At 60.1% G+C, this 42286-nt stretch carries 38 protein-coding genes (1 of these 38 running past the window's edge); 17 read left to right on the plus strand and 21 right to left on the minus strand.

The window, feature by feature from the left end; all coding sequences use genetic code 11:
• Together nagZ and KGA83_RS09680 are read right to left on the minus strand one after the other, a co-directional pair.
• Window positions 1-4 carry the 5' end (the start) of a beta-N-acetylhexosaminidase gene (gene nagZ, locus KGA83_RS09675; RefSeq protein ID WP_223529572.1) on the minus strand. It extends 1007 nt beyond the left edge of the window, so 4 of the gene's 1011 nt are visible here — the first part of the coding sequence; the start codon lies at window positions 2-4; the stop codon falls past the left edge of the window.
• Window positions 5-162: 158 nt separating this feature from the next.
• Window positions 163-870: a TetR/AcrR family transcriptional regulator gene (locus KGA83_RS09680; protein WP_108219237.1), complete on the minus strand. Its 708-nt coding sequence runs from the start codon at window positions 868-870 to the stop codon at window positions 163-165.
• Window positions 871-1099: 229 nt separating this feature from the next.
• On the opposite strand from KGA83_RS09680, the gene lexA reads away from it, so the two are divergent.
• Together lexA and sulA are read left to right on the plus strand one after the other, a co-directional pair.
• Entirely contained in the window at window positions 1100-1708 is a 609-nt protein-coding gene (lexA, locus tag KGA83_RS09685; RefSeq protein ID WP_007974043.1) for a transcriptional repressor LexA, read from the plus strand.
• Window positions 1709-1718: 10 nt separating this feature from the next.
• On the plus strand, window positions 1719-2195 hold the full coding sequence (gene sulA, locus KGA83_RS09690) for an SOS-induced cell division inhibitor SulA (protein ID WP_218428804.1): 477 nt from the start codon (window positions 1719-1721) through the stop codon (window positions 2193-2195).
• A 93-nt stretch (window positions 2196-2288) separates the two neighbouring features.
• Here the strand turns inward: sulA and KGA83_RS09695 are convergent, their stop codons facing one another.
• Entirely contained in the window at window positions 2289-2522 is a 234-nt protein-coding gene (locus KGA83_RS09695; protein ID WP_108219236.1) for a hypothetical protein, read from the minus strand.
• A gap of 94 nt (window positions 2523-2616) precedes the next feature.
• Window positions 2617-3141: a DUF6586 family protein gene (locus KGA83_RS09700; protein WP_108219235.1), complete on the minus strand. Its 525-nt coding sequence runs from the start codon at window positions 3139-3141 to the stop codon at window positions 2617-2619.
• A gap of 46 nt (window positions 3142-3187) precedes the next feature.
• On the opposite strand from KGA83_RS09700, the gene KGA83_RS09705 reads away from it, so the two are divergent.
• Window positions 3188-3382 (plus strand): hypothetical protein, encoded by a 195-nt coding sequence (locus tag KGA83_RS09705; protein ID WP_108219234.1) that lies wholly within the window; start codon window positions 3188-3190, stop codon window positions 3380-3382.
• Window positions 3383-3425: 43 nt separating this feature from the next.
• Here the strand turns inward: KGA83_RS09705 and topA are convergent, their stop codons facing one another.
• The 5 genes from topA to KGA83_RS09730 all read right to left on the minus strand — a co-directional run bounded on the left by topA (window position 3426) and on the right by KGA83_RS09730 (window position 10907).
• The gene (gene topA, locus KGA83_RS09710; RefSeq protein ID WP_108219233.1) at window positions 3426-6053 is read right to left on the minus strand and encodes a type I DNA topoisomerase; all 2628 of its coding nucleotides are present in this window, start codon (window positions 6051-6053) and stop codon (window positions 3426-3428) included.
• A 114-nt stretch (window positions 6054-6167) separates the two neighbouring features.
• Complete coding sequence (locus KGA83_RS09715; RefSeq protein WP_007986363.1) at window positions 6168-6404, minus strand: DUF1653 domain-containing protein; 237 nt, start codon at window positions 6402-6404, stop codon at window positions 6168-6170.
• Between the two features lie 99 nt (window positions 6405-6503).
• A complete protein-coding gene (fadA, locus tag KGA83_RS09720) occupies window positions 6504-7679 on the minus strand; it encodes an acetyl-CoA C-acyltransferase FadA (protein WP_053160736.1) in 1176 nt (391 codons plus the stop codon).
• Between the two features lie 29 nt (window positions 7680-7708).
• Complete coding sequence (fadB, locus tag KGA83_RS09725) at window positions 7709-9856, minus strand: fatty acid oxidation complex subunit alpha FadB (protein WP_223529573.1); 2148 nt, start codon at window positions 9854-9856, stop codon at window positions 7709-7711.
• Between the two features lie 613 nt (window positions 9857-10469).
• On the minus strand, window positions 10470-10907 hold the full coding sequence (locus KGA83_RS09730; RefSeq protein ID WP_108219230.1) for a hypothetical protein: 438 nt from the start codon (window positions 10905-10907) through the stop codon (window positions 10470-10472).
• Between the two features lie 104 nt (window positions 10908-11011).
• Between KGA83_RS09730 and KGA83_RS09735 the strand changes: the two genes are divergently transcribed.
• A complete protein-coding gene (locus KGA83_RS09735) occupies window positions 11012-11452 on the plus strand; it encodes a universal stress protein (protein WP_108219229.1) in 441 nt (146 codons plus the stop codon).
• A 191-nt stretch (window positions 11453-11643) separates the two neighbouring features.
• Here KGA83_RS09735 and KGA83_RS09740 read toward each other — a convergent pair whose 3' ends face one another.
• Entirely contained in the window at window positions 11644-13563 is a 1920-nt protein-coding gene (locus KGA83_RS09740; protein WP_223529574.1) for an ATP-binding cassette domain-containing protein, read from the minus strand.
• A 215-nt stretch (window positions 13564-13778) separates the two neighbouring features.
• Between KGA83_RS09740 and KGA83_RS09745 the strand changes: the two genes are divergently transcribed.
• Window positions 13779-15707 carry a transglycosylase SLT domain-containing protein gene (locus tag KGA83_RS09745; RefSeq protein ID WP_108219227.1) on the plus strand — a complete coding sequence of 643 codons (1929 nt, stop codon included), beginning with the start codon at window positions 13779-13781 and terminating at the stop codon, window positions 15705-15707.
• A gap of 177 nt (window positions 15708-15884) precedes the next feature.
• Here the strand turns inward: KGA83_RS09745 and KGA83_RS09750 are convergent, their stop codons facing one another.
• Together KGA83_RS09750 and KGA83_RS09755 are read right to left on the minus strand one after the other, a co-directional pair.
• Entirely contained in the window at window positions 15885-16223 is a 339-nt protein-coding gene (locus KGA83_RS09750) for a Fic family protein (protein WP_317850585.1), read from the minus strand.
• A 22-nt stretch (window positions 16224-16245) separates the two neighbouring features.
• Window positions 16246-18021, minus strand: a complete 1776-nt coding sequence (locus tag KGA83_RS09755) for an ABC transporter transmembrane domain-containing protein (RefSeq protein ID WP_223529606.1) — start codon at window positions 18019-18021, stop codon at window positions 16246-16248.
• A 253-nt stretch (window positions 18022-18274) separates the two neighbouring features.
• Between KGA83_RS09755 and KGA83_RS09760 the strand changes: the two genes are divergently transcribed.
• The gene (locus KGA83_RS09760; protein ID WP_108219225.1) at window positions 18275-18454 is read left to right on the plus strand and encodes a PA1571 family protein; all 180 of its coding nucleotides are present in this window, start codon (window positions 18275-18277) and stop codon (window positions 18452-18454) included.
• 207 nt (window positions 18455-18661) lie between these two features.
• Here KGA83_RS09760 and pdxB read toward each other — a convergent pair whose 3' ends face one another.
• The gene (pdxB, locus tag KGA83_RS09765; RefSeq protein ID WP_223529575.1) at window positions 18662-19804 is read right to left on the minus strand and encodes a 4-phosphoerythronate dehydrogenase PdxB; all 1143 of its coding nucleotides are present in this window, start codon (window positions 19802-19804) and stop codon (window positions 18662-18664) included.
• A gap of 272 nt (window positions 19805-20076) precedes the next feature.
• Between pdxB and KGA83_RS09770 the strand changes: the two genes are divergently transcribed.
• On the plus strand, window positions 20077-21480 hold the full coding sequence (locus tag KGA83_RS09770; protein WP_108219296.1) for an MATE family efflux transporter: 1404 nt from the start codon (window positions 20077-20079) through the stop codon (window positions 21478-21480).
• A gap of 137 nt (window positions 21481-21617) precedes the next feature.
• On the opposite strand, the gene tusA is transcribed toward KGA83_RS09770, so the two are convergent.
• On the minus strand, window positions 21618-21869 hold the full coding sequence (tusA, locus tag KGA83_RS09775; protein ID WP_007987255.1) for a sulfurtransferase TusA: 252 nt from the start codon (window positions 21867-21869) through the stop codon (window positions 21618-21620).
• A gap of 192 nt (window positions 21870-22061) precedes the next feature.
• Window positions 22062-23135: a 23S rRNA (cytidine(2498)-2'-O)-methyltransferase RlmM gene (gene rlmM / locus KGA83_RS09780; protein ID WP_223529577.1), complete on the minus strand. Its 1074-nt coding sequence runs from the start codon at window positions 23133-23135 to the stop codon at window positions 22062-22064.
• Between the two features lie 298 nt (window positions 23136-23433).
• On the opposite strand from rlmM, the gene acnA reads away from it, so the two are divergent.
• Window positions 23434-26175, plus strand: a complete 2742-nt coding sequence (acnA, locus tag KGA83_RS09785; protein ID WP_223529579.1) for an aconitate hydratase AcnA — start codon at window positions 23434-23436, stop codon at window positions 26173-26175.
• Window positions 26176-26198: 23 nt separating this feature from the next.
• Here the strand turns inward: acnA and KGA83_RS09790 are convergent, their stop codons facing one another.
• Window positions 26199-27062, minus strand: a complete 864-nt coding sequence (locus tag KGA83_RS09790; RefSeq protein WP_108219222.1) for a LysR substrate-binding domain-containing protein — start codon at window positions 27060-27062, stop codon at window positions 26199-26201.
• Window positions 27063-27158: 96 nt separating this feature from the next.
• Here KGA83_RS09790 and KGA83_RS09795 point away from each other — a divergent pair, with 96 nt between their 5' ends.
• The gene (locus KGA83_RS09795; protein ID WP_108219221.1) at window positions 27159-28070 is read left to right on the plus strand and encodes a DMT family transporter; all 912 of its coding nucleotides are present in this window, start codon (window positions 27159-27161) and stop codon (window positions 28068-28070) included.
• 135 nt (window positions 28071-28205) lie between these two features.
• On the opposite strand, the gene KGA83_RS09800 is transcribed toward KGA83_RS09795, so the two are convergent.
• A complete protein-coding gene (locus KGA83_RS09800) occupies window positions 28206-28916 on the minus strand; it encodes a FadR/GntR family transcriptional regulator (protein WP_108219220.1) in 711 nt (236 codons plus the stop codon).
• A 281-nt stretch (window positions 28917-29197) separates the two neighbouring features.
• Between KGA83_RS09800 and KGA83_RS09805 the strand changes: the two genes are divergently transcribed.
• The 3 genes from KGA83_RS09805 to ampC all read left to right on the plus strand — a co-directional run bounded on the left by KGA83_RS09805 (window position 29198) and on the right by ampC (window position 33172).
• The gene (locus KGA83_RS09805) at window positions 29198-30544 is read left to right on the plus strand and encodes an MFS transporter (RefSeq protein ID WP_223529580.1); all 1347 of its coding nucleotides are present in this window, start codon (window positions 29198-29200) and stop codon (window positions 30542-30544) included.
• A gap of 25 nt (window positions 30545-30569) precedes the next feature.
• Entirely contained in the window at window positions 30570-31913 is a 1344-nt protein-coding gene (gudD, locus tag KGA83_RS09810; protein ID WP_223529582.1) for a glucarate dehydratase, read from the plus strand.
• 149 nt (window positions 31914-32062) lie between these two features.
• Complete coding sequence (gene ampC, locus KGA83_RS09815; RefSeq protein ID WP_411741904.1) at window positions 32063-33172, plus strand: class C beta-lactamase; 1110 nt, start codon at window positions 32063-32065, stop codon at window positions 33170-33172.
• Window positions 33173-33366: 194 nt separating this feature from the next.
• Here the strand turns inward: ampC and KGA83_RS09820 are convergent, their stop codons facing one another.
• Window positions 33367-33720: a DUF6124 family protein gene (locus KGA83_RS09820; protein ID WP_223529585.1), complete on the minus strand. Its 354-nt coding sequence runs from the start codon at window positions 33718-33720 to the stop codon at window positions 33367-33369.
• A 521-nt stretch (window positions 33721-34241) separates the two neighbouring features.
• Between KGA83_RS09820 and KGA83_RS09825 the strand changes: the two genes are divergently transcribed.
• Window positions 34242-35465, plus strand: a complete 1224-nt coding sequence (locus KGA83_RS09825) for an AAA family ATPase (protein WP_108219216.1) — start codon at window positions 34242-34244, stop codon at window positions 35463-35465.
• Window positions 35466-35577: 112 nt separating this feature from the next.
• Here the strand turns inward: KGA83_RS09825 and KGA83_RS09830 are convergent, their stop codons facing one another.
• A complete protein-coding gene (locus KGA83_RS09830) occupies window positions 35578-36138 on the minus strand; it encodes a DUF4174 domain-containing protein (protein WP_223529587.1) in 561 nt (186 codons plus the stop codon).
• A 180-nt stretch (window positions 36139-36318) separates the two neighbouring features.
• On the opposite strand from KGA83_RS09830, the gene KGA83_RS09835 reads away from it, so the two are divergent.
• The gene (locus KGA83_RS09835; RefSeq protein ID WP_223529594.1) at window positions 36319-36687 is read left to right on the plus strand and encodes a VOC family protein; all 369 of its coding nucleotides are present in this window, start codon (window positions 36319-36321) and stop codon (window positions 36685-36687) included.
• A gap of 20 nt (window positions 36688-36707) precedes the next feature.
• On the opposite strand, the gene KGA83_RS09840 is transcribed toward KGA83_RS09835, so the two are convergent.
• On the minus strand, window positions 36708-37493 hold the full coding sequence (locus KGA83_RS09840; RefSeq protein WP_108219213.1) for a sulfite exporter TauE/SafE family protein: 786 nt from the start codon (window positions 37491-37493) through the stop codon (window positions 36708-36710).
• 294 nt (window positions 37494-37787) lie between these two features.
• Between KGA83_RS09840 and KGA83_RS09845 the strand changes: the two genes are divergently transcribed.
• Entirely contained in the window at window positions 37788-38609 is an 822-nt protein-coding gene (locus KGA83_RS09845) for an aldo/keto reductase (RefSeq protein WP_223529595.1), read from the plus strand.
• A 29-nt stretch (window positions 38610-38638) separates the two neighbouring features.
• The gene (locus KGA83_RS09850; protein WP_223529596.1) at window positions 38639-39109 is read left to right on the plus strand and encodes a DUF1810 domain-containing protein; all 471 of its coding nucleotides are present in this window, start codon (window positions 38639-38641) and stop codon (window positions 39107-39109) included.
• Here KGA83_RS09850 and KGA83_RS09855 read toward each other — a convergent pair.
• Window positions 39074-41434, minus strand: a complete 2361-nt coding sequence (locus tag KGA83_RS09855) for a DNA polymerase II (protein WP_223529597.1) — start codon at window positions 41432-41434, stop codon at window positions 39074-39076. The two genes, KGA83_RS09850 and KGA83_RS09855, sit on opposite strands and share 36 nt — an antisense overlap.
• 332 nt (window positions 41435-41766) lie before the next feature.
• On the opposite strand from KGA83_RS09855, the gene KGA83_RS09860 reads away from it, so the two are divergent.
• Window positions 41767-42207 (plus strand): CBS domain-containing protein, encoded by a 441-nt coding sequence (locus tag KGA83_RS09860; RefSeq protein ID WP_115947557.1) that lies wholly within the window; start codon window positions 41767-41769, stop codon window positions 42205-42207.
• Window positions 42208-42286 lie beyond the last annotated feature (79 nt).

A 42286-nucleotide genomic window follows, 5' to 3' on the forward strand; every position in this document is an offset into this window, starting at 1 on the left:
TCATAAGAATTCCTTGATAACAGAAAACCCGGCCCACACGAATTCGCCGCCAAGGGCATGGCCCGGCAGATTGGCGAGTTCAATGAGGATCGGGTTCAGAACGAGAGTCGGCATGGGCGGCTAGCTTAGCGGATGTCAGCTGCCGCGCCCACCCATGTGCGGTTATACCTTGGCGGCAACCGGTGTCGATTTGCTGCGTGGACGCAACTGGGCAGTGGCCATGGCCGCATCCGTCACACCGGATTCGGCACGCATGCCGGCGGCCAGGAATGGCACCATCAGGCGCATGACCTGCTCGATCGAGGTATTCACGCCGAAGTCGGTTTCGGCAATCGCCCGCAAGGCCTTGATACCGGACATGCTGAACGCCGCCGCACCGAGCATGAAGTGCACGCGCCAGAACAGTTCGATGGGCGGAATACGCGGCGCCGCTTCGTTGACCAGTATCATGTAGCGGCGGAACACCTTGCCGTACATGTCTTCCAGATAACGACGCAAGTGCCCCTGGCTCTGACTGAACGCCAGTCCCAGCAAACGCATGAAGATAGACAGGTCGTTGCCACTGCGCGGCTGCACCACCAGTGCCTGCTCGACGAGGATTTCCAGCAACTCTTCGAGTGTCGGCCTGATTTCGGGTTTGGCCTGACGCCGCTCCAGCTCTTTATCGAGACTGATGCAGAACGGCCCGAGGAACCGCGAGAAAACCGCCTGGATCAACGCCTTCTTCGAACCGAAGTGATAGTTCACCGCCGCCAGGTTGACACCGGCCTTGCTGGTGATCAGGCGCAACGAGGTTTCGGCGAAACCTTTTTCCGCGAACAACTGCTCGGCAGCATCGAGAATGCGTTCAACGGTTTCCGACTGGGCCATGGCTACTCCGCCTGACAAACACTTGTTTGAAACATACGTTTCAGCCCGCGCCTTGTCAAGCCTGGCAGTTCGTTTCGTGAATGGTCGGTCAGACATTTAACCACACAACGGCGAAGCTTCAATCCACTGCCTGATTGACCGTCCGGCGGCCACTGAAAAAAGGAGCATTGCCAAGACCGCCCCACTGTATATAATCCCAGTCACTGTATAAAAAAACAGAGCGATCAATATGCTAAAGCTGACGCCACGCCAAGCCGAGATTCTGGCCTTCATCAAACGCTGCCTGGAAGACAACGGCTACCCGCCGACCCGCGCGGAAATCGCTCAGGAACTGGGTTTCAAATCACCCAATGCGGCGGAAGAACACCTCAAGGCACTGGCCCGCAAGGGTGCAATCGAGATGACGCCTGGCGCCTCCCGTGGCATTCGCATCCCCGGCTTCGAAGCCAAGGCCGACGATTCCACCCTGCCGATCATTGGCCGGGTCGCCGCCGGCGCCCCGATTCTTGCGCAGCAACACATCGAAGAGTCCTGCAACATCAATCCCGCCTTCTTCCATCCGCGCGCCGACTACCTGCTGCGTGTCCATGGGATGAGCATGAAGGATGTCGGCATTTTCGACGGCGACCTGCTGGCGGTCCACACCACCCGCGAAGCCCGTAACGGCCAGATCGTGGTGGCGCGAATCGGCGACGAAGTGACCGTCAAGCGCTTCAAGCGTGACGGCAGCAAAGTCTGGCTGATCGCCGAGAACCCCGAGTTCGCCCCGATTGAAGTGAACCTTCAAGACCAGGAACTGGTGATCGAAGGCTTGAGTGTCGGCGTCATTCGCCGCTAAAGGAGGCACCATGCAGTTCCCACAGCCAGCACCACAGCAAACCCAACTGCCGTTGTTCGAAGCGTTCATGGCACAGCCATTGGCGCCGATTTTGAAAGACGTAGTCGAGTCCCCCTGGAGCGCCGAACCTGACGTTTTCAGCGAGCTGTCACTGCGTGGTGCAGCCGGGAACTGCCTGAGCCTGCTGGCACCGATCCTCAGGGAATTGAGCCAGGACCAGGATGCACGCTGGCTGACACTGATCGCACCACCCGCCAGCCTGACTCAAGCCTGGCTGCGAGATGCCGGCCTCAACCGCGAACGCATTCTGTTGCTGCAACCGCGGGGTACCCAGAGCGCCCAGCAACTGACCTGCGAAGCGTTGCGCCTGGGTCGCAGCCACACGGTGGTCAGCTGGATCAACCCATTGAGCCCGCAATCGCGGCAACAACTGATCAGCGCCGCCCGCACCGGGGACGCTCAGAGCCTGAATATTCGACTGGGCTGACTGACAGACAAGACGCGTGCTTCACCGCGCAAGGCTTCTCCAGGGACTGAGAAGCCGATGTGTAGCGATATCAAGAAAAACGACAGACGGGGATCAATGAAGCACCCGCGACCCCTCGTCCTTGTCGAATTCGCCTTCAACCATGCGACCGGCCATCTGTACACCGACGCTCAACATCGCCTTGGCGACTTCCACGTGCTGTCCTTGCAGGAACGCTTTGGCGTCCTCGGAGAAATCCAAAGTAACCAGAGAACCCTCGTCCTCGGCCCTGCGCAGCTCGATACGGCCGTCTGGTAACTCGACAATTTCTAGAAAGGACGTTGGCATAAAGGACTGTTCTCCACGAAAGGCGGGGATTATATAGGCATCGCTCGGGCTTCGCTTGGGATCTTGACCAGATGTCATTACCCAAATGTGTTTGTCAGCACTCGTTCAACCCTTCACGAAACCGGATCGCCAATGCTTTCAGGTTCTGACGCCAACTCTCCAGCTCCTCCCGACTCAGTTCCTCCGGCGCGTCCTCTTCATCCAGATTGACAGCCTGAATCAGTGGCTGGGTCACGTCCCCTTTCGGCTTGTGCGGCGCGCGCGGCGGTTGAAACAGCGCAGCATGGGCGGCCAGGAGTTTGGCCAGCCAGGTCTCCGGGTTATTGGCCAGCTCGACCAGCTCAGCCATTTCCGGAATGGCGATGGACTCCAGCACTTCGCGAGTCAGCAATAACTCTGCACGGGGCGCATTGGCCTGAGGCAAGCGATAGTAACCGGCGATTTCGTGACACAGCCCCAACAGCGCGCCGTACAGGTGAAACAGAGCGGATTCGCGTCCCGCCTGGATCAGCGCCAGCGAATTCATCGCCCGCCCCTCTTCAGTGCGGGCCAGCGCTTCGAGCGACAAGCCGGCGAAATAAATCTTCTGATTGGTGCGGGTATACAGTTCGTGGGCCATGACGGCAGCCTCCACAACGAAATAATTGCTTCATGCAGGTTGGACAGTGTCGTGGATCAGCCAGGCAAACCGCAAGTCCTCTGCCGATGCCGATGCCGATGCCAACACTGTAGGAGCGAGCCTGCTCGCGAAAAACGTAAACGATAACGTGTACATCCTGGAAAAACGTGTTGCCCTTGAGTTTTTCGCGAGCAGGCTCGCTCCTACAGAGAAAGCAGCAAAAACAAAAAAGGCCGCATGAACACCCGAGGGTGGTCATGCGGCCGTTTCATTACCCCAGGCTGTTAAGCCTTGGCTGCCGGACGCTTGTCTTCGACCGCCCACTTGCCGCCGTCGTAGAACGCTTTCCAGCCAGTCGGCTTCCCGTCAACCTCGGTCTGCACGTACTGTTCCTTGGTCTTGCGACTGTAACGAATCACAGTCGGGAGGCCATCCGGATCTTTCTTCGGTGCTTCGCAGAGGAAGTGATACTTCGGATCGATCTCATCCTTGTGCGGGACGATTTCCATTACCAGCGGAGCACGAGTCTCGCGGTTTTTCGGGAACTGGCTGGCGGCCAGGAACAAGCCTGATGCACCGTCGCGCAGAATGTAGGTGTCGTTGACCTTTTCGCACTTCAGCTCAGGCATCTTCACCGGATCCATCTTCGGCGGTGCCGCATCGCCGCTCTTCAGCAGTTTGCGCGTGTTCTTGCAGGTCGCGTTGGTGCAACCGAAGAACTTGCCGAAACGGCCGGTCTTGAGCTGCATTTCGCTACCGCACTTGTCGCATTCCAGGCTCGGGCCTTCATAGCCCTTGATGCGATAGGTGCCCTCTTCGATTTCGTAGCCATCGCAATCCGGGTTGTTACCGCAGATGTGCAACTTGCGTTTCTCATCGAGCAGGTAAGCATCCATCGCCGTGCTGCAGATCGGGCAGCGATGCTTGCCGCGCAACACCAGCGACTCCGACTCACCCTCGTCGTCCGCCGCGATTTCGTCGCCCGGCACCAGGTTGACGGTGGCCTTGCAGCGCTCTTTCGGCGGCAGGCTGTAGCCCGAGCAACCGAGGAACACGCCGGTCGACGCAGTACGAATCTGCATCGGACGACCGCAGGTGGTGCACGGGATGTCGGTCATCACCGGTTGATTGGCACGCATGCCGCTTTCCGGGCTTTCGGCCACTTCGAGCTTTTTCTTGAAGTCGCCGTAGAACTCGTCGAGCACGTTTTTCCAGTCGCGCTCGCCCTGGGCCACGTCATCGAGATGCTCTTCCATGCCGGCGGTGAAGCCGTAGTCCATCAGGTTCGAAAAGCTCTCGGCCAGACGCTCGGTGACGATATCGCCCATCTTTTCCGAGTAGAAACGACGGTTGTGCAGCGCCACGTAACCACGGTCCTGGATGGTCGAAATGATCGCTGCGTAGGTCGAAGGACGACCGATGCCGCGTTTTTCCATTTCTTTAACCAGGCTGGCTTCCGAGTAACGCGCCGGTGGCTTGGTGAAGTGCTGGGTCGGATCAAGCTTGATCAGCTTCATCGCGTCGCCCTGGGCCATGTCCGGCAATACATCGTCGTCGCCCGGCTTGGCGATTTGCGGCATGACACGGGTGTAACCGTCAAACTTCAGGATGCGGCCCTTGGCGCGCAGCTCGAAGTCGCCGGCACCCACGGTGACGGTAGTCGACAGGTATTGCGCCGGCAGCATCTGGCAAGCGAGGAACTGGCGCCAGATCAGCTCGTAGAGGCGCTCAGCGTCACGCTCCATGCCCGACAGCTTGCTTGGCTCGGTATTGGCGTCAGACGGACGAATCGCTTCGTGAGCCTCTTGTGCGCCTTCCTTGCTGCTGTAGACGTTCGGATTTTCCGGCAGGTACTTCTTGCCGAACTCACCTTCGATATAGGTACGCGCCATCGCCACGGCATCAACCGAAAGGTTGGTGGAGTCGGTACGCATGTAGGTGATGTAGCCGGCTTCGTACAAACGCTGGGCCATCATCATGGTTTTCTTCACACCAAAGCCCAGGCGGTTGCTTGCGGCCTGTTGCAGGGTGGACGTGATGAACGGTGCCGACGGTTTGCTGCTGGTCGGTTTGTCTTCACGCTTGACGATGCTGTAGCTGGAGGACTTGAGCTTCTCCAGCGCGGCCATGGCCTGGGCTTCGTTGAGCGGCTTGAACGCTTCGCCTTTTTCACGAGCCACGTCGAAACGCACGGTCGCGCCCTTGGCTGTGCCGAGGTCGGCGTGAACTTCCCAGTATTCTTCAGGGATGAACGCGCGGATTTCACGTTCGCGCTCGACCACCAGCTTCACGGCAACCGACTGCACGCGACCGGCGGACAGGCCACGAGCGATCTTGGCCCACAGCAGCGGCGAAACCATGTAACCCACCACGCGGTCGAGAAAGCGACGCGCCTGCTGGGCGTTGACGCGGTCGATATCCAGCTCGCCTGGCTTTGAGAAGGCTTCCTGAATCGCCTTCTTGGTGATTTCGTTGAACACCACGCGCTTGTAGCGGCTGTCGTCACCACCGATGGCTTCGCGCAGGTGCCAGGCAATGGCTTCCCCCTCGCGGTCCAAGTCGGTTGCGAGATAGATGGTGTCAGCATCCTTGGCGAGCCGGCGCAGCTCTTCGATGACTTTTTCCTTGCCCGGGAGGATCTCGTACTTGGCTTTCCAGCCATGATCCGGATCGACACCCATGCGCGCGACCAGCTGCTTGCGCGCTTTTTCTTTCGGCGACAGTGCCGGCACTTCACCCGCAGCAGCCTTGCCGCGCTTGGCGGCTGGCTCTTTGCTGGCGCTAGCCGAACCGCTGGTGGGCAGGTCTCGGATATGGCCGATACTCGACTTCACCACGTATTCGTTGCCCAAATACTTGTTGATGGTCTTGGCCTTAGCCGGGGATTCCACAATGACCAGCGATTTGCCCATGGATCAGAAAATTCCTGAATTCGAGAAGTGAAAGGCGATTGGCGCCTGACGCGGCACCGCTATATATAGTGGCAACAAGGTGAGGTCAAGCGCAGGGTATTGCGCGCACTCAGCTTATGGCTTGGTAAAAAGGCTTTCTTCGGCCTGCACCAAAGCAAAGCGTGGCACCTGTTCGCCGTCAACCTCGACGGACTCCAGGAACATGCTCAAGGGGCGCACCCAAAAGCCGTAATCGCCATACAGGGCTTGGTAGAAGACCACTTCTTCTTCGGTTTCCGAATGCCGCGCGACACTGAATACGCGGTACTGCGGACCTTTGTAATGTTGGTAGAGCCCTGGTTGTATCGGCATGCTTTGGCCCTCACTCAAATGTTTTCAAAATAAAATCAAAAATAAATCCGGAAAAACAAAAACCGGGGCACTTGGCCCCGGCTTCCATCAGCGAGACGCTTAAACGCGTTCGAAGACGGTGGAGATGCCTTGGCCGAGACCAATGCACATGGTGGCCACCCCGAAGGTGCCGCCATTCTGCTTCATCACATTGAGCAAAGTGCCGGAGATACGCGCACCGGAGCAACCGAACGGGTGGCCCAGGGCAATTGCGCCACCGTGCAGGTTAACCTTCTCGTTCATCTTGTCGAGCACTTTCAGATCTTTCAGCACTGGCAGGGCCTGTGCGGCGAAAGCTTCGTTGAGCTCGAAGAAGTCGATGTCGGAGATGCCCAGACCCGCGCGCTTCAGTGCTTTTTGTGTGGCCGGTACTGGACCATAGCCCATGATGGCCGGATCCACACCTGCCACCGCCATCGAACGGATCACCGCCAGAGGCTGGATGCCCAGGTCTTGTGCGCGTTGCGCCGACATCACGATCATGCACGAGGCACCATCGGTGATCTGCGACGAGGTACCGGCGGTCACGGTGCCACCCTTCGGATTGAACGCCGGCTTCAGGGCCGCCAGGCTTTCCAGGGTGGTTTCCGGACGAATGGTTTCGTCGTAGTCGAAGGTTTTCAGGAAACCGTTCTCGTCGTAGCCCTGCATCGGGATGATTTCGTCTTTGAACTTGCCTTCCACGGTCGCCTTGTGGGCGAGTTGGTGGGAGCGCACGCCGAAAGCGTCCTGTTGCTCGCGAGTGATACCGTGCATTTTACCCAGCATTTCCGCGGTCAGGCCCATCATGCCCGAGGCTTTCGCCGCGTACAGCGACATGTGCGGGTTCGGATCGACACCGTGCATCATGCTCACATGACCCATATGCTCGACGCCGCCAACCACGAAGACGTCACCGTTACCGGTCATGATCGCTTGCGCAGCAGTGTGCAGGGCACTCATCGACGAGCCACACAGGCGGCTGACAGTCTGGCCGGCCGAGGTGTGCGGGATCTGGGTCATCAGCGACGCCATGCGCGCGATGTTCCAGCCCTGCTCCAGGGTCTGGTTGACGCAGCCCCAGATCACGTCTTCGACTTCGCTCGGGTCAACCTTGACGTTGCGTTCCAGCAGTTTGCTGATCAGGTGTGCCGACATGTCTTCGGCACGGGTGTTGCGGTGCATGCCGCCCTTGGAGCGGCCCATCGGAGTACGACCGAAGTCGACAATCACGACGTCTCTAGGATTCAAGCTCATAAGTTCACTCTCACTCTAGTTGGGGGCGCTTAACCGAAGAAGCTCTGGCCGTTCTTGGCCATTTCACGCAGCTTCGCGGTCGGGTGGTACAGCGCGCCCAAATCAGCGTACTGGTCGGCCAGGGCAACGAACTCTGCCACACCGAGCGAGTCGATGTAGCGCAGCGCACCGCCACGGAATGGAGGGAAACCAATACCGTAGACCAGACCCATGTCGGCTTCGGCGGCGGTTTCGACGATGCCGTCTTGCAGGCAACGCACGGTTTCCAGGCACAGCGGGATCATCATCCAGTTGATGATGTCTTCGTCGGTGACTTCGCGCTGCTCGTAAACGATCGGCTTGAGCACTTCCAGCACCGACGGATCGGCCACCTTCTTCTGCTTGCCCTTCTTGTCGGTCTCGTAGGCGTAGAAGCCCTTGCCGTTCTTCTGGCCCAGGCGCTTGGCTTCGTAGAGCACGTCAACGGCCGAACGACGGTCGTCCTTCATGCGGTCCGGGAAACCTTCAGCCATCACGTCACGTCCGTGGTGGCCGGTGTCGATGCCGACCACGTCCATCAGGTAGGCCGGGCCCATTGGCCAGCCGAACTTTTCCATGATCTTGTCGATACGGACGAAGTCCACACCGGCGCTGACCAGCTTGGCGAAACCGCCGAAGTACGGGAACAGGACGCGGTTGACCAGGAAGCCCGGGCAATCGTTGACGACGATCGGGTTCTTGCCCATTTTCTTGGCGTAGGCAACGGTGGTGGCAACCGCCAGCTCACTGGACTTCTCGCCACGGATGACTTCCACCAGCGGCATCATGTGCACCGGGTTGAAGAAGTGCATGCCGACGAAGTTTTCCGGACGCTTGAGGGCCTTGGCCAGCAAGGTGATGGAAATGGTCGAAGTGTTCGACGCGAGGATGGTGTCCTCTTTGACCTTGTCTTCAACTTCAGCCAGTACCGCTTGCTTGACCTTCGGGTTCTCGACGACCGCTTCAACCACCAGGTCCACGTGACCGAAGTCTCCGTAAGACAGGGTTGGGCGGATACCGTTGAGCACTTCAGCCATTTTCGCGGCGGTCATGCGACCTTTATCAACGCGGCCAACCAGCAGTTTGGCGGCTTCGGCCAGCCCCTGCTCGATGCCGTGCTCGTTGATGTCCTTCATCAGGATCGGCGTACCTTTGGAAGCCGACTGATAGGCGATACCGCCACCCATGATGCCGGCGCCCAGTACGGCGGCCTGCTTCACGTCTTTGGCGATTTCGTCGTAGGCCTTGGCCTTTTTCTTCAGTTCCTGATCGTTCAGGAACAAGCCGATCAGGCTCTGCGCGGCCGAGGTCTTGGCCAGTTTGACGAAACCGGCCGCTTCGATTTCCAGCGCCTTGTCGCGACCGAAGTTCGCGGCTTTCTGGATGGTCTTGATCGCTTCAACCGGCGCCGGGTAGTTCGGGCCAGCCTGGCCGGCCACGAAACCTTTGGCGGTTTCGAAAGCCATCATTTGTTCGATGGCGTTGAGCTTGAGCTTTTCCAGCTTCGGCTGGCGCTTGGCCTTGTAGTCGAACTCACCGGAAATGGCGCGCTTGACCAGTTCCAGCGCGGCATCCTGCAACTGCTCAGGAGCAACCACTGCGTCGACAGCGCCAACTTTCAGCGCATCTTCAGGACGGTTTTCCTTGCCGGCGGCAATCCACTCGATGGCGTTGTCGGCACCGATCAGGCGCGGCAGGCGCACAGTACCGCCGAAGCCCGGGTAGATGCCCAGCTTGACTTCCGGCAGACCGATCTTGGCGTTGGTGGACATGACGCGGTAGTCCGCCGCCAGGCACATTTCCAGACCGCCACCCAGCGCGATGCCGTTGATTGCGGCGACGGTCGGGACGTCGAGGTCTTCGAAATCGCTGAAAATCCTGTTGGCTTCGAGGTTGCCAGCAACAAGTTCTGCATCCGGCAGCTTGAAGTTGTCGACAAATTCGGTGATGTCGGCGCCGACGATGAACACGTCCTTGCCACTGCTGACGATCACGCCCTTGATCGAAGCATCTGCCTTGATGGTGTCTACGGCCTGACGCAGTTCGTTCAGGGTTAGACGGTTGAACTTGTTGACGGACTCACCCTTGAGGTCGAACTTCAGTTCGACGATGCCACTTTCAAGAGCCTTAACCGTGATGGCTTTACCTTCGTAAATCATCAACTGATCTCCACGATATGGAAGCTGAACAGTACACGTCGGACGCAGGCAAATGGCTTGGCAGGGACGTTGATCGTCAATGCTACGCCTATCCACCCGGCACACCCGCCAACGCGATAGTCGGGATTCTGTAGGAGCGGTCTGAAATACAAACGCTCAATTCATACGCCCGTTTGATTTGGGTACGTCACCTTCACGGAATTTCCGACAATTGTCAATCGCCTGAAAAACGGGTTGAAACGCGACTTTCCGGTCATTTCCGTACTGCGAAGACCTTAAACACGCTTGAGCATGCAAGGTCATTCATAGAATCAATTGTTAGAAAATTCGCCCTAATTCGCTGCAGCCCGCATTTAACACGCTACGCTGGCGAAACCAGGGGAAAAAGTTGAACGCTTTGGCGAATGCCCAGCGTAAGATCAGCCCACACCGTTTTACCGGCCTGCCTGGCCAACTCCGCCCGATGATTGATGTCGGGCTTTTTATTGCCTGATCGCTTCCTGTAGGAGCGAGCCTGCTCGCGATGGACGTCAACGATGACGCGGGAAGCCTGGCACCCCGTGGTGCTCTCAGGTTCATCGCGAGCAGGCTCGCTCCTACAGGGGACCCGGTTTCAGGCCAGTGCCTTGAGGGTGGCATCGATCTGTTGCAACACCTCGGCCTCGCCCTTCTCGCCCCAATACAAGGCGATTATTTGCTTGTCGGCCTCGACCTTGAAGACATTGCCTGGCAATTTTTCGAAATGATCGAGCAGCGCCCGTTCTTCACAGATTTCCTGCCACTGATTGACCCAGACACCCGGTGATTTTTGCCAGTAGCTCCAACACGCTGGCTGACTGCCACGTCGCGGACGATGGTACTGGGCACAGGGGCTTGGCGGCTCCTGGCTCAGCCAGTGCGGCCATTGCTGAGGTGCCAGTTGCATGGCCAGGCCGATGCGTCGGGCCTCCATCCGCAGGGCGATACGCCCGCTCTGGGCACGCGAGGGGCGCAACCATGCCAGCGGGCTGAGTACCACCAGCAGGATTGACACCACTATCCACACCGTCATATCTGTACTCCCGATTCTTGATGAGCCCATTGTGTCACTTTTGAACCAATGCGCTTGAAACCAGCCATACTTACCAATATTGCAACCCTCAGGAGGAGCACCTCATGCCCTACAACCATATTCTGGTCGCTGTAGATCTGACCGAAGAGTGCGACCCTGTGATCCACCGCGCTCGCGAACTGTCGGTGAGCAACGGCGCGAAATTGTCACTGGTGCACATTGTCGAACCGATGGCGATGGCCTTCGGCGGCGACGTGCCAATGGACCTGTCACAACTGCAACAGCAGCAGTTCGATCAGGCCAAGGAGCGCCTTGAACGCCTGAAGCACAAATACTCAGAGCTTGAGGGCTCCAATTGCCACCTCACCTACGGCCAGCCACGCCAGGAAATCCATCACTTCGCCAAGGAACAGCAATGCGATCTGATCGTGGTGGGCAGCCATGGCCGGCACGGCCTGGCACTGCTGCTGGGCTCCACCGCCAATGACGTGCTGCATGGCGCGCCTTGCGATGTGCTAGCTGTACGCCTGCAAACCAAATCCTGACAACACCTCCCTGTAGGAGCGAGCCCGCTCGCGATGAACCCGAGAGCGCCACGGGGTGTCAGGTTCCCCGTGTCATCGTTGACGACCATCGCGAGCAGGCTCGCTCCTACAGGGGATCGTTTCGATCCAATTTCATATGAAAAACCCGGCGTTCATCACTGAACGCCGGGCTTTTTTTATTGCCGGATCAATCAGGCATCCAGTTCGGCCCAACGCTCGACCATGATGTCGAGCTCAGCCTGCAACTGCTCCAGCTGAGCGATCACCGCAGCGGTTTCGGCAGCAGGACGCTGATAGAAGCCCGCGTCCGCCATCTGTGCTTCAACGGCGGCGATCTGTTGCTCCATGGCTTCGATCTGCCCCGGCAACGCTTCCAGCTCACGCTGCAACTTGTAGCTGAGCTTTTTCTTTGCCACTGGCGCTTCGACAGCTTCCGCAACCGGCGCAGGCTCGGCCTTCACCACCGCAGAATTCAGGTCGGCCTTGCCGGATTTGCTTTCGGTCACGCCCAGCAGGCGCGGCGAGCCGCCCTGGCGCAGCCAGTCCTGGTAGCCACCGACATATTCGCGAACCTTGCCTTCACCTTCGAAAACCAGGGTGCTGGTGACCACGTTGTCGAGGAATGCCCGGTCGTGGCTGACCATCAGCACGGTGCCATTGAAGGTCAGCAAGACTTCTTCGAGCAGTTCGAGGGTTTCAACGTCGAGGTCGTTGGTTGGTTCGTCGAGTACCAGCAGGTTCGCCGGCTTGCTGAACAACTTGGCCAGCAACAGACGGGCACGCTCACCACCGGACAGCGCCTTGACCGGCGTGCGGGCACGCTGCGGGCTGAACAGGAAGTCGCCGAGGTAGCTCAGCACATGGCGGCTCTGACCATCGATATCGATGAAGTCTCGACCTTCGGCCACGTTGTCGATTACGGTTTTTTCCAGATCCAGTTGATGGCGCAACTGGTCGAAGTAGGCGACATCGATCCGGGTGCCTTCTTCCACTTTGCCGCTGGTCGGTTGCAGGCCGCTGAGCATCAGCTTCAGCAGCGTGGTCTTGCCGGTACCGTTGGCGCCGAGCAGACCGATACGGTCGCCGCGCTGCAGCACCATCGAGAAGTCCTTGATCAGGAACGGGCCGCCCGGGTGAGCGAAGCTCACGTTCTCGAGCACCATCACTTGCTTGCCGGACTTGTCGGCAGTGTCCAGCTGGATATTGGCCTTGCCGGTACGCTCGCGACGCTCGCTGCGCTCGACACGCAGGGCCTTGAGGGCACGCACGCGGCCTTCGTTACGGGTGCGACGGGCCTTGATACCCTGGCGAATCCACACTTCTTCCTGGGCCAGGCGTTTGTCGAACAACGCGTTGGCGGTGGCTTCGGCAGCGAGTTCGGCTTCCTTGTGCACGAGGAAACTGGCGTAGTCGCCGTTCCAGTCGATCAGGCCGCCGCGATCCAGTTCGAGGATGCGGGTGGCCAGGTTCTGCAGGAAAGAACGGTCGTGCGTGATGAACAGCACGGCGCCCTGGAAATCCTTCAGTGCTTCTTCAAGCCAGGCGATGGCACCGATGTCCAGGTGGTTGGTCGGCTCGTCGAGCAGCAGCAGGTCCGGCTCGGACACCAGGGCCTGGGCCAGCAGGACGCGACGACGCCAGCCGCCGGACAACTCGGCGAGGGTCTTGTCGGCCGGCAGTTGCAGGCGGCTCAGGGTGCTGTCGACCAGGGTCTGCAAGCGCCAGCCATCGCGGGCTTCCAGGTCGTGCTGGACGTGCATCAGTTTGTCCAGATCGGCGTCGGTGACGCAGTTCTGGCTCAGGTGGTGATACTCGGCGAGCAAGGCACCGACGCCGTCCAGGCCTTCGGCCACCACGTCGAACACGGTCCGCTCGTCGGCCACCGGCAATTCTTGCGGCAATTCGCCGATTTTCAGACCGGGGGCACGCCACACCGAGCCGTCATCGGGCTTCTGGTCGCCCTTGACGAGCTTCATCATGCTGGACTTGCCAGTGCCGTTGCGGCCGATGATGCACACCCGCTCACCACGGGCGATCTGCCAGGACACCTTGTCCAACAACGGCATAGCGCCGAAAGCAAGGGACACATCGCTGAATTTGAGCAGGGTCATGAGCTTCTCCAAAAACCGGGCGCGCATTCTACCTGACTTGAGGCTTCAGAAGGCCGGCAATTTCACTCTCGTAGCACTCTGCATGACAAATGTTGCGAACTGACGTGGGAAGACCCGCAAAGCTTTCACCGGCTGCTGGCAAAAGGCTAAGCTACAGACAATTCAGTGCGGGCCTGGCCCGCACTTGTCATGATTTTTCTCTGCCCGGACGTCTCATGCGCAGTCGCCTTTTCAATCTTTTATCTGCTTTTTTATTGTCTGCCGCTGCCGTCCAATCCGCCCAGGCGGTGGACCTGTCCACCCAACGCCAGTATTACGATGAAGCCAAACGCGCCTTGGCCAAGGGCGACAGTGGCCCGTACTTCCGTTACAGCCAGGCCCTCGCCGATTATCCGCTGGAACCCTACCTGGCGTACGACGAGCTGACCGCACGCCTGAAAACCGCGAGCAACGCCGAAATCGAGAAATTCCTCACCGAACACGGCGACCTGCCCCAGGCCAACTGGATGAAACTGCGCTGGTTGCGCTGGCTGGCGGATCGAGGCGACTGGGCGACCTTCGTCAAGTATTACGACCCGAAAATGAACTTCACCGAACTGGACTGCCTGAATGCGCAGTACCAGCTCAGCCACAATCTCAAGACCGAAGGTAACGCCAACGCCGAAAAACTCTGGCTGACCGGCAAATCCCAACCTGAAGCCTGTGACACGCTGTTCGGCATGTGGGCCGCCGAAGGTCAGTTGACCGAACAAAAACGCTGGGAGCGCACCAAACTCGCCGCCCAGGCGCGCAACTACCCGCTGGCCAACAGCCTGATCAACGGCATGACCAACCTCGCCCCTCGCGGTCGCTTGCTGGTGGACGTCGCGCAGAAACCGGAACTGCTCAACCAGTCGTCACGCTTCACCCCGGCCGACGAAGCCATGTCCGATGTGGTCAGTCTCGGCCTGCGCCGCCTGGCTCGCCAGGACCCGGACAAGGCCATGGACCTGCTCGACGGTTACGCCAGTAGCATGCACTTCTCCCGGGATGAAAAGGTGGCGATCGCCCGGGAAATCGGCCTGACCCTCGCACGACGTTTCGACAGCCGTGCACTGGATGTCATGACCAAATACGACCCCGAGCTGCGCGACAACACCGTTTCCGAATGGCGCTTGCGCCTGCTCCTGCGCCTGGCGCGCTGGGACGACGCCTATCAGTTGACCCGCCGCCTGCCCCAGGACCTGGCCACCACCAACCGCTGGCGTTACTGGCAGGCCCGCAGCCTGGAGCTGGCGCAACCGCAGAATCCGGAAGCGCAGACGCTCTATAAAAGCCTGGCCCGCGAACGCGACTTCTATGGTTTCCTCGCCGCCGATCGCTCGCAGTCGCCCTACTCGCTGCTCAACAAACCGCTGGTGCTCAGTCAGGCCACCATCAACAAGGTGCGTAACACGCCCGGCGTACGCCGCGCCCTGGAGCTGCACGCCCGCGGGCAGATCGTCGATGGCCGCCGTGAGTGGTACTACGTCAGCCGTCACTTCAGCCGCGACGAAATGGTCGCCCAGGCCAAACTGGCCTACGACCTGAAATGGTACTTCCCGGCGATCCGCACCATCAGCCAGGCGCAGTATTGGGATGACCTGGATATCCGCTTCCCGATGGCCCACCGCGAGACCCTGGTGCGTGAAGCGAAGAGCCGCGGCCTGCATCCGAGCTGGGCGTTCGCCATCACCCGCCAGGAAAGTGCGTTCATGGACGACGCCCGCTCCGGGGTAGGCGCCTCGGGCCTGATGCAACTGATGCCCGCCACCGCCAAGGAAACCGCACGCAAGTTCAGTATTCCCTATAGCTCGCCACAGCAATTGCTGAATCCGGACAAGAACATCCAGCTCGGTGCCGCCTACCTGAGCCAGGTGCACAGCCAGTTCAACGGCAACCGCGTCCTCGCCTCCGCCGCCTACAACGCCGGCCCCGGCCGCGTACGCCAATGGCTGCGTGGTGCGGACCACCTGAGTTTCGACGTATGGGTGGAAAGCATCCCGTTCGACGAAACCCGCCAGTACGTGCAAAACGTGCTGTCGTACTCGGTGATCTACGGCCAGAAGCTCAATGCGCCACAGCCGATCGTGGATTGGCATGAGCGGTTTTTCGACGATCAATGATTCAAATCGACCCGTAAAAAAAGCCCGCATCTGTGATGCTAATGTTGTTCAGTTAAGCGAAGTGATTCCTTGTAGGATCGAGCTTGCTCGCGAAAAAGCCAAAAGCACCGCTGGGCATCTGGCTCTACGCGTTATCGTTCACGACCATCGCGAGCAAGCTCGCTCCTACAGAGGTGCTCAGTGTTTCTTCGCCGACTTGAGCCGTGCGAAGACCTGTTTTCCGAGCTGGGTCAGGCGATACTTTTGTGCCGGACTACTTGGCGATTCGGGCTGGGTCATCTCTATCCATTCGCTGATCTTTCGTGGGCCGTTAACATTCAGCACAGAAAGCAACTTCTCTACTGGGTCGGTTACTGGGTCGATTTCTGACCCACCCCGTACCGCCTCCGATAGTGCAAGGCTCATGGCTTGCAACATGAACTCTACGAAAGGCGTTGATTCGGCCAAATGATCGGCCGCCGACAATGCCGCGTAGAACGCCTCCTGCTGATCCCGAATCACCGCCTCAACCGGCAAATAAGATAATACCGGGTGTCATTCATGCCGCTTCATGCCCGTCACTGAACTGCAACGCCGCCAACCGCGCATACAACGCATTGCTGGCAAGCAGCTCCTGATGCGTGCCCACCGCCACCAGTTTCCCCTGGTCCATCACCGCGATCCGGTCGGCGTTTTTCACCGTGGCCAGGCGATGGGCGATCACCAGGGTGGTACGGTTTTTCATCAGGCTCGGCAGCGCCTGCTGGATCAGGTGTTCACTCTGGGCGTCGAGGGCGCTGGTGGCTTCGTCTAGGAGCAGGATCGGGGCGTCCACCAGCAACGCTCGGGCGATGGCCAGACGTTGGCGCTGGCCACCGGACAAACCGAGACCAGCGTCCCCCAGATGAGTCTGGTAACCATTGGGCATGGCTTCGATAAAGTCATGGGCATAAGCGATTTTTGCCGCTTCCTGTACCTCGGCCAAAGTCGCCTTCGGACTGCCGTAGCGAATGTTTTCTTCAATGCTGCCGAAAAACAGTGCCGGGGTTTGCGACACCAGGGCGAAACAGCGGCGCAGGTCCAGCGGATCGAGTTGAGTCAACGGCACGCCATCGAGCAGGACGCGTCCCTCGGTCGGGTCGTAAAAACGCAGCAGCAAGTCATACACCGTCGATTTTCCGGCCCCCGATGGCCCGACCAGCGCCAGCGTCTCACCGGCATTGACGGTCAGGCTCAACCCGTCGACGGCATAACTTTGCGGCCGCGACGGGTAGGAAAAACGCACATTTTGCAGTTGCAGTTGGCCGTCGACCCGGTCCGGCAGTGTCACCGCGCCTGCCACCGGCGGCAGGATGATGTTTTGCGAACGCAGCAATTCGGCAATCCGCTCGGCCGCGCCGGCGGCCCGCTGCAATTCGCCAATCACTTCGCTCAAGGTGCCGAACGCGCTGCCGACGATCAGGCTATAGAACACGAACGCCGCCAGCTCGCCGGCAGAAATTCGCCCGGCGATGACGTCCATGCCGCCGACCCAGAGCATCACCCCGACCGCGCCCAATACCAGGACGATCACCAGGGTAATCAGCCAGGCCCGCTGGAAGATGCGCTTGCGCGCGGTGTTGAACGCCTCCTCCACGGTCACGGCAAACCGGCGCTCGTCCTCGGCCTGATGGTTGTAGGCTTGCACGGTCTTGATCTGGCCCAGGGTTTCGGACACATAACTGCCGATGTCGGCAATCCGGTCCTGACTCAGGCGCGAGAGGTTACGTACCCGGCGGCCGAAGATCAGGATCGGCGCGATCACCAAAGGCAAGGCCACCACCACGATGCTGGTGAGCTTGGGGTTGGTGATGAACAACAGGACGATCCCGCCGATCACCATCAACAGATTGCGCAGGAACAACGACAGTGAAGAACCGATGACCGATTGCAGCAGCGTGGTATCGGCGGTCAGGCGGGACTGGATTTCGGAGCTGCGATTGTCTTCGTAAAACCCCGGGTGCAGGTAAATCAGATGATTGAACACGTTGCGCCGGATATCGGCGACGCAGCGTTCACCGATCCACGACACCAGGTAAAACCGCGCAAACGTACCGATCGCCAGCCCCATGACCAGCAACATGAACAGCGTGATGGACTGATTGAGCAGATGCGGTGACTGGGTCATGAACCCCTGGTCCACCAGCAGGCGAATGCCCTGCCCCATGGACAAGGTGATGCCGGCGGTGGCGATCAGCGCCAGCAAGGCGCCAAAGGCCTGCCAGCGATACGGCGCGATGAAACGACGGGCCAGGCGAACGGCACGGCGGTGACGGGCAGAGAGCATCGCAATCATCCAGGACAAAGCAGTCATTTTAGGGTCAGCCTACACCGCTCAATGGGGTGGCTCGCTGCAAATCACAATGAGTCAGGTTAATTATGTCCACCAACACTAGAGGCTAGACGCTATTGGTCTAAAGTTCGGCTAGCCACGTGCCGGCATTTCTGGTGGACTTGTTCTGTCCGCCCGGAAAGATCGCAGGGAGTTGTCATAGCCCGGTCACCTGGCGGCTATACAGTAAGCACACAACCTGATGAGGAGACAGGCCATGTCCTTGCAACACAGCAGCGATGACAAGATTCAAGTGATCCGCACGCAACCGGACCAGTCTCTGGGTTGCTCGATTATCGACGAGCAGGGTCGCGAAGTACCGATCACTGAAAAGATGATCCAGAAAGCTTGCAGCGAACTGGAAAAGCGATTGGTCAAACCTGCCAAACAAAAGTGATATAGCCACCGTCTTCTTGACCCGGCCCTTTGTTGGCCGGGTTTTTTATGCCTGCTTGATCCAATCCGGGACTGTGGCGCGCCCATCGCGAGCAGGCTCGCTCCTACAGGGGATCCGGGTCGTACACAACATTTGTATCCAGCACGGATCCTGTGGGAGCGACGGTGCGACGATTCGACCTGCTCGCGATTGGGCCGCTGTGGTCTATCAGATTGCCATCGCCCCCAACGCCGCCACAATCCTCTGCAGCTCAGGCGATTCACCTTCGATCCGCACCTGCAATCCGTCGATCTCCCGGCGCAACGGGTAATGCTTGCGCAGCCTATCGAATGCCGCACGCTGCTCGCTGACACTGCCGACCAGGCTGCGACGGAAATCCGCATCGTCACGACGCGGGTCATATACGCCACGGCACAGCATTGCCAGGGCCCAGGCCGGGTCGCTTTGCGCATTCAGGGTCACGTGCGACAGCCACGGTGTCGGCAGCAAATCGCTCAGGCTGACGCGGGCCGGTTGCCCGAGAAAATCGCAATACGCCTGATAAATCTGCGCAGTCCCCCGCTGCTTGCCGTCAAGGCTGTAACCGGCAATGTGCGGCGTTGCCAGCACGCACAGCTCGGCCAGTGCCACGTCGACTTCAGGCTCGCTTTCCCACACATCGAGCACCGCTTGCAGGTCTTCGCGCTGCAGCAGCACGTCGCGCAGGGCCGCGTTGTTCACCACCGGTCCGCGACTGGCATTGATCAGCCAGGTGCCGGACTTGAGCTGGTTCAGGCGTGTCTGATCGAACAAATGCCAGGTCGACAGCTGTCCCTGCCTGGTCAGCGGCGTGTGCAGGCTGATGACGTCGCACGCTTCGATGATCTGCTCGAGGCTGACGTAGTCACCGCCTTCAGCGGCCTGCCGTGGCGGATCGCACACCAGCACCTTCCAGCCCAGGCCTTGCAGGACTTTGACCAATCGGCCGCCCACTTCGCCGGCACCGACTACGCCGTAGGTACGCCGGGTCAGGTCGACACCTTCGATTTCGGCCAGGGTCAGCAAGCTGCCGAGCACATAGTCGACCACGCCGCGGGCATTGCAGCCCGGCGCGCTGGACCAGGTGATTCCGGCCTGCTGAAAGTAATCCAGGTCCAGATGATCGGTACCGATGGTGCACGTACCGACAAAGCGCACCTTGCTGCCTTCGAGTAGCGCGCGATTGACGTTGGTCACCGAACGCACCAACAGCACATCGGCCTGTTCGACCGTGGCACGGTCAATGGAACGACCCGGCACCCGGCGGATTTCACCGAAGCCTTCGAAGAAGGCATCGAGCAGGGGGATATTTTCGTCGGCAACAATCAGCATGGCAGGCTCCTTTGGCGGATCGGCAGTTTAGGCGTAGATGACGCATCGCGCCTAGACGCATCTCTCTGTATCTGTAGGAGCGAGCTTGCTCGCGATGGACGTCAACGATGACGCGGGATGCCTGAATGAACGTGGCATCCTTGCGTCCATCGCGAGCAAGCTCGCTCCTACAGAGAGTTGATTACAAATCGGTAACACGGGTCTTTTCCTGACTGCCGCGTCAACGCGTAGAATGCGCGCCTGTGCATCAAAACCTTTTGGACGTTTCGCCATTGAATCCTGCAATCGAGAATACCGCCGCCATTGCGCCTGCGCGGACAACACCCGTTCGCCTGGAACTCAAAGGCCTGCTCAACCTGGCCCTGCCCATCATGATCGCGCAACTGGCCACCACGGCCATGGGCTTCGTCGATGCGGTGATGGCCGGCCGCGTCAGCCCACGGGACCTGGCTTCGGTGGCCCTGGGCAACTCGATCTGGATTCCCGTCTACCTGTTGATGTCCGGCGTTCTATTGGCCACCACCCCCAAGGTCGCGCAACGCTTTGGCGCCGGGCAGTTTGACGAAATCGGTCCGCTGGTACGCCAGGCGCTGTGGCTCGCACTGTGTGTCGGGTTGATCGGCAGCGGCCTGCTGCTCGGCGCCGAGCCGATCCTGCACTGGATGAAAGTCGATCCGCAATTGATCGAGCCAAGCATGGGTTATCTGCACGGGATCGCCTTCGGTTTGCCGGGCATGGCTTTTTATTACGTACTGCGCTGCTACAGCGATGGCATGGGGCGCACCCGTCCGAGCATGGTCATCGGCTTGTGCGGCCTGCTGCTGAACATCCCGCTGAACTACACGTTGATCTATGGCCATTTCGGCGCACCGGCCCTGGGCGGCGTCGGTTGTGGCTGGGCCAGCGGCATCGTGATGTGGTTCATGGCGTTGAGCATGGCCGGCTGGACGTTCTGGGCTCCGTTCTATGCCCGCACTCGTGTGCTGGTGCGCTTCGACCGTCCGCAATGGGTCGTGATCAAGCGCCTGGTCGGCATTGGCCTGCCGATCGGTATCGCCGTCTTCGCCGAGTCCAGCATCTTCGCGGTCATCGCCCTGTTGATCGGCAGTCTTGGCTCTACCGTGGTGGCCGGGCATCAAATCGCCCTGAACATCAGCTCGTTGCTGTTCATGATTCCTTATTCGCTAGGCATGGCGGTGACCGTGAGGGTCGGTCAGGCACTGGGGGCCGGCAATCCTTGGCAGGCGCGCTTCGCGGCGAAGGTCGGGCTTGGCGCCGCACTGGTGTTCGCGGCGTTCTCGGCGAGCCTGATCCTGCTGCTGCGCGAACCCATCGCCTCGATCTACACGCCTGACAAGGCAGTGATCCAGATTGCGTCGATGTTGATCGTCTACGCCGCGCTGTACCAGTTTTCCGATGCCATCCAGGTGATCTGCGCGGGCGCGCTGCGTGGATACCAGGACACCCGGGCGACGATGATCCTGACCTTGTTCGCCTATTGGGGCATCGGCCTGCCGGTCGGCTACGTGCTGGGACTGACCGACTGGTTCGGTCCGGCCAGCGGCCCGAGCGGGCTGTGGGAAGGGCTGATTGCCGGCTTGAGCTGTGCGGCGCTGATGCTGTCGATCCGCCTGACGCTCAGTGCGCGCAGGCGGATTCGTAACAGCCGGGGTTGATCGCCGCACCCCTTGTAGGAGCAGCCGGTCGACGCTCGATTGCTCGCGAAAAACGCCAGGACACCGCGGGGCATCAGGTATTACGCGTTATCGTTGACGTCCATCGCGAGCAAGCTCGCTCCTACAGGGGGGGCTGATCAGCCGGACTTCTTGCGAATCCAGTAGAGGTAGGTACCCGCCTCTTCGTGCTGCGCCACCAGTTCATGGTCGAGAAACACGCAGAACTTGGGAATGTCGCGACGGGTCGACGGGTCAGTGGCGATCACCTTGAGCAGGCCGCCGGGCACCAGGTCACGGATATGCTGGTGCAGCATCATCACCGGTTCAGGGCAGTTGAGGCCGGTGGCGTCGAGGGTGCCGTCTACCGGCGTATCAAGCATTTCACTCATGATTCACTCCTGAAACTGGCCGGCATTGTCGCGCATTGCCGGGTGTAACGTCATCTGTGGCATTACGCCGCCCCCCTGTAGGAGCGAGCCCTGCTCGCGATGGTCGTCAACGATGACGCGGGAGACCTGACACCCCGTGGTGCTCTCAGGTCCATCGCGAGCAGGCTCGCTCCTACAGGGGGTTGCGGTGTTTCAGCGGGACTTGGGCTTCTTCACATCAAGCCGGCGCAAATGGCAGGTCACTTCCTCGCGGTCGTGGTACAGCTGCTTGCAGCCGATCTCGACCTTGATGCCCCGAGCCTTGAAGCCGTCGGCAATGCGCTCGAGCAAACGCTTCACTTCGGCATAGCGCTGTTTCATCGGCAGCTTGAGGTTGACCACCGCCTCGCGGCAATGGCCATCGCCGATCCACTCTTCCAGCATCGCGGCGTTGCGTGCCGGCTTCTCGACGATGTCGCAGACCATCCAGTCCACCGGTTGCTTGGGCTTGAAGGTGAAACCGTCGGCCATCAAGTGCTGCACCAACCCCGTGTCCATCAGGCTTTCGGCCATCGGACCGTTGTCGATGGCGGTCACCAGCATGCCGCGGTTGACCAGTTGCCAGGTCCAGCCACCGGGAGCGGCCCCGAGGTCGACGCCGGTCATGTCGCCGTGCAGGCGCTCGTCCCACTGGTCGCGCGGGATGAAGTGGTGCCAGGCCTCTTCCAGCTTGAGGGTCGAACGGCTCGGCGCTTCGCGTGGAAACTTCAGGCGCGGAATGCCCATTGGCCACATGGCCGAGTTGTTCGACTCGGCCAGGCCCATGAACACTTCGCGGCCGCTTTTGAAGGTCAGCAACAGGCGCGGCTTGTGCGCGTCTTCCACCAGCTTGCCGGCGGCCATCAGCGCCTTGCGCAGGTGCACTTCGAACTTCTTGCAGAAGTTCGACAGCTCCTTGCCGTCGTTGGTGTCGACCATTTCCAGCCACAGGCTGCCGCACAGCGGAAAGTCCGCCATATGCGCGAGGATCACGCTGATGCGGTCGGTTTCCGGCAGATCGATGAAAATCCCCCGGGCCCACTGGCGCGGGAAGATCAGCTCGGCGAAACGCTGCCCGCGCATCAGGCGCTCGGCGCCGTCTTCTTCGGTGCAGACGAATTCGGCGCAAGCCGTGGCGGACTTGGCCTTGGCATAACCGGCCACGTTCAGCCGTGCGGCAAGGTCGGAAATCTCGGAACAGACTTCACTTTCGAAGCCCGGCCGGCAATGCATGAATAGGGTGTTCATTCTTACTCCTGGACCCTGTAGGAGCGAGCTTGCTCGCGATGGACTCAAGGGCGGCGCGTTTACTCAGGAAACACGCGTTATCGTTAACGTCCATCGCGAGCAGGCTCGCTCCCACAAAGAGAGACCGCTTGCGTTGAAGCAAAGCCTGTCACGAAAACCGGCGCATGATAGCTGACTTCGGAACCTGGGGTCTGTCCATAGAGTCCAGTTATTAGCCAGCTACTTAAAACAGGGCTAGGTTTAATGTTCTGCCCGTCCCCTCAGTCCGTAACCGTGCGGACTCAAAGGAGTGATCGTAATGCCGTCCCTCGATAGTCTGAAAACGCTCAAGACCCTGCAAGTCGGCAACAGGACCTACCACTACTTCAGCCTGCCGCAAGCTGCCAAAAGCCTGGGCGACCTGGACAAGTTGCCGATGTCGTTGAAAGTCCTGCTGGAAAACCTGCTGCGCTGGGAAGACGAAAAAACCGTCACCGGCGCCGACCTCAAGGCACTGGCCGCGTGGCTCAAGGAGCGTCGCTCCGAGCGCGAAATCCAGTACCGCCCGGCGCGGGTCTTGATGCAAGACTTCACTGGCGTTCCCGCCGTGGTCGACCTGGCCGCGATGCGCGCGGCGATGGCCAGGGCCGGCGGCAATCCACAGCGGATCAACCCGCTGTCGCCGGTAGACCTGGTGATCGACCACTCGGTGATGGTCGACAAGTTCGCCAGCAGCAGCGCCTTCGAGCAAAACGTCGACATTGAAATGCAGCGCAATGGCGAACGTTATGCGTTCCTGCGCTGGGGCCAGAGTGCCTTTGACAATTTCAGCGTGGTGCCGCCGGGCACCGGGATCTGCCACCAGGTCAATCTTGAATACCTCGGCCGCACGGTGTGGACCAAGGACGAGGACGGCCGCACCTATGCCTTCCCCGACACGTTGGTCGGCACCGACTCCCACACCACCATGATCAACGGCCTCGGCGTGCTCGGCTGGGGCGTCGGCGGTATCGAGGCGGAAGCGGCGATGCTCGGGCAACCGGTATCGATGCTGATTCCGGAGGTCATCGGTTTCAAACTCACCGGCAAGCTCAAGGAAGGCATCACCGCCACCGACCTGGTGCTGACCGTGACCCAGATGCTGCGCAAGAAAGGCGTGGTAGGCAAATTCGTCGAGTTCTACGGCGATGGCCTCGCCGACCTGCCGCTGGCCGACCGCGCGACCATCGCCAACATGGCCCCGGAATACGGCGCCACCTGCGGTTTCTTCCCGGTGGACGACATCACGCTGGAATACCTGCGCCTTTCCGGCCGCCCCCTGGAAACGGTGCAACTGGTCGAGGCCTACAGCAAGGCCCAGGGCCTGTGGCGCCTGCCTGGCCAGGAGCCGGTGTTCACCGACAGCCTGGCGCTGGACATGGGCCGCGTCGAAGCCAGCCTCGCGGGGCCGAAACGCCCGCAGGACAGGGTATCGCTGCCGAATGTCGCCCAAGCCTTCAGCGACTTCGTCGACCTGCAATTCAAACCCACCAGCAAGGAAGAAGGCCGCCTGGAAAGCGAGGGTGGCGGCGGCGTCGCCGTTGGCAACGCCGATCTGGCCGGCGAAGCGGATTACCACTACGAAGGCCAGACCTATCGCCTGAAAAACGGCGCGGTGGTGATTGCCGCGATCACCTCCTGCACCAACACGTCCAACCCGAGCGTGATGATGGCGGCTGGGCTGCTGGCGAAGAAGGCCGTGGAAAAAGGCCTGAAACGCAAACCCTGGGTGAAGAGTTCGCTGGCCCCCGGCTCGAAAGTGGTCACCGACTACTATAAGGCGGCCGACCTGACCCGTTACCTCGATGAATTGGGCTTTGCCCTGGTCGGCTATGGCTGCACCACCTGCATCGGCAACTCCGGACCGCTGCCAGAGCCCATCGAAAAAGCTATCCAGCAAGCCGACCTCACGGTGGCATCGGTACTCTCAGGCAATCGCAACTTCGAAGGCCGGGTGCATCCGCTGGTGAAAACCAACTGGCTGGCCTCCCCGCCGCTGGTAGTCGCCTACGCGCTGGCGGGCACGGTGCGCACCGATCTCAGCCGCGAGCCGTTGGGCGATGACAAGGACGGCAAACCGGTTTACCTGCGGGACATCTGGCCAAGCAGCAAAGAAATTGCCGACGCGGTGAACCAGGTCAACACCGCGATGTTCCACAAGGAATACGCCGAAGTGTTTGCCGGAGACGCGCAATGGCAGGCGATCGAGGTTCCGCAGGCGGCGACCTATGTCTGGCAGGACGACTCGACTTACATCCAGCACCCACCGTTCTTCGACGACATCGGCGGCCCGCCGCCTGTGGTCAAGGATGTCAACGGCGCCAGGGTCCTCGCACTGCTCGGCGACTCGGTGACCACCGACCACATCTCCCCGGCCGGCAACATCAAGGCCGACAGCCCGGCAGGGCAATACCTGCGCGACAAAGGCGTGGAGCCACGGGACTTCAACTCCTACGGCTCGCGGCGCGGCAACCATGAAGTGATGATGCGCGGCACCTTCGCCAACATCCGCATACGCAACGAAATGCTCGGCGGCGAGGAAGGCGGCAACACCCGCTACATTCCCACCGGGGAAAAAATGCCGATCTACGACGCCGCCATGCGCTATCAGGCTTCGGGCACGCCGCTGGTGGTGATCGCCGGCCAGGAATACGGCACCGGATCGAGCCGCGACTGGGCGGCCAAGGGCACCAATCTGCTGGGGGTGAAAGCGGTCATTGCCGAAAGCTTCGAGCGGATTCACCGCTCCAATCTGGTGGGTATGGGCGTGTTGCCGCTGCAGTTCAAGCTGGATCAGAACCGCAAGAGCCTGAACCTCAATGGCAGTGAAACCCTGGACATCCTCGGCTTGACCGGCGTCGAGCTGACGCCACGGATGAACCTGTCGCTGGTCATCACCCGTGAAGACGGCAGCAAGGAAAAGGTCGAGGTGTTGTGCCGGATCGATACGCTCAATGAAGTGGAATACTTCAAGTCGGGAGGCATTTTGCATTATGTGTTGCGGCAGTTGATTGCCTCATAACGGCTCGCTCCCACGCGTGCAAATCAGGCAAATTCCTCGCGCAGCATCGCCACGAACGCCTCGCGCGCCGGGTGCACCCCGGCGTTTTCGTGCCAGTAAAACAGGTTGTCGACGGCGGTCAGTTCGGGGAATTCAAACCCCGCACACCCGGCACCTTTGGCGTATTGGTCGAACACGCCTTTGGGCACCAGTGCCACCCCGGCCCCGGCGCTGACGCAACCGACAATCGCGCCATAACTGGCCAGGCTGACAATCGGCAGTGCCTGACCCTGTCGCAGCAACCAATGCTCCAGCGCCGCCCGGTACGGACAGCCCTGTGGCCACATGAATACGGTCTGGTCCCGCAAGTCGCTGATGTCCCGCAGCGGCCCCAGGGAGGTCGAGGCGATCAGCAATAAATCCTCGCGGTACATCGGCGTGCGCTTGAGGTGCGAACGCTCGACATCCACCGCCACGATGGCGCCGTCGAGTTTGTGATTGAGTGTGTCGTCGAGCAACTGCCCCCAGGAGCCGGTGGTCAGCTCCAGCGCCACCTGCGGAAAACGCTTGTGGAATTTCGCCAGCAGACGCGGCAAACGCCCCGTGGCCGACGACTCGATGGCCCCGATGCGCAAGGGGCCGGAGGGTTCGGCCGACGGGTCGACCGCACGCTTGGCCTCGGCGGTGAGGGCAAGAATCTTCGAAGCGTAGGCCAGGAAGGTCTGCCCCGACGGGCTGATGCGCAGCCCTCGACCCTCACGCAGAAACAGCGCGACGCCGAGCTCGACCTCCAGAGCCTTGATCCGTGCCGTGATGTTCGACGGCACGCAATGCAGCACCTCGGCCGCGCGGGCGATGCTGCCGACGTCGGCCACGGTCTTGAACATGCGAATCTGTGCCAGCTCCATACATCATCCATAGTGAACGGTTTGAGCATTATAAGTCAGTTGTGGTGAACGGTGCGCTTTCTGATACTCGGTGCATCCGCCCACAGGTGCACGACCATGACGCCGCTCACACCCTCCCCCGTTTCACCCTGGAAAATCATCCTGGCCATGGCGTTTGTCGTGGCGTGCTGGGGGTATTCCCCAACCGGCATCCATATCGGCCTGCAGGCCTACGACCCCGTACACCTGGCGCTCCTGCGCTTTCTGCTGGCCTCCGTGTTCATGGCGGTGATCGCGATACTCAAGGGCATCCGCCTGCCCAGGCTTCGAGATCTGCCGCTGATGTTCGGCCTGGGTTTCTTTGCCGTGAGCCTGCACCACGTGGCGATCAACTTCGGACAGCAGGGTATCAGCGCCGGGGCTTCGAGCGTCCTGGCCCAGACCACGCCGCTGTTCAGCACATTGATCGCGCGCTTCGTGTTCAAGGATCAGGTGAGCCTGTGGCGCTGGGGTTGTGTGCTGCTCGGGTTGTTTGGCGTGCTGATTGTGGTGGCCGGCGATCATGGCCTGGGCAGCCTCGACGCCCACGGCTTGCTGATCCTGTTGGCGGCAGTGTCCTGGAGCCTCTACTTTGCCCTGCAAAAGCACCACACCGGGCGTTACGACGGGCTGACGCTGGTGTGTTACACGGTGTGGTCCGGGACGGTATTGTTGTTGATTTATCTGCCCGGCCTGATGGATCAAATCGCGATTGCGCCGCTGCCTGTGCAGTTCGCCGTGTTGGCGCTGGGGATTTTCCCCAGCGCCCTGGCGTACCTGGCCTGGGCCTATGTGCTGGCGCATGTCGACTTGAGCCGAGCGACGATGACGCTGTATTTGACGCCGCCGACGGCGATGGTCATTGCGTCTTATACGCTCGGTGAACGGCCGACATTGATGATCGTGGTCGGTGGGCTGGTGGTGTTGGCGAGTGTGCTGGCGTTGAATCTGGAGCGGCGGGTTGTGGTTGTTCAGGTTGTGCGGGTCTGATCCAGGATATTTGTTGTCAGAACTGACGCCTTCGCGAGCAGGCTCGCTCCCACAGGGGTACGCATTCCAATGTGGGAGCGACGGTGCGGCGATCCGACCTGCTCGCGAAGAACGATGACGCAGTATCACTGACCATCAACTGGGCGAAAACCGGTCACGACTATTGGTCAGGTGCAACCACATCGCCGCCCGCGCCGCGTCCGGGTCCTGGCGCTTGATGGCGTTGAGGATCGCCTCGTGCTCAAGGTTGGCCAACTGGCCGAGCTTGCTCAGGTCCACCGCGCCGCGCTCGGCGGCATTGACCCGGGTGCGCGGGATCATCGCACTGCCCAGGTGCTGCATGATCTCGGTGAAGCACACATTGCCAGTGGCTTCGGCGATCAGCAGATGAAAACGCCGGTCCGCTTCGACACAGCTGTCGTTGTTGGCCAGCAGGCTCTGATAGTCATCCAGCGCTTCACGCATCTGCGCCAGTTGCAGATCGGTGCGGCGCGTTGCCGCCAGCGCCGCCGCCTGGGTTTCCAGGCCCATGCGCAACTCCAGAATGCTGCGCACCCCCAACGCCGTATCGACATTCAGCCGCAGCCCCTGCTCCGGTGCGCGCTCGATCACGAACGTGCCAATGCCATGCCGGGTTTCCACCAGCCCCGAGGCCTGCAACTTCGAGATGGCCTCACGCACCACCGTGCGACTGACCCCGTGCTCCTGAACGATGGTGTTTTCCGACGGCAACTTGTCGCCGGGCAACATCTGGCCGAGCAGGATGCGCTGGGTCAATTTTTCGACCAGATCATGGGCCAGGTTGTGAGTGCGCTTGCGGGCAGGCGCGTCGAGGTCTTCTTGCATGGAGATATCCGGAACACAGGGCTATCGAATCGTAGCACCGCGCCTGGCGGGAATCCTGTAAAAATTTCACCCAACTTGTATGACAACACTCAACAAAACGCCCATGTCGAGTTATTTTTATAGCCAGCCAGCAGCGCCACCAGAATAAAAATTTGCCTAATAAGCGCCATTTCATTGGACAGACGGGGTTGCACGAAGAAAAAACCTAGTTGTATGATGTCTAGCAACATCGCAACACCCAGCCCTACCCCGCATAAAAATAACGAGTGGGAGAAAACGCAGTGAATACATCCATCTCCGCGATGCACGACGACGCCAATTCAGCGCTGAAGTCCGCCATCGCCAAAGTCAAACGTCACGTCCTGCCGCTGTTCGTCATCATGTTCATCGTCAATTACATCGATCGCGTGAACATCGGTTTCGTCCGCGCCCACATGGAACACGACCTGGGCATTGGCGCGGCCGCCTATGGCCTGGGTGCCGGTCTGTTCTTCATCGGCTATGCACTGTTCGAGGTGCCCTCCAACATCCTTCTGCAGAAAGTCGGCGCACGCATCTGGCTGACCCGGATCATGCTGACCTGGGGCCTGGTCGCCGCGGGCATGGCGTTCATCCAGAACGAAACCCACTTCTACATCCTGCGTTTTCTGCTGGGCGTGGCCGAAGCCGGGTTCTTTCCCGGGGTGATCTACTACTTCACCCGCTGGTTGCCCGGCGTGGAGCGTGGCAAGGCGATTGCGATTTTCCTCAGCGGCTCGGCGATTGCCTCGCTGATCTCCGGCCCGCTGTCCGGGCTACTCCTGCAAATCAGCGGCCTGGGCATGCACGGCTGGCAGTGGATGTACTTCATCGAGGGTATGTTTTCGGTGGGGTTGTGCGTATTTGTCTGGTTCTGGCTGGACTCCAGACCCCATGACGCCAAATGGCTGAGCCGCGAGGAACAGGACGCGCTGGTCCAGGCCATCGACGACGAACAGCTGGCCCGGGAAGCGGCGACGCCGATCAAGCCGTCACTGGGCAAGTTGCTCAAGGATCGCCAGATCATCCTGTTCTGCCTGATCTACTTCTTTATCCAGCTGACCATCTACGCCGCTACGTTCTGGCTACCGAGCATCATCAAGAAGATGGGCGACCTGAGCGACATCCAGGTCGGGCTGTTCAACTCGATTCCGTGGTTGCTGTCGATTGTCGGCATGTACGCCTTCGCGTCCCTGTCGGCCAAATGGAAACACCAGCAAGCCTGGGTCGCTGCCGCCCTGCTGATCGCCGCTGCCGGGATGTTCATGTCCACCACCGGCGGGCCAGTGTTCGCCTTCGTTGCGATCTGCTTTGCCGCACTGGGCTTCAAATCGGCCTCGTCACTGTTCTGGCCGATTCCCCAGGCCTACCTGGATGCGCGCATTGCCGCTGGCGTCATCGCGTTGATCAACTCGGTGGGCAACCTCGGCGGTTTCGTTGCGCCGACCACCTTCGGCCTGCTCGAAGCAAACACCGGCTCGATTCAGGGCGGGCTGTACGGCCTGGCCGCGACCTCGATCATCGCCGCCATCATCGTGTTTGCCGCCCGCAACACACCGAAACCCGCACCCGCCGGCGCGCCGGGCAACCCCGCGCCCAACCACGCCTGAATTCTGCTTTTTTAAGGATTGGAAAATGAACCCACAAGACACCGCAAAAGCTCCGGTCATCACCAGCATGCAAGTGGTTCCGGTCGCCGGCCACGATGGCATGCTGCTCAACCTGAGCGGCGCCCACGGCCCGTTCTTCACTCGCAACATCGTGATTCTCAAGGACAACGCCGGCCACACCGGCGTCGGCGAAGTACCGGGGGGCGAGCGCATTCGCCAGACCCTCGAAGACGCACGCAACCTGGTGGTCGGCAGCCCGATTGGCACTTACCAGAAGATCCTCAATCAGGTGCGCCAGACCTTCGCCGACCGCGATGCCGGTGGGCGCGGATTGCAGACCTTCGACCTGCGCATCACCATCCATGCGGTCACCGGCCTTGAAGCCGCATTGCTCGATTTGCTCGGCCAGCACCTGGATGTACCAGTGGCCGCCCTGCTCGGCGAAGGCCAGCAGCGCGATGAAGTGAAGATGCTCGGCTATCTGTTTTATGTCGGTGATCGCAATGAAACCGACCTCGCCTACCGCAGCGAACCGGACGCCGACAACGACTGGTTCCGCGTGCGTCACGAGAAAGCCATGACCGCCGACGCAGTGGTGCGCCTGGCCGAGGCGGCCCACGCGCGTTATGGCTTCAAGGACTTCAAGCTCAAGGGTGGCGTGCTCAGCGGCGACGCGGAAATCGAAGCGGTCACCGCCCTCGCCGAACGCTTCCCCGATGCGCGCATCACCCTTGACCCGAATGGTGCCTGGTCACTGAAAGAAGCCATCCGCCTGTGCCGCGATCAGCACCGCGTGCTGGCCTACGCCGAAGACCCGTGCGGGGCGGAAAACGGTTACTCGGGACGCGAAGTCATGGCCGAATTCCGCCGCGCCACGGGCCTGAAGACCGCGACCAACATGATCGCCACCGACTGGCGTGAGATGGGCCACGCGATCCAGTTGCAGTCAGTCGACATTCCCCTGGCCGACCCGCACTTCTGGACCCTGCAGGGCTCGGTGCGCGTGGCGCAGATGTGCCACGAATGGGGCCTGACCTGGGGTTCGCACTCCAACAACCACTTCGACATCTCCCTGGCGATGTTCACCCATGTCGCAGCGGCCGCGCCGGGCGAAATCACCGCCATCGACACCCACTGGATCTGGCAGGACGGCCAGCGCCTGACCAAGGCCCCGCTGCAAATCGTCGACGGCTGCGTGCAGGTGCCGCAGAAACCGGGGCTGGGGGTAGAGCTGGACATGGATCAACTGGCCAAGGCCCATGAACTGTACAAAGGCATGGGCCTGGGGGCGCGGGATGACAGCGTGGCGATGCAGTTTTTGATTCCGGACTGGAGGTTCGATAACAAGCGGCCGTGCCTGGTGCGTTGAATCGACGGTTGCGCACCTTGTAACAATAAATCCGACCCGCCTGTGGGCGGTCGGATTTAAAAAACAGGGTTACCCCCCTAGAATGGCGCGCACCTGAATCAACGACGGATGAAACCAACATGGACAGGCTGAAAACCATCGCCGCTTGCATGGCGCTATTCGCCGCGGGCCAGTGCGTTGCGCAGGATCAAATCGAGACGGTGGTGAACGCCGCCGTACAACCGGTGATGCAAGCCCAGGCTATTCAAGGCATGGCCGTGGCAGTCACCGTCAACGGCCAGGCGCATTACTTCAACTATGGCGTCGCCTCGAAAGAAACCGGCAACCCTGTCACGCAAGACACCCTGTTCGAGATCGGCTCCGTCAGCAAGACCTTCACCGCCACCCTCGCCGCTTACGCCCAGGCCACCGGCAAGCTGTCACTGTCGGACAAGGCCAGCCAGGTCCTGCCGGCCTTGCGCGGCACCGCGTTCGACCACATCAGCGTGCTGCAACTGGGCACCTACAGCGCGGGCGGCCTGCCGCTGCAGTTTCCTGCTGAATTTGATTCGGCCGACAAAATGCTCGGCTACTACCAACAATGGAAACCGCTCTACGCCCCCGGCAGCCACCGACTGTATTCAAACCCCAGTCTTGGCCTGTTCGGCTACCTCGCTGCGCAAAGCATGGGCCAGCCGTTCGATGAGCTGATGGAGAAAACCCTGCTGCCGAAACTCGGCTTGCAGCATACCTATGTACATGTGCCACAGGATCAGATGGCGCTGTACGCCCAGGGCTACAACAAGGACGGCAAACCGGTACGGGTCACTCCGGGTGCGCTGGATTCCGAGGCGTACGGGGTGAAAACCAGCGCCGAGGACTTGCTGCGCTATGTCGGTGCGAACATGAAGCCGGCGTCCCTGGAAAAGCCGTTGCAGCAAGCCATCGCCCTGACTCATAGCGGTTACTACACCGTAGGCGATATGACCCAGGGCCTCGGTTGGGAGATGTATCGCTACCCGATCACACTGGATCGCCTGCTGGACGGCAACTCCACGCCGATGGCCATGGAGGCGCACAAGGCCCAGTGGCTGAACCCGCCGCAGGCGCAGCCGCAGAGCGTGCTGGTCAACAAGACCGGTTCAACCGGGGGCTTTGGTGCTTACGTAGCGTACGTGCCATCGAAGGACATCGGCATTGTGATGCTGGCCAACAAGAATTATCCCAATGCGGAGCGGGTCAGGATTGCCCATCGGATTCTGAGCGCCCTGACTCAATAAGCCTTGTTTGCTTTCCCAGAGAAAAAGGCGACATCTAGAGGTTAATGTTGTGTAGGAGCGAGCTTGCTCGCGATGGACTCAAGAGCGCCGCGTTTAGCCAGTAAATACGCGTTATCGTTAACGACCATCGCGAGCAAGCTCGCTCCTACAGAGTCCTTAACTGATCGGCATTGACCTCCAGAGGTCACCTTTTTTTACTTTATCGGCACACCTTCGGATGGGTCGACATTGTCCAGCGCGCGATTCACCAACAACTCACCCACCACTGCCAATTGCTGAATCGACAGCGCCACATTGCGGTTGGAGCTTTCCAGGTTACAGGCCAGATCGGTGACCAGCACGTTCAGTGACGCGAGGGTTTCACAGGCGTGGCACAGCAGCGTCGGGGTGTCGACGTTTGGGAGGATGGTGAAGATGTGGCTGACCGGGTCGGCGTGTTTGGGGTTGCGCAAGCGAGCGCTGACGGCGGGTTCGGTGATGTCGGAGAGTGGGACGTGGAGATCGGAATCGGTTGAAGATTCGGGGGGATCGGGCGTGATCTTTTTCATGTGCGGCGCTCTTTTTGTATTCAAGGAGCTGCCCATCTCATTTCCACAAATAAGGTGGTAGCTGTACGCAGGTGTGGAAGACCAGGGAAAGAGTACCAAAACCCGGCGCACTCGAAAGTGCCCCGCGCACAGCCACCATAACGCAGCAATGTTGACATAAAAAAATGCCGATATGCGCTCTATGGGCGTTGATCTCTTTCTCTGAAAACGGACTTCCACATCCGACCGCTGATTTGCAGCGGCTGAAGAAGGTTATCGATACGGCCCAATGGGCGCCAGTTCACGGGGTGCGCCACGTCATGCAGGAAATTTCCGACGCAACTGAAGTCCTTTGCCTACGCTCGATTTTCTGAGCATCCAGTTACAAATACCTTTTTGCTCATGACCGTTGTGATGCAGGTGAAACCGTTGTATCTAATGGACCTCCCAAGCCTGCGAACGGCATCGGATCAATCCGTGACCGGGAATGACATAATGCGCGCTCACCTAATCAAACCGACTGACCCTAAAAGGGCGTTGTAATGGAAATTTTCAGCTTTCAGCTCAAGGATGTCGGTCGCTTCACCGATATGACCGTTTACCTGGCCCCCACCCCCAAACACCGCTCAAATGTGACGGTGCTTGTAGGAAACAACGGTGCCGGGAAAACCACCCTTTTAAAATCATTGGCCACCTCATTGAGTTGGCTAGTTGCCAGGATTCGTACTGAGAAAGGTGTTGGCAGTTACCTTACAAATGAAGACATTCGAAACGGCGCTGCAGTCGCAGTCGTTTTGACTTCCGTATCAGACAGTTCGCCGGCGCAACCACGTTCCCCCGACGATTATTCAAAACATGATCTCTTTAACTGGGCCATTGCTCGTAGCAGGCAAGGGCGAAAGAGTGATGTCCATAGTGAGTTAGCGGAAGCCAGCCTCCTTGCAGACCACTATCGCACTCAACTAACCATTGATGAAAAAGCTTCACTCCCTCTGATCGCCTACTACCCGGTAGAACGCTCGGTTCTGGAAATCCCACTAAAAATCCGAACCAAACACACCTTTGATCAACTCGACGGCTACGACAACGCATTGAATCGCGGTGTGGACTTCCGCCGTTTCTTCGAATGGTTCCGAGAACGCGAAGACAGTGAAAACGAAACCGGCGTGTCCGACACCGCGCTCGCCGAAATTTCCGCAAAATTCGGCAACGACAGTGACATCTGGAAAACTCTGTCCCAGTTGAAAGCCTCGTCCCGTGACCGTCAGTTAACAGCCGTACGCTCCGCCATCGCCGCGTTCATGCCCGGCTTCAGCAACCTGCGAGTGCAACGCAAGCCGCGTCTGCACATGGCCATCGACAAAAACGGCGTAACGCTGAATGTCTCCCAGCTATCGCAGGGTGAGAAATCGATGATGGCATTGGTCGGCGACATCGCTCGCAGATTGGCGATGATGAACCAGTCTCTGGACAACCCATTGGAAGGTGACGGCATCGTACTGATCGACGAGGTCGACTTGCACCTGCACCCTAAATGGCAGCGCAGTTTGATTCGGCAGTTGAGCGAAACCTTCCCCAATTGCCAGTTTGTCCTGACCACTCACTCGCCATTGGTCATCAGCGACGCGAAAGACGTGCTGTGCTACGTGCTCAATGACGGGGAACTGCACGAACAATCAGGCCTGTATGGATTGGATGCCAATCAGGTGCTTCTGGAAGAACGCAACCTGGCACAAAACCTGTGGGAGCGAGCTTGCTCGCGATGACGGCCTGACATCCAACATCGATATCGACTGTTACGACGCCATCGTCGGAACGCCGCCCGGAGCAAGCTCGCTCCCACAGGTTAATTGCTCACCACAAGAACTCAGTATCGGTTCAATCATCCGGCATTTCAGGCGGTTTGGCAGGCTTGGCCGGTTTGCCAGGTTTTGTGCCTTTGGTGACTTTGGCGCCCTTGGCCGCCGGCTCGGCCTCAGTGACCGGAGCCGCCACTGTCGCGGTAAATTCTTTCTCGGCCGCCGGCAACTGATCGACAGCGCTGAAAATCTCGTCCAGCTTGATGGCGTCCGATTGTTCGAGTTTCTTTTCGCCGTCCTTGCCGACCAGGATGACCTTGGTCTTGGCGCCGGCGCCCAGCTTGAGCGAGCGGATCAGCGCTGCCGTGTCTTGTGGCCCGAGGTCTTTGCCGTCGCGCTGGCCCATCAGGTTCAGCACGGTGTAGAGCACCATGTTGCGGTCGGTGAACCCCTTGCGATTGGCCGGTTCATCCAGCGACTTTTTCAGGCTGACCCAGATCGGATCAACAGCACTCGGAGCGATGACAATCAGTGGTCGGGCCCTGCCCTTGTCCATGTCCAGAGGTGAGTCGCCATCAGTGGCGAACGAAGTGCCGGCAATCGCCAGCAAAGTAGCCAGGGTCAGTGACCTGATGAGCATGCGCATCTCCTTTTGATATCCACGCTCTAATGATTGCGCATTGCGGCGATCGTTCCGGGTGACGTACCGCAAATATGTCTCGCCTTGCCCCAAGCTTAGGTCAGGGCGGTCATTGCGCAACAGGCTGGGCTAATCTGAAGACTCATGACAACCCGCCTGATCCGTCGTGAGGACTTGTGCATGAGCGCTCAGTTGAACCACACCATCGTCTGGTGCCGGGACAAGCAGGTTTCGGCGAATTTCCTGGCCAGCCTCCTCGGCCTGCCCGCCCCGCTGCCCTTCGGGCCCATGCTGATCGTCAAACTGGATAACGGCGTGTCACTGGATTTCTACGACAACGACCCGCCGATTGCGTCCCAGCACTATGCATTCTTGATGGGCGACGAGGATTTCGATGCGGCCTTCGCACGCCTGCAAGCCAACGGTCAGCCATGGTGGGCCGACCCGTGCAAGCAGCGACTGAGGGAGATCAATGATTATGCGGGAGGACGGCGGGTGTATTTCGATGACCCGGACGGGCATCTGCTGGAAATATTCACCCGCGAATGAAGCTGGCGTGGCGGCTTGAATCAGAACGCCAGTTTGTAGCCGATCAACAACAGCATGGTCGCCAGGCAAGGGCGCAGCAGTTCGTCGGAGATGCGCCCGGTCAGGTGGCTGCCCAGGTAAATCCCCGGCAACGAACCCACCAGCAAGTAACCCAGGACGTGCCAATCCATGTTGCCCATGCTGGCATGGCCAAGCCCCGCGACCAGGGTCAGCGGCACGGCGTGGGCGATTTCAGTCCCCACCAGGCGACGGGTCGGCAGCATCGGATAGAGGATGAACAGTGCCACGGTGCCCAGTGCTCCGGCGCCGATGGATGTCAGCGCGACCATGGTGCCAAGGACCAGTCCGGTGATGACCGTCAACACGTTCAAGCGCAACCCGCTGGGGTTGTAATGGCCGCCCGCCCGTTTGTGGGCGAAGTCGAGCAGGCGCTTCTTGAACAGGATCGCCAGTGCCGTGGCAAACAACACAAAACCGAGGGCCTGCTTGATGATCGCGTTCATCGCCTCGGGGGCACTGTGCAGGGTGCTGAGGAACCACAGCGTCAACGCCACCGCGGGCACGCTGCCCAAGGTCAGCCAGCCGGTAATCGCCCAGTCGATGTTGTTGTTCTTGCGGTGAACCAGTACACCGCTGGATTTGGTGATGGCGGCGTACAGCAGGTCGGTGCCGACCGCTGTCGCCGGGTTGATGCCGAACCCTAGCAGGATCGGGGTCATGAGCGACCCGCCACCCACGCCAGTCATGCCGACGATGAAGCCGACAACCAGCCCGGCAACGACCAACCCGATGTTCACTAAATCCATGAATACGTCCACAAAGAGCGCAAGGGAAATCTGGCCCGCAGCATAGCGACATTTCTTATAACCAGTTATATCGATGCGATCTATCTTTATGCCTTAGGCACTTCCCTTGTGGGAGCAAGCTCACTTGTATGTTTAGACTTGAAGGGGTGGGCCGACGGAGGGGATCGCCGCAGGCTGCCATGGATAGAGCCGGACATGGCGAAAAAGTGCAGGATCGGGCGTCACTGGCAGGGGAATGTTCAAAGAAAAAACGGATCAGAAAATCATTAGCTCGGTACACACAGGAGGGTTTGCATGCGCACGCTTGAATTGGCTGGCGCCAGGGTCCCGGTTATCGGACAGGGGACCTGGCAGATGGGTGAAGACCGCTCACGGCACACGGAAGAAGTCGCGGCCCTGCGCCTGGGCATCGAACTGGGCATGACCCTGATCGACACCGCTGAAATGTACGCCGAAGGCGGCGCCGAGGAAGTGGTCCGCGATGCCATCGCCGGCCAGCGCGACAGCGTCTTTCTGGTCAGCAAGGTGTACCCGCACAACGCGAGCCGCCAGGGCATTCCCCTGGCATGCGAGCGAAGCCTGCTTAGGCTTGGCACCGATTACATCGATCTGTATCTGCTGCATTGGCGCGGCCAGTATCCCCTGGAAGAAACCGTTGAAGCCTTCGAACGCCTGCGCGAAGACGGCAAGATCGGGCGTTGGGGCGTGTCCAATTTCGACCTCGACGACTTGCTGGAACTGGACGCCCCGGCCTGCGCCACCAATCAGGTGCTCTACAACCTGGCACAACGGGGCATAGAATTTGATTTATTACCCTGGAGCCGACAACGACGGCTGCCGGTCATGGCTTACTGTCCGATCGACCAGGGCGGCAAACTGCTCACCAATGCCACTCTCAAACAGGTGGCCGCCCGACACGGCGTGACGCCGGCGCAAGTTGCGCTGGCATGGATTGTGCGTCAGGACGGTGTGATCGCTATCCCCAAAGCGGTCCGCCCAGAGCATGTACGGCTCAATGCCCAGGCTGCCAGATTGCAGCTTGAAGCCGGGGATCTGGAGGCGCTGGACCAAGCGTTTCACGCGCCACAACGCAAACAGCGGCTGGCCATGGTCTGAACCACCGCAGTCAGTCAGAGAGCTTCACCATGAGAAGCACCGACCACCTGGACCCGTTCAATCTGCAACGTTTTCTCGAGGCTCAGGACCCGGTGTTCGACCGGGTTCAAACCGAGCTGAGCAACGGGCACAAGCGCAGTCACTGGATGTGGTTCATTTTTCCGCAGTTCGCCGGGCTCGGCGGCAGCGAGATGTCGCGCCGCTTTGCCATCCGCTCGCGGGAGGAAGCCCTGGCCTACCTTGAGCACCCGTTGCTGGGCGCCCGGCTACGCGCCTGCACCCAGGAAGTGCTGAACATCCGGGAGCGCTCGGTGGCCGGGATTTTCGGCCATCCCGACGACCTGAAGTTTCATTCCTCGATGACCCTGTTTGCCCAGGTCACCGCCGCCGACAGCCTTTTCCAGCAAGCCCTGAACCAATACTTCCACGGCATCCTGGATGACTGGACCCTGTCGCTGATGGACTCAAAACAGGCCCAGTTGCCCCCCAATCAGGGTTGAGAAGTCGTCATCGACAAACGGCAGTATCGCGTCCGCCACCGGTTGCAGCTGCCGGGTGATGTAGTGGTCGTAATCGATGGGCGCGCTGCGCACTTCCAGCGGTTCGGGGCCGGCGACGGTGATCACGTAGCTGATCCAGCCGCCGTTCTGATACTGGCGCGGGCGACCCTGCCGGTCGTTGTACTCGTCGGCCAGACGCGCCGCGCGCACATGGGGCGGCACGTTGCGCTGATAGTCATCGAGGCTGCGGCGCAGGCGCTTGCGGTAGATCAGCCGGTCATCGAATTCACCGGCCAGGGTCTTGCGCACGTAGTCACGCACATAATCCTGATAGGGCTGGCGCAGGAAGATCCGCGAATACAGCTCCTGCTGGAATTGCCGGGCCAGCAGCGACCAGTCGGTGCGTACGGTTTCCAGGCCTTTGTAGACCATTTCGTCGCTGCCGTCGGCACGGGTTACCAGCCCCGCGTAGCGCTTTTTACTGCCTTCTTCAGCGCCGCGGATGGTCGGCATCAAAAAGCGCTTGTAGTGGGTTTCGAACTGCAATTCGAGAACGCTTTGCAAACCGTATTCCTGCTGCACGTGCTCGCGCCACCACTGATTGACGTGCGCCACCAGCGCCTGGCCGATCTGCGCCGCCTCCTGCTGACCATGGGCGCGACGCAGCCAGACGAAGGTCGAATCGGTGTCGCCATAGATCACTGCATGCCCCTGGGCCTCGATCAACTGGCGGGTGCGCAGCATGATTTCGTGCCCGCGCAAGGTGATGGACGAGGCCAGGCGCGTGTCGAAGAAGCGACAACCGCTGGAGCCCAGTACACCGTAGAAGGCGTTCATGATGATTTTCAGCGCCTGGGACAGCGGTGCGTTGTGTTCGCGCTTGGCGGTTTCCCGGCCTTCGGCCACCCGGGCGACGATGGACGGCAGGCAATGCCGGGTGCGAGAAAAGCGTGCGCCACGAAAACCCGGCACCGACTCGCTGTCATCCGGGTGCTCGAGCCCTTCAATCAGCCCCACGGGGTCGATCAGGAAGGTGCGGATGATCGACGGATAGAGGCTTTTGTAGTCGAGCACCAGCACCGATTCGTACAGTCCCGGTTGCGAATCCATGACAAAACCGCCGGGGCTGGCTTCGGGTGGCTTGCCACCGAGATTCGGCGCAACGAAACCCTGGCGGTGCATCAGCGGCATGTACAGGTGCGTGAACGCCGCCACCGAACCGCCCATGCGATCGACCGGCAAACCGGTGACGCTGGCCCGCTCCAGCAAGAAAGTGAGCAACTCGGTCCTGGCGAAAATCCGCGTGACCAGTTCGCAGTCCTTGAGGTTGTAGGTGGCCAGCGCCGGTTTGTCCTCGGCGAACATGCGATTGATTTCGTCCATGCGCTGGTACGGGTTGTCGATGGACTTGCCCTCGCCGAGCAGGGTTTGCGCGACGTTTTCCAGGCTGAACGAAGGGAAACTCCAGGTCGCCGAGCGCAGGGCCTCGATACCGTCGATGATCAGGCGGCCAGCCGCAGAAGCGAAGTAATGGTTGCCGCTGCCGTGTTCGCGCCACTGCATTTCCTCGCCGCCACGCCCCAGTTTCAACGGCACCGCCAGGCGCCGGGCGTGTTCGTGAAGCACCCGCAAGTCGAACTGCACGACGTTCCAGCCAATGATCGCGTCGGGGTCGAAGCGGGCAAACCATTCGTTGAGTTTTTTCAGCAGCAGGGTCCGCGAATCACAGTATTCGAGCTGGAAATCCACCTGGCTGGCGTCGCCATTCGGCGGACCGAGCATGTACACCTGACGCTCGCCGCAACCTTCCAGGGCAATGGAATACAACTCGCCCTGGGCAGTGGTCTCGATGTCCAGGGATACCAATCTGAGGCTCGGCCGGTAGTCGGGGTCGGGTTTCATCTGCGCGTCGAGCAGCAGGCCCTCGGCATTCGGCGTGCCACTGAAACGCACCGGCGCGGTGATGAAGCGTTCCATCATGTAGCGTTCCGGCGGGCGCACGTCGGCTTCGAACACCTCGGCACCGGCCCGACGCAGCGCGGTTTCCAGGCGCATCAACTGGCCATGTTGCTGGCAGTAAAGTCCGAGGACCGGGCGATGTTCGAAATCCTGCAGGGCCAGGGGCCTGAGCTCGACGTTTTTCTCGTCATGCAAAACGCCTTCGGCCGCCTGACGCTGCGCAGCAGGGATGAACGCCACCGACGGTTGATGAGGCAGGCGGATGCGCCGGGGACCGCTGTCGGTCGCCAGCCAGAACTCGACTTCCGTGCCGGCCGGGGTGTCGCGCCAATGCCGGGTCAGGACGAAGCCCTGCTGTAGATCCACCACTGCAAACCTCGAAACTGATTCAGAGGGTGATTCTACCCGTCATCAGTCGCGATAGCGCGTTTGCCGCAGGCCTGTCAGGCAGACACACTAACTGTAGGAGCGAGCCTGCTCGCGATAGCGGATTAACCTTCAACGAAGATATTGGCTGTCAGTCGGTCATCGCGAGCAGGCTCGCTCCTACAGGTAGTGTGCCGGGACAGAAATGAGGGGATTGCCAAAGAAAAACCGCCGAATGACGTTTTTTGCGCGTTATCTGCCGCTTTCGCCCTTGCCCTGAACGCTCGTGTCTACGATTCTTCAAGAACAACGACAACACCCGAGTAACCACCATGAAAACCGTCGCCCAACTGCTCAAGCTCAAAGATCAGAAGAATCAGGAAGTGCACCAGATCAAACCCGATCACATGGTGCTCGAAGCGCTGATGAAGATGGCCGAGAAAAACGTCGGCGCCTTGTTGGTGGTGGAGAATGATGAAGTGCTGGGCATCATCAGCGAACGGGACTACGCACGCAAACTGGTGCTGCACGGCCGCTCTTCGGTGGGCACGCCGGTGCGCGACATCATGGTGTCGCCGGTGATTACCGTCGACACCCATCAAACCGTGGAGACCTGCCTGGGCATCATGTCCGATAAACGCCTGCGGCACTTGCCGGTGGTGGAAGGCGGCAAATTGATTGGCCTGTTGTCGATCGGTGACCTGGTCAAGGAAGCGATCGCCGAACAGGCGGAGCTGATCAAGCAGCTGGAACAGTACATTCGCGGGGAGTGAATCCGCACACGCCGCCCCCCTGTAGGAGCGAGCCTGCTCGCGATGGCGGTATGTCAGTCACTTAGATGTTGAATGATAA

Origin of the sequence: Pseudomonas sp. GL-R-19 (assembly GCF_019956375.1) — a bacterium.
In the GTDB taxonomy this organism is placed as follows: Bacteria; Pseudomonadota; Gammaproteobacteria; order Pseudomonadales; family Pseudomonadaceae; genus Aquipseudomonas.

Coding starts and splice junctions, on each gene's coding strand:
- KGA83_RS09680 (WP_108219237.1), bottom strand. CDS start 870: ATGGCCCAGTCGGAAACCGTTGAACGCATTCTCGATGCTGCCGAGCAG.
- lexA (WP_007974043.1), top strand. CDS start 1,100: ATGCTAAAGCTGACGCCACGCCAAGCCGAGATTCTGGCCTTCATCAAA.
- sulA (WP_218428804.1), top strand. CDS start 1,719: ATGCAGTTCCCACAGCCAGCACCACAGCAAACCCAACTGCCGTTGTTC.
- KGA83_RS09695 (WP_108219236.1), bottom strand. CDS start 2,522: ATGCCAACGTCCTTTCTAGAAATTGTCGAGTTACCAGACGGCCGTATC.
- KGA83_RS09700 (WP_108219235.1), bottom strand. CDS start 3,141: ATGGCCCACGAACTGTATACCCGCACCAATCAGAAGATTTATTTCGCC.
- topA (WP_108219233.1), bottom strand. CDS start 6,053: ATGGGCAAATCGCTGGTCATTGTGGAATCCCCGGCTAAGGCCAAGACC.
- KGA83_RS09715 (WP_007986363.1), bottom strand. CDS start 6,404: ATGCCGATACAACCAGGGCTCTACCAACATTACAAAGGTCCGCAGTAC.
- fadA (WP_053160736.1), bottom strand. CDS start 7,679: ATGAGCTTGAATCCTAGAGACGTCGTGATTGTCGACTTCGGTCGTACT.
- fadB (WP_223529573.1), bottom strand. CDS start 9,856: ATGATTTACGAAGGTAAAGCCATCACGGTTAAGGCTCTTGAAAGTGGC.
- KGA83_RS09730 (WP_108219230.1), bottom strand. CDS start 10,907: ATGACGGTGTGGATAGTGGTGTCAATCCTGCTGGTGGTACTCAGCCCG.
- KGA83_RS09735 (WP_108219229.1), top strand. CDS start 11,012: ATGCCCTACAACCATATTCTGGTCGCTGTAGATCTGACCGAAGAGTGC.
- KGA83_RS09740 (WP_223529574.1), bottom strand. CDS start 13,563: ATGACCCTGCTCAAATTCAGCGATGTGTCCCTTGCTTTCGGCGCTATG.
- KGA83_RS09745 (WP_108219227.1), top strand. CDS start 13,779: ATGCGCAGTCGCCTTTTCAATCTTTTATCTGCTTTTTTATTGTCTGCC.
- KGA83_RS09755 (WP_223529606.1), bottom strand. CDS start 18,021: ATGATTGCGATGCTCTCTGCCCGTCACCGCCGTGCCGTTCGCCTGGCC.
- KGA83_RS09760 (WP_108219225.1), top strand. CDS start 18,275: ATGTCCTTGCAACACAGCAGCGATGACAAGATTCAAGTGATCCGCACG.
- pdxB (WP_223529575.1), bottom strand. CDS start 19,804: ATGCTGATTGTTGCCGACGAAAATATCCCCCTGCTCGATGCCTTCTTC.
- tusA (WP_007987255.1), bottom strand. CDS start 21,869: ATGAGTGAAATGCTTGATACGCCGGTAGACGGCACCCTCGACGCCACC.
- rlmM (WP_223529577.1), bottom strand. CDS start 23,135: ATGAACACCCTATTCATGCATTGCCGGCCGGGCTTCGAAAGTGAAGTC.
- acnA (WP_223529579.1), top strand. CDS start 23,434: ATGCCGTCCCTCGATAGTCTGAAAACGCTCAAGACCCTGCAAGTCGGC.
- KGA83_RS09790 (WP_108219222.1), bottom strand. CDS start 27,062: ATGGAGCTGGCACAGATTCGCATGTTCAAGACCGTGGCCGACGTCGGC.
- KGA83_RS09795 (WP_108219221.1), top strand. CDS start 27,159: ATGACGCCGCTCACACCCTCCCCCGTTTCACCCTGGAAAATCATCCTG.
- KGA83_RS09800 (WP_108219220.1), bottom strand. CDS start 28,916: ATGCAAGAAGACCTCGACGCGCCTGCCCGCAAGCGCACTCACAACCTG.
- gudD (WP_223529582.1), top strand. CDS start 30,570: ATGAACCCACAAGACACCGCAAAAGCTCCGGTCATCACCAGCATGCAA.
- ampC (WP_411741904.1), top strand. CDS start 32,063: ATGGCGCTATTCGCCGCGGGCCAGTGCGTTGCGCAGGATCAAATCGAG.
- KGA83_RS09820 (WP_223529585.1), bottom strand. CDS start 33,720: ATGAAAAAGATCACGCCCGATCCCCCCGAATCTTCAACCGATTCCGAT.
- KGA83_RS09825 (WP_108219216.1), top strand. CDS start 34,242: ATGGAAATTTTCAGCTTTCAGCTCAAGGATGTCGGTCGCTTCACCGAT.
- KGA83_RS09830 (WP_223529587.1), bottom strand. CDS start 36,138: ATGCTCATCAGGTCACTGACCCTGGCTACTTTGCTGGCGATTGCCGGC.
- KGA83_RS09835 (WP_223529594.1), top strand. CDS start 36,319: ATGAGCGCTCAGTTGAACCACACCATCGTCTGGTGCCGGGACAAGCAG.
- KGA83_RS09840 (WP_108219213.1), bottom strand. CDS start 37,493: ATGGATTTAGTGAACATCGGGTTGGTCGTTGCCGGGCTGGTTGTCGGC.
- KGA83_RS09845 (WP_223529595.1), top strand. CDS start 37,788: ATGCGCACGCTTGAATTGGCTGGCGCCAGGGTCCCGGTTATCGGACAG.
- KGA83_RS09850 (WP_223529596.1), top strand. CDS start 38,639: ATGAGAAGCACCGACCACCTGGACCCGTTCAATCTGCAACGTTTTCTC.
- KGA83_RS09860 (WP_115947557.1), top strand. CDS start 41,767: ATGAAAACCGTCGCCCAACTGCTCAAGCTCAAAGATCAGAAGAATCAG.